This window comes from Allobosea sp. 05T433, assembly GCF_056396065.1.
On the sequence record NZ_JBFTKS010000004.1, the window covers coordinates 281,965 to 338,743 of the forward strand.

Consider the following 56,779-nt stretch of genomic DNA (forward strand, 5'->3'; position numbering starts at 1 on the left):
ATCCTCGACCGGCTGAGAGCCGAGCGCCGCCTGCCTGAACTCGGCGACTACCGCAGCTGGAAGGCTGCGGTGCAGGCCACCTATACAAGCCCGCGTGCCAGCGAGGACTGGTGGTATCTGCCGGACGGGCGGACGATCCATGTCGTCTCGAGCCCCAACCCGCAAGGCGGCGTCACCTATCTCTTCGATGACGTGACCGAACGCTTCACGCTCGAATCCCGATTCAATGCGCTGTCACGCACGCAACGGGAAACGCTGGACTCGCTGCGCGAGGGCGTCGCGGTGTTCGGTTCGGACGGCCGGCTCAAGCTCTCCAACCCCGCCTTCGCCCAGGCCTGGAAGATCCACGGCGACCTGGCCGGAGCCACGCCGCATATCGACGAGGTGGTCCGGCTCTGCCGGCCGCTCTATCCGCATGACGATGTCTGGACGGAGCTGCAGAGCGTCATCACCGGCGTGCGCGATGCGCGTGAGGACTATGGCTGCCGGATGGAGCGTCGTGACGGCACCGTGCTCGATTGCGCCGCCGCGCCGTTGCCGGACGGAGCGACGCTGATCACCTTCGCCGACGTCACCGCAAGCGTGAATGTCGAACGTGCCCTGACCGAAAAGAACGAAGCCCTGGAGAAGGTGTCGCGGCTGCGCGAGGATTTCGTCCACCACGTCTCCTACGAGCTGCGCTCGCCGCTGACCAACATCATCGGCTTCGCGCAATTGCTCGGCGCCGAGACGATCGGTGCGCTCAACGAGAAACAACGCGACTATACCGGCCATATCGTGCGCTCGTCCGGCGCACTGCTCGCGATCATCAATGACATTCTCGACCTCGCCTCGATCGACAACGGCGCTTTGGCGCTCGAATTCCAGGAAGTCGATGTCGCCGAGACCATTGCCCAGGCGACGGCCGGCCTGCACGACCGCCTGATCGACAGCAAGCTGACCCTCAAGGTCGATATCGCGCCCCAGACCGGCCCCTTGAGGGCAGATGGCCGCAGGTTGCGGCAGGTGCTGTTCAACCTGATCTCGAACGCGATCGGCTTCTCCGCTCCCGGCCAGACCATCGGGGTCACGGCCGGACGCCTCGGCGGCGATGTCCGCATCACCGTCGCCGACGAAGGCCGCGGCATCCCGGCCGAGGTCAAGGACAAGGTGTTCGACCGCTTCGAGAGCCATTCTCTCGGCTCCAAGCATCGCGGCGTCGGACTTGGCCTCTCCATCGTGCGTTCGATCGTCGAGCTGCATGGTGGCCATGTCGAGCTCGATTCTGCGCCAGGGCAGGGCACGCGGGTCACCGCGGTGTTTCCCTCGGAAGGCATGCCGCTCTCGGATGCCGCTGAATGACAGAGGATACCGTGAAGACAGGCGGGCATCGGCTGACGCTGGCCGGTGAAGCCGCCACGGTGCGGCTCGGCCGCGATCTCGCCGCGATCCTCAAGCCCGGCGATATCGTGGCGATCTCCGGCCATCTCGGCGCCGGCAAGTCGTTGCTGGCGCGCGCTATCCTGCGCGAGCTTGCCGACAACCCGGACCTGGAGGCTCCGAGCCCGACCTTCACCCTGGTGCAGAGCTACGACACGCTGCGCGGCAGCGTGATCCATGCCGATCTCTACCGGGTGCGATCCCCCGACGAGCTCGATGATATCGGGCTGATCGAGGATCTCGACCGCATCATCACGCTGGTCGAGTGGCCGGACCGGGCCGGTACGCGGCTGCCTGCCGGTCGGCGGCTCGACATCGTGCTCGACGTCGACCCAAAGGCGCCCGAGACCGGGCGGATCGCCAGTCTCGCGGGCGGTGTGCTCTGGCGCTCGCGCCTTGCCATCGCGATCGCAGCGCGGCGATTGATCGACTCTGCCGGATGGGGTGAGGCCAAGCGCGACTTCATGCTCGGCGACGCCTCGACCCGCGCCTATGAGCGGCTGACGCGTCCGGATGGACAAACCGCCATCCTGATGATTTCGCCGCCGCGCGCGGACGGCCCCGCGATCCGCCTCGGCAAGCCTTACAGCGCCATCGCGCACCTGGCGGAATCGGTCGATGCCTTCGTCGGCATGGATCGCGGCCTGCGCTCGCTGACCTATTCGGCCCCCGACATCTTTGCCCAGGACCTCGAGACCGGCCTCCTGCTGATCGAGGACCTCGGTGACGAAGGCGTGCTCGACGAGAACGGACCGATTCCCGAACGCTATGAGGCCGCCGCACGCCTGTTGGCCGACATGCATCGCCACACCTTGCCGGCGATCCTGCCGGTCGCCGACGGACGCGACTACATCGTGCCGGACTATGATCGGGGTGCGCTCTCGATCGAGACCGAACTCGTGCTCGAATGGTACGCCCCGCATATTGCCGGCGTGACCTTGCCGGCGGTGACTCATGCCGAATTCAGCCGCATCTGGAGCAAGCTGTTCGACGAAATCCTCGCCGCACCATCGACCTGGACGCTCCGCGACTTCCACTCCCCCAACCTGATCTGGCTGCCGAAGCGTGAAGGACACGCCAAGCTCGGTCTGATCGATTTCCAGGACGCCGTGCTCGGCCACCCCGCCTATGATCTGGTCTCGCTGGGACAGGACGCGCGTGTCGACGTGCCGGCGGCGCTGGAACTCAAGCTGCTTGCCGCCTATGGCTCGGCGCGGCGGGCGGCGGACGAGAGCTTCGATCTCGCCGGCTTCGCTCGCGCCTATGCGATCCTGGGCGCACAGCGCAACACCAAGATTGCCGGGATCTTCGCACGCCTCGACAAGCGCGACGGCAAGCCTGCCTATCTCAAGCACCTGCCGCGAATCGAAACGTACTTGCGCCGCAACCTCGAGCACCCAGCGCTCGAAGAGCTGAAGGCCTGGTATCAGGCCCATCTGCCGAAGCTGTTCGAGACAGCCGAGAGCCTCTGAGAGGTCGTCCGCGACAAGCGCGACCGCGACGCGCTATGGATCGCACAGGTTCATCACAATCGGGAGATTCGCGTGACTGAGACGGGTTTGCGGCCGATCCGCCGGGCCATGGTGCTGGCGGCAGGCATTGGCCAGCGCATGCGCCCAATCACCGACAGCCTGCCGAAGCCCTTGGTCCGGATCGGCGGCAAGGCAATGCTCGATCACGCGCTCGACCGGCTCGCCGAAGCCGGCGCCACCGAGGCGGTCGTCAATGTCCACCATCTCGCCGAACAGATCGAGGCTCACCTCGCCGGGCGCACGCATCCCCGGATCGTCATCTCGGACGAGCGCGACGAGCTGCTCGAAACCGGCGGCGGCGTGAAGAAGGCCCTCCCGCTGCTCGGCGGCGAACCCTTCTTCCACGTCAACTCCGACTCGCTCTGGAGCGAGACCGGCATCTCCAACATTGCGGCCATGGCCGAGGCCTGGACGCCGGCGGAGATGGACATGCTGATGCTGCTGGCCCGGCGCGAGGACAGTGTCGGCTTCGACGGCGCCGGCGACTTCTTCCAGGATGCGGACGGCCGGCTGACACGGCGCGGACAGGCGCCAACGGCCCCCGTCGTCTATGCCGGGGTGATCATCATGAAACCCGAGATCTTTGCCGACACCCCCGAGGGCTCGTTCTCGCTCAACCTGCTCTTCGACCGGCTCATCGCACGAAAGCGCCTGTTCGGACATGTTCTGCAGGGCCAGTGGCTGCATGTCGGCACGCCGGAAGCGATCGCGCCGGCAGAAGCCGCATTCGCGGCCGCCCAGAGCTTCCATGGCTGAGCTCAACCTGTTCACCATCCCCGCCGGCACAGCGTTTCTCGACGTGTTGGCGCAGGCGGTGCTGGACGGACGATTCGGTCAGGTCTACGCGCCGGATGATCCGGCAGCGATGGCTCGTGCGACGCTCTATCTCCCGACGCGCCGTGCAGCGCGGGCCCTGGTCGCCGGCCTGTCCGCGAGGCTTGGCGGCAAGCCGCTGCTGCTGCCGCGCATCGTGCCGCTCGGCGATGTCGACGAGGCCGAGACGGCGCTGATCGGCGCGGGCGGCTGGGATGGCGCGCGCGTCGGGCCGATCGACCCGCTGGCGCGGCGGATGCTGCTGGCGCGGTTGGTCGATAGCTGGGGACGCACGGCGAACCGCAGCCACCTGAAGCTCGACCCGTCAGAGCCCTCGCTCGTGCCTTCAACGCTGGCCGAGGCCTGGGGGCTGGCTGGCGACCTCGCCGCCCTGCTCGACCAGATGCAGACCGAAGGCGTGCCGGTCGAGCGGCTGGCGACCCTTGACGCCGCTCGTTTCGACAAGGTTTGGCAGCTCAATGCGAGCTTCCTAGCCATCCTGGGCGAGGCTTGGCCGAAGATCCTCGAAAGCCGCGATGCCTGCGATCCTGCCGATTTTCGCAACCGCATGCTCGAAGCCGAACGCCAACGCCTGCTTTCCGGCAGCGTGACCGGGCCTATCATTGCTGCGGGCTCCACGGGCACGATCCCGGCCACCGCCCGGCTTCTCGCAGCGATCGCGGGGATGCCCAATGGCGCGGTCGTACTGCCCGATCTCGACCTCGACCTGGCTCAGCTTGCCTGGGAGGCGATCGAGAAGGAGCCTGCACCGTCCCACCCGCAGGCGGCATTGTATCGGCTGCTCCAGACATTGAAGGCCGGCCGTGACGACGCCCAGCCGCTGGCGAGGCCGGAACCGGGCCTCGCGGCCCGGGCGGCGTTGCTGCGCGAGGCGATGCTTCCGGCATCGGTCACGGAATTCTGGGCCGATCTCGCGACCCGCGTTTCCCCGGGCGAGGCTGAAGCAGCCTTCGATGGGATCAGCATCGTGGAGACCGCCGACGAGCGCGAGGAGGCGCTGGCAGTCGCCATCGCGCTCCGTGAAACACTGGAGCAGGACGGCAAGCACGCCGCACTGATCACTCCCGATCGCGGCCTCGCCGAACGAGTCGTCGTGGAACTCCGGCGCTGGGGCATCGAAGCCGATGATTCCGCTGGCCTGCCGCTCGCGCGCTGGCCGGCCGGCGCCCTGCTGCGCCTCCTCCTGGAGGCTGCGCGAGCCCAGATGATGCCGGCGAGCCTCGTTCCCTTGCTCGCCCACCCGCTTTGCCGGCTCGGACTGTCGCGACAGACCGTGGCGCAGGGCGCGGCGGCGCTCGAGATCGGCGCCTGGCGGGGCGAGGCTGTCACAAAGGGATTTGCGGGCCTGCGCAACAGTTTTGCGGCGGTTCCGGGACTGATGCAGGACCGGCATGCGCCTGCGCCGCGCAGGCGCCTGAACAGCGCGGATCTCGCCGCCGCGGGCCTGGTTCTCGACGCCCTCGAGGCCGCCATGGCGCCGCTGCTCGCAGCACTGGCCGCCCCGCTGCCTGCCTTCGCTACTGTGGTGACGGCAAGTCGCGATGCCCTGGTCGCACTCAGTCGGGCGGAGAGTGGCGCCACGCTCGCCTTCGTCGGGCCGGACGGCGAGGCCCTTGCAGGGCTGTTCGACCAGATCGACGGCGCCCTCCCCGATGCTCCCGAGGCCGGCCATCCCCGCGATGTCATTGCGATCCTCGACAGCCTGCTGGCCGAGACATCGGTCCGACGCAGCGGGACGGGCCATCCTCGCGTCAAGATCTGGGGCTTGCTGGAAGCGCGCCTGCTGGAAGCCGACCATGTCGTGCTGGGCGGCCTCGTCGAGTCCGTCTGGCCTCCGGAGGCCAAGACCGATTCCTTCCTGAACCGGCCGATGCGGGCCGAACTGGGCTTGAGCGCTCCCGAGCGGCGCATCGGCCAGACCGCGCATGATTTCATCCAGGGCGCGATGGCGCAGCGGGTGACCCTGACCCGCGCGCGCAAGGCCGGCGAGGCCGAGACCATCGCCTCGCGCTTCTGGCAAAGGCTCAAGGCCGTGACCCCTCAGGATGTCTGGAACGGGGCCGCGGCCAGGGGAGCCCGCCTGACCGGGCTTGCTTCACTCCTGAGCAAACCCGCCGACGCCAAACCAATCGGCCGCCCTGCTCCGCGGCCCGCGCGCCAGCTCCAGCCCGTCGCGCTCAGCGTCACCGAGGTCGAGACGCTCTACCGCGACCCCTACCAGATCTTTGCCCGCAAGATCCTGAAGCTCGACGCCCTTCCCGAGCTCGTTGGCGACCCCGGCGCCAGCGATCGCGGCAACCTGATGCATGATATTGTCGGGACTTTCGCGGAGACCTATCCGGAGCAATTGCCGGCCGACTCACTCAATCACCTGATCGCGATCGGCAAGCGCCTGTTCCAGGCGTTTGACGATACACCCGAGGTCCGCGCCTTTTGGTGGCCGCGCTTCCTCCTGACCGCCAGTCATTTCATCGGCTGGGAGGAGCGCCGGCGCGGCGAGCTGGCACGGGTTGCAGTCGAACGCGGTACCGCGGCGACGTTCAAGCTGCCGGACGGCGCGGAATTCAGACTGAGCGGGCGGGCCGACCGAATCGAGATCACGCGGCAGCCCTCGCTGCGCATCATCGACTTCAAGACCGGAGCTCCACCAAGCAAGGCGCAGGTCGAGAAGGGTTTTGCGCCGCAATTGACACTGGAAGCCGAGCTCGCGGCGCGATCCGGATTTCGCGAGGATATCGCTCCTGCACCGGTCGACGCGCTGCTCTATCTCAAGCTCCATCACGATCCGAAGGGCTGGGCCAAGGACAAGCCGCTCGAGTTCGATGGCGAGCCTCTGGCCGATGTCGCCGCGCGCCATCTCGAACGGCTGATCGAGCATCTCCATGCGCTTCGAAGCGGGCGCGAAGCCTATGTCTCGCGGCGCGCGCCCGACTACATCAAATATACCAGCCCCTACGACCAGCTCGCGCGGGTCAAGGAGTGGTCCGCGGCACCGGGTGGCGACGAGCCCGGAGGCGAAACATGAAGCCCGGCTGGATCGTTCCCCCGCAGACCAACCAACGCCAGGCGCTTGCCGCCCGGCCCGATCTCAGCGCCTGGGTTTCGGCCAATGCCGGTTCAGGCAAGACGCATGTGCTGGTCAACCGCGTGCTGCGACTGCTGCTCGATGGCGTCGCGCCGGCCCGGATGCTCTGCATCACCTACACCAAGGCGGCGGCCGCCAATATGGCGAACCGCGTGTTCAAGGCGCTCGGCGCCTGGGCGACCATGCCGGATGAGGCCCTTTCCGCGGCGCTCCAAGGCCTGACCGGCGAGCGCGCGACGGCGCGGCAGCAGGCAAGCGCTCGCCGGCTGTTCGCGGAGGCGCTGGAGACGCCGGGTGGGCTCAGAATCGAGACCATCCACGCCTTCTGCACGCGCGTTCTGCAATCTGCGCCCTTCGAGGCGAACGTACCGCCGCGCTTCGAGGTTGCCGATGATCTCGCGCAGGCTGAGCTGCTGCACGACGCAAGGCGCGAATTGCTCGCGGCCATTGCCGCCGATCCTGCCGGCGCGGAGGCGCAGGCGCTCGACCTGCTGGCCAGGCAGGCGGCGCAGGACACCTTTGACGCGATGATGCAGGAGGCCTTGCGCCAGCGCACCCTGTTCAGCGACGCAGACGGCCGCGCGCGCTCGGCGCAGGAGATGCGCGCGGGCATTTCGGGTTTCCTGGGAATTGCACCGGACCTGACGAATGACGAGGTGCTGGCCGATTTCCGGCGCGATCTTGCCTCCGTTCCAGGACTTGCCGCTCTCGTCTCGGCGCTGGATGCCGGTAGCGCGACCCGGCAGAAATTTGCGGCTGCGCTGCGGAGCCTGACGGCGCAGCAGTTCGAGGGCGACCCGATCGCAACCTGCCGCTCCGGCTTCATCACGGCCGAAGGCACGGTCAACGCGCATATCAGGGGCAAGGGCAAATCCGAACTCGAGTCGGCGCTGATGGCCGTGCTCGACACTCTTGCCGATCTCCTGCTCGGCGCAGTCGACCAGCTCAACGCCATTGCCATCCGCGACCGCAGCCACGCGCTCGCGCTGCTGGTGACACGGATGCTCGCCTCTTATCAGCGGTTGAAGAGCGAGCGCTCGCTGCTGGACTATGACGACCTGATCGCCAAGACGCGCTCCCTCCTCTCGCGGGTCGAGGCCGCCTGGGTGCTCTACAAGCTCGATGCCGGCATCGATCACATCCTGCTCGACGAGGCGCAGGACACCAGCGAGGCGCAATGGGCGATCCTGGGCGCGCTCGCCGACGAGTTCACGGGCGGACGGGACACGCGCGCAGAGAGCCCAAAGCCCCGGACGATCTTCGTCGTCGGCGATGAGAAGCAGTCGATCTACGGCTTCCAGGGTGCCGCGCCGAGCGCCTTCGGCGAGCAGCGGACCCGGCTCGGGCTGAATATCCGGCAGGCGCAGCTCGCATTCGAGGCGGTGAGCCTCAACACCTCCTTCCGCTCGGCGCCCGACATCATGCGGGCGGTGGACATCGTCTTCGCGGTGGCGGAGCACGCCCGCGGGCTGGTCTTCGACGGCAGCGCCCGGCCGGAGGTGCATGACACGGTGCGCCAGGGCGACCCCGGCGCAGTCGATCTCTGGCCGCTATCGGCCGACGACCAGAGCGAGCCGCCGGATGCCTGGACGACTCCGGTCGACGCGCCCGAGCAGCGTAGCGGGACCGTGAAGCTCGCAACGCGCATCGCCGGCGTGCTGGCACGCTGGACGCGCAGCGGGCAGGATGATCTCGGACACGGCTTCAAGCCCGGCGACGTCATGATCCTGCTGCGCCAGCGCGGGCCGCTGTTCGAGGCGATCGTCAAAGCCCTGAAGGATGCGGGCGTGCCGGTGACCGGTCGCGATCGCTTGAGCCTCGCGACACATCCCGCTGTCGAAGACCTCGTGGCACTCGGCCGGGCGCTGCTCCTGCCCGATGACGACCTGTCGCTGGCCATCGCGCTGAAGACGCCGCTGCTTGGCCTCGACGACGACGATCTGATGCGCTTCGCGCCGGAGCGAAAGGGCTCGCTGCGCGTCGCCCTGCACGGCATCGGCGAAAGCGAGCCGCGCTTTGCCGCCACCGAAGCACGCCTCTCCCAACTCGGTGACGACGCACGGCGCATCGGGCCATTTCGCTTCTTTGCGCAGCTGCTCGGGCCGGAAGGCGGGCGCAATCTCGCTCTGGCTCGGCTTGGGGCCGAGGCCGGCGACGCGCTCGACGCCTTTCTCAACGCGGCGCTGGACTATGAGCGACGGCACGGCCCATCGCTTGCCGGCTTCCTGCACCACATTACCCAGGCCGGAACCGAGGTTAAGCGCGACCTCTCCAGCAGCGCAGGCGAAGTGCGCGTCATGACGGTGCACGGCTCGAAGGGATTGGAGGCGAAGATCGTGATCCTCGCCGATCTCGCCCCCGAGCCGGGCGCCAACCGCTTGCCGAAGATTCTCGCGGTGGAACCTCCCAGGGGCAAACTCGTGCCGATCTGGCCCCCGGCCAGGGCAGACGATGCGGAGGCGACCCGCAGGGCGAAGGCGCAGGTCGTCGACCAGCTTGCCGAGGAGCATCATCGCCTCCTCTATGTCGCGATGACCCGGGCCGAGGACCGGCTGATCGTCTGCGGAGCGCAAGCCAAAGGCGAGGCGCCGCCCGGAAGCTGGTATGCGATGATCGAAAGCGGACTTTCGCTCGCGACATCGGGCCTGCAGGAGGTCGCCGCACCGGACGGTGTCGGCACGATCCGGCGCTTCATGGTCTCGGCACCAAAGCCCACCGGTCCTGTGGAGGAGGCGCAGTCCAAGCCGGTGCTCGCCGAACCCGGCTGGCTCCGCGCCTCCGCGCCCGCCGAACAGGAACCGTTGCCACCGCTCAAGCCGTCGAATGCGATCAGCGCCGCCGATGCGGCCGAGCGGCCGGGCGACGGCCCATTCCTTGCCGAGGCAGCGCAAGCCGGCCGGCTGGCGCATCTGCTCCTGCAGATCCTGCCGGATGTCGACGCGCCGGCCCGCAACGCGACGGCACAGGCACTCGCCGCCCTGCGCGGAGCCGGTTTGCCTGGCGCACGACGCCAGGAGGTCATCGGCCAGACCCTGGCTTTGCTTCGCGCCCCTGCGCTTTCCGCCCTGTTTTCATCCGGATCTCTGGCTGAGGTTCCGATTGCCGGCGAGATCACGCTTGCGAATGGTGCAGTGCGCGCCGTCTCGGGCCAGATCGACCGGCTCGCCGTCACGGAGAACGAGGTACTGATCGCCGACTTCAAGACGGCGTCGCGCCCGCCGGCCGATGAATCGGCGATCCCGCCCGCGACGCAAGCCCAGCTCGCCGTCTATCGCGCCCTGATCGGGCAAATCTATCCGGGGCGGCAGGTGCGGACCCTGGTGATCTACACTGCGACGCTCGCGACACTGGAGCCACAAGCCGCTGCGCTCGATGCCGTTCTGGCGAATTTGGCAGGGTAGCCCTGCTTCAATGCAAGGCCGACGAAACTTGACCCGGGCTGCCGGCGTTCATAGCTTCGGTGTCGAATGCAGCAGTGCTGCGAACTGCTTTTGAAAGGCGAAGAAGCCATGGCGACGAACAAGGTAACCGATGCGAGCTTCGAGGCGGATGTCCTCAAGTCGAGCGAGCCGGTCGTGGTCGATTTCTGGGCCGAGTGGTGCGGCCCCTGCCGGATGATCGGCCCAGCGCTCGAGGAGATCGCCGGTGAGATGGCCGGCAAGGTCAAGATCGTGAAAATGAATGTCGATGAGAACCAGGCCATTCCCGCCCAGTTCGGCATTCGCTCGATCCCGACCCTGATGCTGTTCAAGGACGGCAAGCTGGCCTCGCAGAAGGTCGGCGCGGCCCCTAAGAGCGACCTTTCGCGCTGGATTTCGGCCTCGGTCTGAGTTCTGCCGGCCTGTCGGGCCAAAAAAATCAGCCCGCCTTCCCTGGGGGAGGCGGGCTTTTCTTTGGGCGAATGGCGCCGTTCCGTCGAAGAATCAGCGCTTCGAGCGGGAATCGACGCTCCAGGCGCCAGCACCGGCGAAGACCAGGTAAAGGAAGATGAAGCAGTAGAGGATCGCCGCATCGCCGCCATTAAGCAGCGGGTAGATGCTGCGCGGTGCGTGGAACATCCAGTAAGCATAGGCCATTTCGCCAGCCAGCACGAAGGCGACAGGACGGGTCCACAGGCCGATCAGGATCAGGAAACCGCCAACAGCCTCCAGAATGGCGCCGAACCAGAACAGAGTGAAGGCGGCCGGCAGGCCGCTGGCTGGCGCGGCCGGGAAACCAAAGAGCTTCTGAGTGCCATGGATGATGAAGATCAGCGCGGTCACGATGCGCAAAACGGCGAGAGCCTGCGGGGCAAAGCGGCTCAGGGGGTTGGAGGCTTGCATTCGGACATAACCTTCTAGGTCGCGGAGGCTCGAGTACGTCGGAACAGGCTGGATTCGTGCCGAATTGCGGCATTGCATCTGGACTGCGCGGCGAAGTTGTCGGGTTTCACGCGATTTTCAATTCACAAGAACGTTTGCACTGCAACATTCCCCGGCGAAGTGCCATGGCTGGCGCATTTGCCACAAATCCGAGTGATCGCTGCTCCGGGCCCGTGCTGGAATCTGGTTTCCCTTAACCGGCCCTTAAAAGCGCCATGTTTGACTCCTGTGTGAAGCTCGCGCGTTTTCGGTGCAAAGGGCGCGGTTTCACGGGGCTGAACGGGGCAGAATGAACGATCGGGCGAGACGAGGCGGCGAGCGGCGCGAGCCGTCCTTCGAGGGTGGGCGGAGCGAGAGTTCCGACGCCTTCGACATGCGCCTCTCCGCCGATGATCGCTCGAGCCGCAGCCATCGCGGCGCCGCACGTCAGGAGCCGAGAGAAGAGATGCCGAAGATCCGCAAGGGTGGGGGCGGAAATGGCGGGGGCCGGCGGCGTGGACGCAAGCGCCGCTCCTTCCTCGGCCGGATGATGTACTGGACGCTGGTCCTCGGACTCTGGTGCGTCATCGGTGTCGGCGGGCTGGTGGCCTATCACGCGGCGCAATTGCCGCCGATCAATCAGCTCACCGTGCCAAAGCGTCCGCCGAACGTCGCGATCCTCGCCGCCGACGGCTCGCTGCTCGCCAATCGCGGCGAGACCGGCGGGCGTACCGTGACGCTTGGCGAGATTCCGCCCTATCTGCCCAAGGCCTTCGTCGCGATCGAGGATCGACGCTTCTACGAGCATTTCGGCATCGACCCGATCGGCATCGCCCGCGCCATGGTGCGCAACGTCACCAACCGGGGTGGCGGCGTCCAGGGCGGCTCCACCCTGACGCAGCAGCTTGCCAAGAACCTGTTCCTGACCCAGGACCGCACCGCCGCGCGCAAGATCCAGGAAGCGATCCTGGCGCTGTGGCTGGAGCAGACCTACAGCAAGGACCAGATCCTCGAGCTCTATCTCAACCGCGTCTATTTCGGCTCCGGCGCCTATGGCGTCGAGGCGGCCGCGCAGCGCTATTTCAACAAGTCCGCCCGCTCGGTCACCGTCCCCGAAGCCGCCATGCTGGCGGGCCTGGTACAGGCACCGTCGCGGCTGGCGCCCAACCGCAATCCGGATGCGGCCGAGAAACGGGCGCAGCTCGTGATCGCCGCGATGGCCGAGCAGGGCTTTGTCTCGCAGGCCGCAGCGAAATCAGCACTGGTCGCCCCGGCAGAAGCGGCCGAACGTGTCGGCGCCGGCTCGGTGAACTATGCGGCCGACTACGTCATGGACGTGCTCGACGACTTCATCGGTGCGGTCGAGGGCGACGTCACGGTGCTGACGACAATCGATCCAAAGCTGCAGGCCGCGGCCGAAACGACCCTTGTCGAGTCTCTGGCCGCCCAGGGCGGGAAGCTGAATGCCAGCCAGGGCGCCGTCGTTTCCATGGCGCCGGACGGGGCTCTGCGCGCGCTGATCGGCGGACGCGACTACACCAAGAGCCAATTCAACCGCGCGACCGCCGCCAAGCGCCAGCCAGGCTCATCCTTCAAGCCCTTCGTCTATCTGACTGCGATCGAGCATGGCCTGACGCCGGACACGATCCGCGACGACTCCCCGGTCTCGATCAAGGGCTGGCAGCCGGAGAACAACAGCCGCACCTATCGCGGCCCGGTGACCCTGCAGACCGCCTTCGCCCATTCGATCAACACCGTCGCGGTGAAGCTGAACCAGGAGGTGACGCCGAAGGAAGTCGTGCGCACCGCGCAGCGGCTCGGCATTTCCTCGGGCCTCCAGGCCAATGGCTCGCTGGCACTCGGTACCTCGGAAGTGACGCCGATCGAGCTCACCACGGCCTATGCCAGCTTCGCGAATGGCGGGCAGTCCGTGCTGCCCTATGTCATCCGCGAGGTAAAGTCGGTCTCGGGCAAGGTGATCTATGCCCGCAAGGCGACGAGTTTCGGGACGGTGGTGCAGCCGCAGGTGCTGCCGATGATCAACGCCATGTTCCACGAAACCATGGCCAGCGGCTCGGGCAGCAAGGGCAATCTCGCCGGTTGGGAAGTCGGCGGCAAGTCGGGAACCACGCAGGATTTCCGCGATGCCTGGTTCGTCGGTTTCACCTCCAAGCTGGTGACCGCCGTCTGGATCGGCAATGACGACAACAGCGCCATGAAGCGGGTCTATGGCAGCGGATTGCCACTCGAAGTCTGGGGCAGGTACATGAAGGCCGCCCATGTCGGCCTGCAGCCATCGCCGCTGCCGGGTGGGTTGTGGCGCGCGGGGCCGAAATCGATCTTCGATGGCGGCGCGCCAGTGGCCGGCATGCAGCCGCCAGCACAGACCCAGACAGCGGGCGCAGGTTCGGACCGCGCCTGGGTGCCGCCTGCGCCGCAGGAGAAGAACTTCCTCGAGCGGCTGTTCGGCGGCTGAGCCTTTTCAGGCCTTGGCCGCTCGCAGCTTGCGCGAGGCGTGAAACAGGACCAGTGCCGACACGCCGAGCAGCGACATCATCGCCGGCAGCGGCAGCGCGGAGTTGGTCAGCAGCTTGCCGACCACAAGACCGACACAGGCCGAGAACAGCATCTGGCAGAGCCCGACGAAGGATGATGCAGCACCAGCGCGATCCGGAAACGGCATGAGCGCCGAGGCCTGCGCCTGGGGCATGCTGAGCCCGATCCCGATCGAATAGATCGCCCAGGGTATCGTGACGCCGAGGGGGCCGCCAAAGCCGGCGGTGAGGCATAGCAGCATGCTCAGCCCGCCCGCAGCCAGGAAGGCCACGCCGATCGCAATGACGCCGTCGAGCCCACGCCGGCCGACGAGACGCTGGGCGATGATGGTGCCCAGGATGAAGCCAAGCACCCCGAACCCGAAGGACAGGCCGTAATCGCGCGGCGACAGGCCATAGATGCTGATCAGCACGAAGGACGAGCCGGAGATGAAGGCGAAGAGTCCGCCATAGGCCAAGGCCGTGATCGCGACATAGACACGATAGGGACGGTTCCTGAGCAAGACGCCGAAGCTGCGGAAAATCGCCAGCAGCGACAGCCGCTCCGATGAACGCACGCGGATGGTTTCCGGCAGGAACAGGATGATCACGACCGCCAGCAGCAGCGCGAGAGCCAGCGTCGCAACAAAGGTCGAGCGCCAGCCAAAGGCCGCCTGCAGGATGCCGCCGACCGCCGGCGCAATGGCCGGGACCAACCCCATGATCATGCCCATGCGGGCGAATTCCCGGCCGGCGCGGGGCCCCTCATAGAGATCCCTGACCATGGCCCGGCCGAGCACGATCGGCCCGGACGCGCCCAATGCCTGCAAGACCCGGCCCGCCACCAGCCACTCGATCGAAGGCGCAAGTGCGCAGAGCAGGGTCGCGACGAGGAAAAGCGCCAGCCCGGTGAGAAGCACGGGTTTGCGCCCCAACCGATCCGAGAGCGGCCCCCAGACGATCTGGCCTCCGGCAAAACCGAACAGAAAGGCGGAGAGCGTCGCCTGCGCCCCTGCAACGTCGGTGCCCATGACACGAACGATCTCGGGCAGGGACGGCAAATAGAAATCGGTCGAGAGCGGCCCGAGGGCCGTCAGCATGGCAAGGACCGCGGTCATTGCGAGCGTGTCGGGGCGCAGCTTCACGAGACCATCCCTGTTTCGGCTGATGCCGGGTTAGGGGAGGTTGCGCCTCAAGTCGAGCCGGACGCCTGCGGCCAGGACTGCCTCAGCCGTAGCCGTGCAGCCCTGCGCCATGGCGCTTCAGCCAGGCTTCCGCTTCTTCCGTCCGTGGGCAGAGCTTGTGGGTCAGCGCCCAGAAGCGATGGGAATGGTTCATCTCCTTGAGATGCGCGACTTCATGGGCCGCGAGATAGTCCAGCACCAGTGGCGGGGCGAGGATCAGGCGCCAGGAGAAATTCAGGTGCCCCCTCGACGAACAGGAGCCCCACCGGCTCGTGGTGTCGCGGATGGTGATCTTGCGGGCGGGGATGCCGAGCGTTGCCGTGTGGTGCCTGACCGCACGCTCCAGATCCTCGAGTGCGGCGCGGCGCAGGAAATCCTTGACCCGACGCGCGACATGGGCGGCTTCGCCGGCGACCGCGATGATGGCGGTGCCATCCTTGTCGATTGTAGCGTGGGTGATGCCGCGCACCTTCGACCAATGCACGATCCGGTGGGGTGCGCCGCGAAAGGGCACGACCTGTCCCGGCTCAAAGGGCACCGAAAGCGGACGTTTGGCGAGCTTTGCCGCGATCCAGCCACCATGATTCTCGGCGAAGATCTTGCCGGTGAGGAAGTCTGCGCGTTCCGGCAGCGTCAGCGTGATCTCGCCGGTCGCCTGCGAGACACGCAGCGTCATCCGCCGAGCGGCAGCGCGCCGCTTCACCGCAACGGAGAACAGCGTGCCGCCGTGAGCGACCTCGATCCGATCCGGATCAGGCTGGCGCTTGAACAGGGAGAGCCGCATCGCCCGCAATTGTGCTGGATTCGCGGGCGATGCGGAAGGGCTTCAGTTCGCGATCTTCAAGGCCTTGCGCGCGACGGCCGCGCTGTCGTCCCGGCGCACCTTGGCTGCCTCCATGTCGAGGCTGACCATGAAGTCGGAAATGCGGGGCGCGATTTCGGCGCGGAAGCGCGAACCGTTGAAGACGCCGTAATGGCCGACGCCCTTCTGAAGGTAATGCACGCGCTTGTCGGCCGGGATATTGGCGCAGAGATCATGGGCGGCCTGGGTCTGGCCGACGCCCGAGATATCGTCGTTCTCGCCCTCGACCGTCATCAGCGCAACACGACGAATGGCCTTCAGATCAACCAGCTTGTCGCGATGCATCATCGTGCCCTTGGGCAGGGCATGCTGAACGAATACGGTATCGACCGTCTGGAGATAGAACTCCGCCGTCAGGTCCATGACCGCGAGATACTCGTCATAGAAATCGCGGTGCTTCTCGGCCGAATCGCCATCCCCGGCGATGAGGTGCTTGTACATCTCGTAGTGAGCCGAGACATGCCGGTCGATATTCATGGCCATGAAGCCCGATAGCTGCATGAAGCCGGGATAAACCTCCCGGAAAGCGCCCATATGCGGGAACGGCACCATGGTGATGCAATTGCGGCGGAACCATTCGGTACCGCGCTCCATGGCTAGCTGGTTGACCGCGGTCGGCGAGCGGCGGGTATCGATCGGACCACCCATCAGGGTCATCGACCGCGGCGCATTGGGATCATTCTCCGCTTCCATCCGCGCGATCGCGGCAATCACCGGAACCGCAGGCTGGCAGACGGCCATGACATGGGTGTCGGGGCCGAGCGTCTGGAGCATGCCGACGACGTAGTCGATATAATCGTCGAGATCGAAGCGACCGGCGGCGAGCGGCACCAGGCGGGCATCCGTCCAGTCGGTGATGTAGACCTCATGGCCAGGCAGGAAGGCCTCGACCGTGCCTCTTAGCAGAGTGGCGTAATGGCCCGACATCGGCGCAACCAGCAGCACCTTCGGCTGCGGCTTGCGACGCCCGGCGATTTTGCGGTCGAAATAGACCAGCTTGCAGAAGGGCCGCTCCCAGACGACGCGTTCCTCGACGGCGACCTTGACGCCGCCAATCGTGGTCTCGTTCAGGTCGAAGGCGGGCTTGCCATAGCGGCGCGTCATCCGTTCGAACAGTTCACAGGACGCAGCGACCGTGCGGCCGAGCGGCGTGTAGGTCAGCGGATTGGCTGGGTTCTTGAACGCCAGCTGCAGCGCATCCGACATGCCACGAACGGGCGCGACCATCGTATGAACCGCTTCGTAGGCGTGATAAGCGAACGACATGGCAGCTCCATACATGCAGCGACGTCTCCCGGGTGCCGGATGCACCTGATGATGCGCCGCAACAAACAGCGCAGCCTAGATTGTTTCTGCTCTCATTCAATCCGGCAAAAGGCTAAGATTTTCCTTCAATGCCAAAATGCCACAGTTTTGCACTGCAAAACCCCGGTCCGTCATCGGATGCATGGGCGTCATGACGGTCCCTGATGCGGATCTCCCGCCGCTGGCACGATCCAGCCGTCATTTGCGCCTCGACACCCTCGTGCGGTTGCGCTGGCTTGCTATCGCCGGCCAGAGCCTCGCAGTCGCTGGCGTGCATTTTGGCCTCGGCTTCACCCTGCCCTTCGGCTGGTGTTTCCTCGCCATCGCAATCTCCGCCTGGCTGAACATTGCGCTGCGCATTCGCTTTCCGCTCAGCCACAGGCTGCGCGAGGATGCGGCGACCGCGCTGTTGGCCTTCGACATCATCCAGCTCGCAGCCCTGCTCTACCTGACCGGCGGCCTGCAAAATCCCTTCGCAATTCTGTTCCTCGCGCCGGTGATGATTTCGGCGACAGCCTTGCCGCCGCAGCGCACCATGCTGCTCGGGCTACTGGCCGTCGTGCTGGCGAGCGTGCTGAACTTCGCGCATCTGCCCCTGCCCTGGGCCGGGCCCAACCGGCCGGTCCTGCCGCCATTCTACCAGGCCGGGAACTGGATCGCGCTCGTGCTCGGGCTCGGCTTCACCGGCATTTATGCCTGGCGCGTCGCCAAGGAAGCGCGCGACCTCTCGGAGGCTCTCGCTGCGACGGAGTTGGTCCTGGCACGCGAACAGCACCTTTCGCAGCTCGACGGCCTCGCCGCAGCAGCAGCCCATGAACTCGGCACGCCGCTCGCCACGATCGCCCTGGTGGCACGTGAATTGTCGCGGCTGGCCCCTCCGGAAGGCGAGATGGCGGAGGATATCACGCTGCTGCGCGAGCAGGTCGAGCGCTGCCGCGGCATCCTCGGCAAGCTCACCTCGCTTCAGGACGACGATGCCGGCCCGCTCGACCAACTCTCGCTGCGCCTGCTGATCGAAGAGACGGCCGGCCCGCAGCGGCCATTCGGCGTGCCGTTCCGCATCGATATGATCGGAGACAAGCCGGAACCCGTCTGCCGACGCAACCCGGGCATGATCTACGGCCTCGGCAATATCGTCGACAATGCCGTCGACTTCGCCCGGTCCGAAGTGGCGATCATCGCACAATGGACCGATATGCATGTCATGCTGACCATCGCCGATGATGGCCCCGGGTTTCCTCCCGACGTCCTGATGCGCGCCGGCGAGCCCTATCTCTCGCGCGCAGCGGCAGAAAGTCGCGCCGGCGGCGGTTTGGGCCTGGGACTTTTCATTGCAAAAACGCTGCTGGAACGCGGCGGTGCAGCGCTCGAATTTTCGAATCTGCCATCCCCGGCGAGCGGCGCGTCCGTCCGCATGGTCTGGCCGAGGGCGGTGTTCGAGGCCGACGCAAAACCTTCCGGGTCTTCAAAACGGGGGGAAATGCCACTACCTGAGGGTGACGGCCCCTTCTCGCCGTCCTGATGCGCGAAACCCATGATCGCGTTACAATTTCGCCGGCCCGAACCGGTGGCAGGAGAGTTGAGATGCAACAGGCGCTGAACGACGCCGCCCAATCGGACATGACCCTGCTGCTCGTCGACGACGACAAGCCGTTCCTGACCCGACTCGCGCGGGCCATGGAAGGGCGGGGTTACTCCGTACGCATCGCCGAAAGTGTCTCGGCTGGTCTTGCTGCTGTCGAAGAAGAGGCCCCGGCCTTTGCTGTCATCGATCTGCGCCTTGCTGATGGCAACGGGCTCGATGTCATCGCCCGCCTGAAGGAGCGCCGCCCCGACGCGCGCGGCATCGTGCTGACCGGCTACGGCAACATCGCGACCGCCGTCAGTGCCGTGAAGCTCGGTGCCTTCGATTTCCTGGCAAAACCCGCTGACGCCGACGAAATCCATTCGGCCCTGGCAGCCGCGCGCGATTCGCGGCCGATGCCGCCGGAAAACCCGATGTCGGCCGATAGGGTCCGCTGGGAACATATCCAACGTGTCTACGAGCTGTGCAGCCGCAATGTCTCTGAGACGGCGCGGCGGCTCGGCATGCACCGGCGCACCCTGCAGCGCATCCTGGCAAAGCGCGCCCCGCGCTGAAGCATCGGCCCGAAAAGTGGATTGCGGTTTTCGGGAAAGCCTATGCAAGCGCTGAAGGTCAGATTATCGGGCCGGATATCCGGCCCACTGATCTAGAGCGGCGGGTCCTCGATCAAGGCAAGGCGCTGGGCAGACAGCCTGGCGAAGGCGATCGTGAGCGCCTTGCGTCGTGCAGCCACGAGCGGATGGCGCGGCGCATCGCGCAGGAGTTCGCCGCCATAGCTATCGGCGATGATCAGCCCGACATCGTCGGGCAGGATTTCGCGCGGGAATTCCGGCGCGACCGCGAAGAGAAAACCATCGCAATAGTCGCGATAATCCGGCCATTTGCCATCGACGCGATAGTCCTCGATGCCCGACTTGACCTCGATGACCAGGAGTTCGCCGGTCGGAGACAAGGCGACGATATCGCCCCGACGGCCATTGGCGAAGGTCATTTCCTTGACGATGGCATAGCCGCGCTCACGCAGATGCCTGGCCGCGCCGCGGCAGACGGCACGGGTGATGTCTGGGCGGGCAGGCGGCGGGTTGAGCACGGAATCGGGAAGCAACATACCCACATGTTCACTCTTTGTGCGCCTCAACGCAAGCTGAAGACGCTTGCAGGCCCGCGCCGTCCGGCTATGGTCCCGGCGCTTTGAACTCCCATCTTGCTCTCCTGCTGATCATCATTCCGGCTGCCGCGGCATCGGCGGCGCTCTGCGTGCTGTTGCGGCCCCTGCTGGTCCGCTATGCGTTGGCGCGGCCGAATGCCCGCTCCAGCCATACGCAGCCGACGCCACAGGGCGGCGGCATCGCAGTTCTTGCCGGGGCCTTTCTCGCGCTGATCCTGGCTCTGCTGCTCCTTCCCCTTCCAACGGCGGCGCGCGCTGATCTGGTCTGGGTCATGGCGGCGGCAACGGCACTGGCGGTCGTCGGAGCCTGGGATGACATCCGCCCGCTTCCGGCCGCGACACGGCTCGTCCTGCAGGCGCTTTGCGTCGGGATCGTGCTGTTCTGCGCCGCTCCCGAACTCAGACTGTTCCCGGACCTCATGCCGCTCGGGCTCGAGCGCGGTCTCGCGCTCATCGCCGGGCTCTGGTTCGTCAATCTCGCCAATTTCATGGACGGCATCGACTGGATCACCGTGGCCGGCATCGCACCGCTCGCCGGTGCGCTTGCCCTGGCGGGCGCCAGCGGGGTGCTCGATCCCGCCAGTGGCCTGCTCGCCGCCGCCTTGTTCGGCGGGATCATCGGCTTCGCGCCGTTCAACAAGCCCGTGGCGCGGCTCTTTCTCGGCGATGTCGGCTCGCTGCCGCTCGGTCTGCTCAGCGCCTATCTGCTTTACCGCCTGGCGGGAACCGGCGCACTGACCGCCGCGCTGATCCTGCCGCTCTACCATGTCGCGGATTCGACGATCACTTTGTTCAGGCGGCTGGCGCGCGGCGAGAAAGTCTGGGAGGCGCATCGCAGCCATTTCTACCAGCAGGCCACCGTCAACGGCTTCAGCGTTCGAGAGGTCGTGATGCAGGTCGCGCTGCTCAACCTTGCCCTGATCGCGCTTGCCGGACTCAGCGTCGCCGTTCCCGCGCTTTGGCAACAGCTCATCTGTCTTGCCCTTGCAGCGATGCTGACCGGGCTGCTGCTGCGGCGCTTCGCCAGCAAGCGGATCCGGCCGTGAGCGAACGTGTTCTCGTTACAGGAGCGAGCGGCTTCATCGGCCCGCATGTCGTCGCCGGCCTTCGTGCGAGGGGATATGGCGTCCGGGTAGCCCAGCGGCGCGAGAGCCCCGCGGATGAGGGCATCGAGCGCGTGGTGATCGGCGATCTCTCCGAGCCGGTGGATTGGCGCCCGGCTGTCGCTGGCATCCGCCATGTCGTTCATCTCGCCGGCCTCGCCCATGCCGGGCCTGGTCTCGATGAATCGCTCTACCGGCGCATCAACACCGAGGCGACGCTCGCGCTGGCGGAAGCTGCTCTGCAAGCAGGCGCTGCGCGATTTGTCTATGTCTCCTCAATCAAGGCTCTCACGGGAGCCTTTGACGGCCATTTTCGCGAGAGCGACGCGCCAGCACCGGACGATGCCTATGGCCGCTCCAAGCTTGCAGCGGAGCAGGGACTCGCCGCGCTCGGTCTCGACTGGATCTCGCTAAGGCCGGTTTTGGTCTATGGGCCCGGCGTCAAAGCGAATATGGCGTCGCTCCTGAAGCTGGCGCGTTTGCCGATACCCTTGCCCCTCGGCGGTCTCGATGCCCCGCGCTCGCTGCTCGCCATCGAGAATCTCGTCGACGCGATCCTCTTCGCGCTGACATCCGCCTGTCCGGCACGGCGTAGCTATACGGTTGCCGACCCCGAGCCCGTCAGCGTGGCCGAGATGATCGCGGCGATGCGCTCCGGCCTCGGGCGCAAGCCCGGCCTCCTGGCCATTCCAGCGGCCCTCCTGAGGCAGGCGGCGCGGCTGTCCGGGAAGAAACAGGCCTTCGCCAAGCTCAGTGGCGGGCTCGTCGCGCGCCCCGAGGGGCTGATCAGGGCCGGTTGGCGGCCACCGGCAGCGACGCTTCCGGCACTGGCGCAGCTGGCCGCGGCTGCTGACGCAGCTTGAAATCCGGAATCGCCTCCTCCAGCACCGCTTCAGCCGCAAGGCGATCCTCAGCCTTGATGGCGGCTTCCAGGCGCGAGAACCAGCCCTGCATGCGGGCGCGCGCCGCGAAGCTCGGCTTCGCGGCCATGACGCCGTCGAGCCCGGTCTCGGCCATCGGCTCATCGTGCGCGAAGAGAATCTCGTTCAGACGCTCGCCAGGGCGGACGCCGGTGATCGCGATTTCGATATCGACGCCCGGCTCGTAGCCAGCGAGCCGAATCATGCGCTCGGCCAGATCCATGATCCTGACCGGCTGGCCCATCTTGAGCACATAGACGGCCGCGCGCTCAGTCTCTGGCCCTGCGGCGCGGGCATGCGACGCGGCGGTCAGGACGAGATCGCAGGCTTCGCGGATCGTCATGAAGTAGCGGATCATCTCCGGGCTGGTCACGGTCAGCGGGCCGCCGCGCTTGATCTGCGCCTTGAACTTAGGAACCACCGAGCCGACCGAGCCCAGCACGTTGCCGAAGCGCACGGCAACGAGGCGCATGCCGGAGGCTGCTGCGACAAACTCGGCATCGCGCGACTGGGCATACATCTCGGCGAAACGCTTGGTCGCTCCCAGCATCGAGACGGGCTCGATCGCCTTGTCGGTCGAGATCATCACGAAGATCTTGGCATCAGCAGCGATCGCGGCATCGATGACATGCATCGAGCCGAAGACATTGGTCTTGATGCCCTCTGCCCAGTCGGCCTCGAGATAAGGCACATGTTTCAGCGCTGCGGCGTGGATCACGATGTCGGGGGCAAACGCCGTGAAGAGCGGCGTGATCCGGGCGCGGTCGCGCACATCGGCAAGCGCTCCCGAGATCCTTGTCTCCAGCCGATGAGCCGCGAGTTCCTCGGTGATCTGGAATAGCGCCGGCTCCGAGCTCTCGACCACCAGGAGCTCCGAAGCACCGAAGGCCGCGCAGCGCAGGCAGATCTCCGAGCCGATCGAGCCACCTCCGCCGGTGACGATGACGCGCTTGCCTTTCAGGAAGGACCCCAACCGATCGCGATCGATCTTGACCGAAGGGCGGACGAGCAGGTCCTCGATCTCCAGCGGTGCCAGCTCAGTCTCGGTCCCGCCTTCGCCGAAGGAATCGAGCCGCGAGATCGGCAAGGCGAGCCTGCGCGTCCGGGCGAGCCATTTGTCCGGCTCGGCTTCCGGTGCCAAGGCGCTCGAAGTGGCGACGATACGGCGGAACGGCTCACCGCGTTCGGCCGCGTCGCCAGCGACCGTCTCGATCTGAGACAGCAGACCAAGCACGGGAACGCCGCGGATCGACTGGCCGAGATCATCGGCGCGCGGTGACAGAATGCCAGCAGGCTTCAATTTGCGCATGGTCCCGGCTTCCATGGCGCGAATGACCATCTCGACCTCGACGCCGCGGCCGAGCAGCAGCGCGGGGAGCGCCGCGTCGCGCTCGGCATGCTGTTTGGAACGGGAATATTTGAGGTAGCGATAGGCGAGGCGCGGGCCGCCGAGCAGCGCGTTCTGCACAAGCCAATAGAGTGCGATGGTGATCTTGCCGAAATAGAAGGCGCCGTAGAGGCTCGGTGACAACAGGAGATAGTCAATCACCAGCAGCGACAGCGACAGGACGGTGACCGCCTTGACGATGTTCGACAGGTCCGGAAGCGAGGCGAAGCGCCATTTCGAGCGATAAAGCGAGAAAAACCAGTAGACCGCGCCAGCATAGGCGACGAAAAACGGCAGGAAGCTCGGCAGATAGCGCAGATGCTCATCGAGCTGCCCGCCCTCGAACCGCACCACGAAAACGGAAACGATTGCCAGCGCCGTGACCACGAGATCATGGACGATGACGGCGAGCTTCTTGGTATTCTGCTTGGTGAATAGGGCCATGGCCGGCGGGGTATCCCGCTCCCGTGCCGCCTTGTCAACGCGAAGCGGCAGGCAAAGAGCGCGCTGCGCGCGAAATCAAGCCTCCGCGTGCGAGACCTTGGCGCGCGAATAGCCGAGACCGGCGAGAATGAAATCGACCATCTCCTCGATGCTCGGCCCCGGCAGGCTCAGGCATTGCGAGATCAGCATCGGATGGCAGAAGGGCGTCATTGCAAAGCGCACGCAGGCGGTGGCGACTTGCGGGTCCATCGGTCGGAATTCGCCCGAAGCGATGCCTTCCGCCACGACACCGCGCAGGATGCCGTCATAGCGCCCGATATGAGCCTGGACGACCTCCCAGCTCTCCTCCATCGCAGCGGCGACCATCTCGTGCACCTTGTGGTGGTCGAGATAACGCAGCGAGTTGATGCGGTTGTTGGTGATCAGGATATCCCGAAGCCGCTCGGCAGCGGAACGCTTTTCCCGCGCGATCGCCGTAACGGCCGCCTCCATCTCGCCCATGTAGCGCTCGGCGACGGCCTCATTGATGGATTTCTTGGAGTCGAAGAACCGATAGACATTGGCGGGACTCATCCGCAGTGCCTTGGCGATGTCCGCCACCGTGGTCTTCTGGTAGCCGATGTCACGAAAGAAGCGCTCCGCCGTATCGACGATGCACTGCCTCGTATCCCGCTCAAGATGACTCAACTCGGTTTCTCGTTCAGTTGCTCAGCGATTTCGGGTGGGAATTGTTCATTATGATGAATTTCGTCATTCGTCAACTCCATGACGAATAAAGACTTTAGCCAAATCTTCCTGGCCTCTCTGACCGGTAGACGGCAAAACTGACCAGTTTGTCAATCCGTCCCCGGGCGGGTAGACCGGGGTGCGGTGAAAGTGTCGCAGGCTAGGCCGCGCCGAGGCGGCGCAACTCGATCAGCCGGATTGCACCCGCTCCTGAGCGAGGGTCCAGATCGCATCGATGTCGAGATGCCGGGCCAGATGTCCGGCCAGACGGTCGAGCGCCAATTCGACCTCATCCTCGTAATTCAGCGTCGAAGACAGCGTTCGGCCCGCGATGCCCGCAAGAATGGCGGCACGGACGGCATCTGAGGCAAAGGCGCCATGCAGGTAGGTGCCGATCACGCGCCCATCGGTCGAGGCTGCTCCCTCCCGCCGCTCACCAACCCGGAAGGGCGCGCGTTGCGTGTCGGCCCCCTCGGTGCGGCCAAGATGAATCTCGTAGGCCCGACCTGACGATGCGCTGGGCGCATGGGTGAAATCGACCTCACGCACGGTCTTGCCAGGCTCCAGCACCGTCTCGACCTCGAGCATGCCGAGGCCTGGAGCCTCACCTGCCGGTCCCTCCAGACCATGAGTATCCTGCACGGTACGCCCGAGCATCTGGTAGCCACCGCAGAGGCCGATGACATGACCTCCGCGTCGGCGGTGGGCAGCGAGATCGATATCCCAGCCCTCGGCGCGCAAAGCCGCGAGATCGCGGAGCGTCGTCTTTGAGCCGGGCAGGATGACGAGATCGGCGTCGCCCGGCAGCGGCGCGCCACGGGTCACCATGACCAGTTCGACGGCGGCCTCCAGTTTCAGCGGGTCGAGATCGTCAAAATTGGCGATTCCCGGCAGTACGGGTACCGCGACCTTGAGCACGGCGCCGGCCGTGCGCACGCCGGAGGTCAGATCGAGCCCGTCCTCGGCCGGCAGGCGGGACGCTTCGGCGAACCAGGGCACAATGCCGAGGCAAGGCCAGCCAGTCGCCTGCGAAATCGTGGAGATGCCGTCCTTGAAGAGTGCTGCGTCGCCACGAAAGCGGTTGATGGCAAAGGCCCTAATCATCTCGCGATCGGCGGCATCGAGCACGGCATGGGTGCCGACGAGACTGGCGATCACGCCGCCGCGATCAATGTCGCCGATCAGCAGCGCCGGAACGCCGGCCGCGCGGGCAAAGCCGAGATTGGCGATATCTCGCGCGCGCAGATTGGTCTCGGCCGGTGAACCGGCTCCCTCGACGAGAACGAGATCGGCCCCGGCGCTCAGCCGCTCAAAACTCTCCAGCACTTTCGGCAGGAAATCGCCGCGCCGCGCAAAATCGCCCGACGCGAGGTGGCCTGCGACGCGGCCCTGCAGCACGATCTGGCTGCCTGTGTCGCTCTCCGGCTTGAGCAGCACCGGGTTCATGTCGACATGCGGCGGCACGCGGGCAGCGCGGGCCTGAAGAGCCTGGGCGCGACCGATCTCGCCTGAAGCGGTCGCTGCGGCATTGTTCGACATGTTCTGTGGCTTGAACGGCCGCACCCTGAGGCCGCGATCGGCAAAGAGCCGACATAATCCAGCGACGAGCAGCGACTTTCCGACATTCGAGCCGGTGCCGAGAATCATCAGGGCGGGGGTGGGTTTGGGCGCGGCCATGGCGCTTGCTTAGGCGGCGCTCAGGGCGCGGGCAAGCAGGCGGCGATGGAGAGGGAGGGTCACCGGTTCACGCCAATATCCCGCAGCTCCAAAGGGGCGAAGAAACCGCGGGCGCCCGTCGTGAACCGGCGAAACGGAGATAAGCATTGACCGCTGATGAATGTCAACATTCATCATTCCATATTCTGTCAGGAGCATGAGGGCTTGCTTGAGCCGGTGCACAGGGCAGCGGGACATGGTAGAGGCCCAAGCTCTCTCGCACCCAAACTCGACAAGATTGCGATGAACCCGATCTTCTCCGCCCTTCAGACCAGCGTCTTCGAAGTGATGTCGCGGCTCGCGCGCGAGACCGGCGCCGTGAATCTCGGCCAGGGCTTTCCCGACGACCCGGGGCCCGAGGATGTGCGGCGAAAGGCCGCCGAGGCGGTGATGAACGGCTGGAACCAGTACCCGCCGATGATGGGCCTGCCGGAGCTGCGTCAGGCCTGCGCCACGCATTACAAGCACTGGCAGGGCCTTGATCTCGATCCGGACAGCGAGGTGATGATCACCTCGGGGGCAACCGAGGCGATCGCCGGCGCCCTGATGGCGTTGATCACGCCCGGTGACGAGGTCGTGCTGTTCGAGCCGATGTACGACGCCTATGTGCCGCTGGTGCGCCGGGCCGGCGGCATCCCGAAATTCGTGACCCTAACCCCGCCGGCTTTCGGCCTGAGCGAAGAGGCGCTGGCCAAGGCCTTTTCACCAAAGACCCGGGTCGTGCTGTTCAACAACCCGCTGAATCCGACCGCGACGATCTTCAGTGCTGCCGATCTCGATCTGCTCGCCGATTTCTGCATCCGGCATGACGCCGTCGCGATCTGCGACGAGGTCTGGGAGCATGTCGTCTTCGACGGCCGCAGGCATGTACCGCTGATGGCGCGGCCGGGCATGCGCGAGCGCACGGTGAAGATCTCGTCGGCTGGGAAGATCTTCTCGCTGACCGGGTGGAAGGTCGGGATGGTGATGGCGGCGCCCAATCTGATGCGCGTGCTCGCCAAGGCGCATCAATACATCACGTTTACCACCCCGCCGAACCTGCAGGTTGCAGTCGCCTATGGGCTCGGCAAGGATGATTCCTATTTCGACGGGATGCGCGCCGATTTCCAGCGCTCGCGTGATCGTTTCGCCAGCGGGTTGCAGGGTCTCGGTTTCAGCGTGCTGCCAAGCGTCGGCACCTACTTCCTCAATGTCGACATCGCGCCGCTCGGCGAGACCGACGACATCGCGTTCTGTCAGAGACTTGTCACGGAGAACGGTGTCGCCGCGATCCCGGTCAGCGCCTTCTATGCGGAGGGCGCCGTCAAGACGGTGGTGCGCTTCTGCTTTGCCAAGCATGACGCGACGCTCGATGCGGCACTTGAGCGGCTCGCGGACTGGAGGAAAGCGGCCTGAGCCGCGGAAGCCCCGCTCTCAGCTCTTGCGTAGTGTCTCGACCAGCCTGCCGGCCTTGATCAACGGCGCCTCGAGGCGCTTGGCATTCGCGGCGTGTCCACTGGCCCGCAAGGCTTCGATCGCGGACATGATCTGAGCGAGGGCCTGCTCGGCCAGGCCCCGATCACGGCGGCGTTCGGCGAGATGCAGGGAAGCCTGTCCGTGACTGGCCGTGGTTGCCGCCCAAAGGGAGGGTACGGTCTCGCGCCGGCGCTCCTCAAGCGCGGCAGAGAACAAGGCGAGGGCCTCTTCGAGCACGACGGGCTCGCTATAGCGCTCGCCCATGGCCGCTAGCACCCCACCCATCTGATGCTGCAACTCGGCCCAGCGCAGAGGCTCCCGCGCCCTGTCGACGGTCTTGGCAACCCTGTTGAAGCCGTTGAAAGCCCGCTCGAGCAGGGCGAGGTCCTTCCGGCGCGAACCGAGATCGGCGCGCGCGCGAGAAATCAAGTGCTCGGCCTCGAGCCAACGCGCCTCGTCACGACTTCGATCCCAGCGAGCAAGGACATCGGCGAACGCTGCAACCGCTTCCTCCAGCAGATCATCGTCCGCGCTGGCCTCACCCAGCATCGAGGCAAGTCGGCCAAAGCGGACCTTCAATCCATGCCAGAGGGCCGGCGCTTCATCCCGGCGGAGGTCTTCTAATGCCGCCCGGCAACGGCCGAGCGCCTCGACGCGTAGTTTGCCATCGCCGGACATCTCCGCAAGGCTCTCGAGCACGGCAGCGAAAGCGTCCTGGGCCCCGGCAAAGGCGACCGTATCCTCGAGGCTGTCGAAGCCCTCGAGCAAACGGCGCAGCAAGCCAATGGCCGCGTCATAGCCGTCTCGCCCACCGAAATCCTCGCTGATCCGCGCCAGCGCTTTCGCCTGGGCGAGAGCCAGGTCCCGACTGCGATCGAGATCGGCCAGACCGATGAGCGCAGACGCTTCGCCATAGCGGGCAGCGGCCTCGCGATAGGCCTCCGACGTCATGCGCAGAAAGCTGATCGCCGCCCGGTCGGTGCGGTTCCCGCCGGCCGTGAGCCGCTGGGCGACCGTCAGCGCCGAGAGATCGGTCGAGCCGCCGATCACTTGGAGCTCGGCCTGAGCCAGCGCCTTGTCCGCATCGGCGAAGCGGCCGGCGGCAAGCGCTGCCGCCGCCTCGCTTCGCAGATGCCGGGTGGCCTCGTCGCCAAGTGGATCGCCGAGTCGACCTGCTACTGCGAGGAAATCCTGCGCCTTGCGGTCAAGCAGCGCTTCCACGGGAAGCGCTGCGCCGGGTCGGCGCAGCCAATCGGCGACCATGGCCGGCAGCGCCACTGCCGGCAGGCCGTAGCGCACGGTGACGCGCACTAGGAGCGGCGCGATCTCCTCCGACCCGCTGATGGCATCCTCCCGTTCCAGATCAGCACTGGCGTCTCACTTCGCGGCGATGACCGCGATCTCGACCGTGAACTGCGGCGCGGCAAGCTTGGCTTCGACGGTGGCGCGACCGGGAGTCTGGCCGGCGACGACCCACTTGTCCCAGACGCCGTTCATCTCGGCGAAGGTCGACATGTCGGAGAGCCAGATATTGACCATCAGCAGCTTGGTCTTGTCGGTGCCGGCTTCGGCCAGGAGGCCGTCAATGATGCCGAGGATGTCGGCGGTCTGCTCGGCAACGCTCTTGCCGGCAGCCTTATCGGCGACCTGGCCGGCGAGGTAGACGGTGTTGCCATGCACGACGGCCTTGGACATGCGGGGGCCGATACCGATGCGCTGGATGCTCATGATCAGATCTCCTGAAGTAAGGGGCTTGCTGGTAGCCCGAGACATCCGCACACGCAAATCTCAAAATCCAAAAAGGTGAGGCAGCGCTCGCACATAAAACCGATACGCGTCTTGCTTGAGCCCAAGGCTATGACGCTGCGACCCAGCCGGCCCAGAGCGCAGCGTAGCGTGCAGCCTTGCCGATGAAGACGAGTAGCGTGAAGCGGCCGAGTGGGTAATTCAAAGTGCCGGCGACGACCGTCAGCGGGTCGCCGACAATCGGCAGCCAGGCAAGAAGCAAGGACGGCCAGCCAAAACGACCGAACCAGGCCTGGGCGCGGCCGAGTTTCGCAGGGTCCGGGCGCAGCCTGGCCGGCAATCTCTCCAGCCCGCCTTGCGTGATCAATCGACCGATCCACCAGTTGAGGACCGAACCCGCGGTGTTCGCGAGGCTCGCGACCAGGAACAGCGTCAGCGGTTCGGCACTCCCTGCCGCGAGCAGGCCGACAAAGACGGCTTCCGACTGCGCCGGAAGGATCGAGGCCGCAACGAAGGCGGCGCCCGCCATCACCGCGAGCGCGGACAAAGCCTCCATGCCGGTTTCTCAGAGGCGGCGCAGCGCGACCTGCTGGATGCGATGACTCGCGCCCTTGGTCAGGATCAGGCTGGCGCGCTGGCGCGTCGGCAGGATGTTCTCCTGCAGGTTCGGCATGTTGATCCCGGTCCATAGATTCTCGGCGATCGACAGGGCCTCCTCCTCACCGATCTCGGCATATTTGCGGAAGAAGGAGCGAGGATCGCGGAAGGCGGTCTGGCGCAACGTCATGAAGCGGTTGACGTACCAGCGGTGCAGATCGTCCTCATGCGCGTCGAGATAGACCGAGAAATCGAAATAGTCGGAGACGAAGGGGATGACCTTGCCGTCCTTCGGCATCCGGCTCGGCTGCAGAACGTTGAGGCCTTCGAGGATCAGAATATCCGGCCGCTCGACAGTGACCTGCTCACCAGGAACGACATCGTAGACAAGATGCGAATAGACCGGCGCCAAGACCGCAGGCCTGCCGGCTTTCACATCGGAGAGGAAACGCAGGATCGCGGAACTGTCATAGCTTTCCGGAAAGCCCTTGCGCTGCATCAACCCGCGCCGCTCGAGTTCGGCATTGGGCAGCAGGAAGCCGTCCGTGGTGACGAGTTCGACCTTGGGCGTATTCGGCCAGCGCGAGAGCAGCGCCTTCAATACGCGTGCCGTGGTCGACTTGCCGACTGCGACCGAGCCGGCGACGCCGATGATATAGGGAACCTTGACCTCGGCTTCTGCCAGCAGAAAACGCTGCGTCGCCTTGAACAGGCCTTGCGTGGCCGCAACGTAGAGCGACAGCAGCCGCGACAGCGGCAGGTAGATCGCGACGATCTCGTCCAGCGAGATCGGATCATTGATCGATTGCAGCTTGGTCAGGTCGTCGACCGAGAGCGTCAGCGGCGTATCGGCGCGCAGATGCGCCCACTCGTCCCGCGTGAAGGTCCGATAGGGTGAAACCAGATCGGGATCGGCCGCGGCCGGGATCAGACGTTGGTCCATGCTGCCGCGATCCGCATTCCAGACTTCGAGATTCAAGGCTCGGATATCCTCGACTGGACTCTGAGCACGCCGCCTTTTCGAAAGCCGGATCCGGCCTTCGGCAACATGGCTCAGGGTTTCCTCGCCGCCTTCTCAGCCAGACCGGACCGGGCGGTACGGGCCTCAAGCTGGCTCAACACATCTTGCAATGCAACATCGCGCGACGAAAGCACGACCAACAGATGATAGAGCAAATCGGCACTTTCGGCGATCAAAGCCTGCTTGTCGCCTTGCACAGCTGCAATCACGGTTTCGACAGCCTCTTCGCCGAGCTTCTTGGCGGCGCGCTCCGGCCCGCCAGCCAGGAGCTTGGCGGTCCAGGACTCTTCGGGGGAGGCCCTTCCCCGCTCGGCGACGATCTTTTCGAGATCGGACAGTGTAAAGCCGCTCATCGCTCAATCCAGCCGCATCGCCAGCCCTGCCGCCGCCATATGGGCTTTGGCCTGGGGGATGGTGAAAGTCCCGAAGTGGAAGATCGAGGCCGCCAGCACGGCACTGGCATGGCCCTCCCGCACGCCGTCGACGAGATGGTCGAGCGTGCCGACACCGCCGGACGCGATGACGGGCACGGAAACCGCATCGGCAATCCGGCTGGTCAGGTCAAGATCGAAGCCTGCCCCGGTGCCGTCGCGGTCCATCGAGGTCAGCAGCAGCTCGCCGGCGCCGAGCGAGACCACCTCGCGGGCATAGGCGACGGCATCGAGCCCGGTCGCATTGCGGCCGCCATGGGTGAAGATCTCCCAGCGCTCCGGCGCCACCTTCTTGGCGTCGATCGCGACGACGATGCACTGATCGCCGAACTTTTCCGCCGCTTCCTTGACGAAGGCACGCCGCTGCACGGCCGCCGTCATGATCGCGACCTTGTCGGCCCCGGCCAAGAGCAGCTTGCGGATATCGTCGACCGTGCGGACGCCGCCGCCCACGGTGAGCGGCATGAAGCAGGCCTCTGCGGTGCGCGTCACCACATCGAACAGGATGCCGCGATCCTCATGGCTCGCCGTGATGTCGAGGAAGCAGAGTTCGTCCGCGCCGGCTGCGTCATAGGCCTTGGCGGCCTCGACCGGATCACCGGCATCGACGAGATCGACGAATTTCACGCCCTTGACGACACGGCCGTCCTTGACGTCGAGGCAGGGAATGATGCGGGTCTTCAGGCTCATGCCGCCTTCCCCTTGTCCGCCTGAGCGATCCGCGCCAGCGCTGCGGCCGGATCGATGCGCCCATCATAGAGCGCGCGGCCCGTGATCGCGCCTTCCAGAATAGCGGCGTCGGGGGCACAGAGGCGCTCGATATCGGCCATCGAGGCGAGCCCGCCCGACGCGATCACCGGAATGCTCAGCGCCCCGGCGAGCGCGATCGTGCCGTCCCAGTTGATGCCCTGGAGCATGCCGTCGCGCGCGATGTCGGTGTAGATGATCGCCGCGACGCCCGCGTCCTCGAAGCGGCGGCCAAGATCAACCGCGGCAAGCGAAGAGGTTTCGGCCCAGCCTTCGACCGCGACGAAGCCGTCGCGCGCATCGATGCCGACGGCGACCTGGCCCGGAAAGGCCTTCGCCGCTTCGCGCACGAAAGCCGGATCCCGCACCGCGGCCGTGCCGATGATGACGCGGCGCACGCCCTTGGTGAGCCAGCCCTCGACGGTCGCGATGTCGCGAATGCCGCCGCCGAGCTGCACCGGAAACGCGACCCGGCCGAGGATGGCCTCGACAGCTGCAGCATTCATCGGCTTACCGGCAAAGGCGCCGTCGAGATCGACGACATGGAGCCATTCGAAACCCTGCGCCTCGAATTCCGCGGCTTGCGCAGCCGGATCATCATTGAAGACGGTCGCCTGGGCCATGTCGCCTTGCTTCAGGCGAACGCAGCGACCGTCCTTGAGATCGATGGCGGGGAACAGAATCACGGTGTCCATCCCAAGAAATTGGCAATCAGCTTCAGTCCGAGCTTCTGGCTTTTCTCGGGGTGGAACTGCGTGCCGGCGATGTTGCCGCGCACCACCATGGCGGTGACGGGCCCGCCATACTCGGTCAGCGCTAGCACATCCTCGGCCCGCTCCGGCGTCAGCGCGTAGGAATGCACGAAATAGGCATGCAGGCCGCCCGGACCGGTCTCGATGCCGGCGAGCAACGGATGCTCGTCCTGCGCATGCAGATTGTTCCAGCCCATATGCGGGATCTTGAGGCTCTCGTCGGTCGGCCTGATCAGGGCGACATCGCCCGGAATCCAGCCGAGGCCGTCCGTCACCGTGTATTCGAGCCCACGGCTTGCGAGGAGCTGCATACCGACGCAGATGCCGAGAAAGGGGCGCTGCTTGCCGCGGACGACGTCCTCCAGAACCTCGACCATGCCGGAGACAGCATCGAGCCCGCGGCGACAATCGGCGAAGGCGCCGACGCCCGGCAGGACGATGCGATCGGCCGCACGCACGACCGCCGGATCACTGGTGACGCGAATAGTGGAGGCAATGCCGGACTCGGCCGCCGCACGCTCAAAGGCCTTGGCGGCAGAGTGCAGATTGCCGGATCCGTAATCGATGATGGCGACGGACTGGGTCATCGGCCTTGCGCCTCAGGAAAGAGTCCGATCACCGGGACTGCGCTTGAAGACTGGAAACGCGCAGGAACCGGCGCGGCTTCGCGCGGAGCCGGCGCGGGCCGGCTTTCGAGAGCCCGCTCGAAATAGCGTCGTTCGGCGCTCGCGAGATCGGGAGCCTCGATCACATCGGCAAGCCGCCAGCCTTTCCGCAGCAGCTTGCGCGCGATCAGGTTCCGGCCTTCGAGCCCGAGGAAGAGCCCGATGACGAATTGCGCCAGCAGCGCCGCACCGCTCGCGAGCCCGAGATCGCTCTGCGCGTAATACACGGCAGCCCAGACCAGCGCGAAGACGAGCGTCGCCAGCCAGAGCCGCTTCGCCAGCAGCCAGAAGCCCGTGAAGAGGAAGGCTGCCCAGGAGAATGTCTCGGGCAGGAGCCGCGCCTGCTCGATATCGTCGCGCTCGCTGCCGGAACCGGGCGGCGGAATCAGGACCGTATAGAACGCCATGTCATGGCCCCTTATAGCGCGCCCTTGGTGGACGGCACGCGGCCGCCTTCGCGCGGATCGACCTCGAGCGCGTGACGCAACGCCCGCGCCAACCCCTTGAAGCAGCTCTCGGCGATATGATGGGCATTGTCGCCGTAGAGTGTCTCGACATGCAGGGTCAGGCCCGCATTGATCGCGAAGGCCTGGAAGAACTCGCGCACCAACTCGGTATCGAACGTGCCGATCTTCTCGGCCTTGAAGCTCGTGCGGAACACCAGAAAGGGCCGGCCGGAGACGTCGACGGCGACGCGGGTCAGCGTCTCGTCCATCGGCAGATGCACGTCGGCGTAGCGGCGGATGCCCTTCTTGTCGCCGAGCGCCTGCTTTACCGCCTCGCCGAGCGCGATGCCCGCATCCTCGACCGAGTGGTGATCATCGATATGGGTGTCGCCTTTCACCGTGACCGCAAGATCGATCAGCGAATGGCGGGCAAAGAGATCGAGCATATGGTCGAAGAAGCCGACGCCTGTCGCGATCTCGGCCTTGCCCGTGCCGTCGAGCGAGAGCTTGACCGAGATATCGGTTTCATTGGTGCGGCGCTTCACTTCGCCCGAACGCATTTGAAAAGCCCTTGTGACCTTGCTGGCCGGTGCTTTAGCGCGCTTTCCGCTCGACTGAAATCAGCCGAGCGACAAGAATTCGCGCCAAAGTGGCTGCTGAAGCATGTTCTCGTCGCAAAAGTGCATCCCACTTTTGCGGGACATGCTCTAGCAGCGCGTTGACGCTCACGCCACCCGGCCGATTGTGCAGCGCCTGAAAAGCCCTACATCTGGCGGACGGCCGGAAACACTGGAAGACGCTCTGATGGATAACGACAACAAGGCCCCCGTGATGCACGCCACCACCATCCTGATGGTGCGCAAGGGCGGGCGCGTGGTGATCGGCGGCGACGGGCAGGTCTCGCTCGGCCCGACCATCATGAAGGGTAACGCCAAGAAGGTGCGCCGCCTCGCCAAGGGTGCGGTGATCGCCGGCTTCGCGGGCGCAACAGCCGATGCCTTCACCCTGTTCGAACGGCTGGAGACCAAGCTCGAGCAATACCCGACGCAATTGCTGCGCGCCTGCGTCGAGCTCGCCAAGGATTGGCGCACCGACCGCTATCTGCGCCGGCTGGAAGCAATGCTGCTGGTCGCCGACAGGGAGGTCAGCCTGCTGATCTCCGGCACGGGCGACGTGCTGGAGCCGGAAGCGGGCGAACATGGCTCGGTGATGGCCATCGGCTCCGGCGGCAACTTCGCCCTGGCAGCAGCGCGCGCGCTGGTCGATGTCGAGCCCGACGCCGAGACGATCGTGCGCAAGGCGATGAAGATCGCCGGCGACATCTGCGTCTACACCAACCACAGCCTCGTCATCGAGAGCCTCGACATCGCCTGATGTCCGCTGACGCCCAATCGGAAGTATCCATGACCTCTTTTTCCCCCCGTGAGATCGTCTCCGAGCTCGACCGCTTCATCGTCGGCCAGAAGGATGCCAAGCGTGCCGTCGCCATCGCGCTGCGCAACCGCTGGCGCCGTCAGCAGCTCGAAGGGCCGCTGCGCGAAGAGGTCGCTCCCAAGAACATCCTGATGATCGGGCCGACCGGCTGCGGCAAGACCGAGATCGCGCGCCGGCTGGCGCGCCTCGCCAATGCGCCCTTCCTCAAGGTCGAGGCGACCAAGTTCACCGAGGTCGGCTATGTCGGTCGCGACGTCGAATCGATCATTCGCGATCTCCTCGAGATCGGCATCAGCCTCGTCCGCGAGGCCCGGCGCAAGGATGTCCAGGCCAAGGCACATCTTGCAGCCGAGGAGCGCGTGCTCGACGCGCTGGTGGGGTCGACGGCCAGCCCGGCGACGCGCGATTCCTTCCGTCGCAAGCTGCGCGCAAACGAACTCGACGAAAAGGAGATCGAGGTCGAGATCGCCTCTGGCGCGAGCTCGACCCCGATGTTCGAATTGCCCGGCATGCCCGGTGCCTCGATCGGCGCGATCTCGCTCGGCGACATGTTCGGCAAGGCTTTCGGCCAGAAGGGCAAGCCGCGGCGCATCCTCGTCAAGGATGCCTATGGCCCGCTGATCGCCGAGGAGAGCGACAAGCTGATCGACCAGGACGCGATCGTCCAGGATGCCATCCGCGAGGTCGAGAATAACGGCATCGTCTTCCTCGACGAGATCGACAAGATCTGCGCGCGCGAGGGCCGAGGCGGCGCAGACGTCTCGCGTGAGGGCGTACAGCGTGACCTGCTGCCGCTGATCGAGGGCACCACGGTTGCCACCAAGCACGGGCCGGTGAAGAGCGACCACGTCCTGTTCATCGCGTCGGGGGCCTTCCATGTGTCGCGCCCGTCCGACCTGCTGCCCGAGTTGCAGGGACGCCTGCCGATCCGCGTCGAATTGCAGCCGCTCGATGTCGAGGATTTCAAGCGCATCCTGACCGAGACCGAGGCGAGCCTGATCAAGCAGACGGTCGCACTGATGGCGACCGAGGAGGTCACGGTCGACTTCACCCCGGACGCGATCGACGCCATTGCCCACATCGCCGTCGCGGTAAACTCCACCGTCGAGAATATTGGCGCGCGGCGGCTCCAGACCGTGATCGAACGGATTCTCGACGAGATTTCATTCACGGCCACAGACCGCTCGGGCGAGACCGTCACGATCGACGCGCCCTATGTCGAAGTGCGGATCGGCGACCTCGCCAAAAATGCGGATCTGAGCCGGTTCATCCTGTGATGCAGCCACCGGCGGAGCCGAGTCCTACCGGGTCGCGCCTTGCGCGCGATTCGGCGGTGGTCGGCGCTGCCACGGTGCTGTCGCGCCTGCTCGGCTTCGCCAGAGATGTGCTGATCGCGCGCCTGCTCGGTGCCGGCCCGGTCGCGGATGCCTTCCTGGCAGCCGTGCGCCTGCCCAATCTGGTCCGGCGCGTGCTCGGCGAAGGCGGACTGAATGCGCCCTTCGTACCGCTCTATCTCGACATCAAGGCTTCGCGCGGCGAAGCGGCGGCTCGTGGCTTCGCCGGAGAAGCCACGGCGCATCTCGGTCTGCTGCTGCTGGTGCTGATCGCATTCGGCGAAATGTTCACGCCCTGGCTGGTGCTGGGGCTGGCCGGCGGCTTTGCGAACGAGCCCGAAACGCTTGCGCTGGCCAGCCATTTTACCCGGTTGATGCTGCCTTTCCTGCTGCTGACGACGCTCGCCGCGTTGCTGGCTGCGCTGCTCAACGCCGAGCGCCGGTTCACGACGGCGGCTCTCGCGCCGGCATTGATGAACGCCATCCTGCTCGGCGTGCTGCTGGTCCAGCTCTCGCGGGGCGCAGAGGCCATGGTGAGCGCCAGTCTGCTCGCCATCTTCGTCAGCCTGACCGGGTTCGCCCATCTCGGCCTGATCCTGCTTCGATTGCACAGGATCGGGCTGCCGCGCCTCAGTCTGCGCTGGTCGCCTGACATGAGCCGCCTCATGCGCACCGGCGGCGCGACCCTGCTCGCGGCATCGAGCGCACAACTCGTCCTGCTGGTTGCGATGCAGATCGCCTCGACAGAAGGCGGAGCGGTCGCGGCGCTCTATTACGCCGACCGCATCTTCCAGCTGCCGCTCGGCTTCGTCGGCGTCGCGATGGGCACCGTCGTGCTTTCCGAAATGGCGAGCCATGAGAGTGCGCGGGACGATGCCATGCTCGGTCGTGCGCTGGCGCTCGGATTGGCGCTTGCCGTGCCGGCGGCCGTCGCGTTGGCCGCGCTGGCCGAGCCGATCGTATCGGTGCTGTTCGAGCATGGCCGTTTCGGCCCTGAAGATCGGGTGCGCACAGCAGGAGCCCTGGCAGCTTTCGCGCTCGGTCTTCCCTTCGCGGTGATGGCAAAGGTCTTCGGTCAGGTCTATTTCGTCCGGCGCATGCCACGTATCCCGCTGCTTGCTGGACTAGCCGCCGTCCTGGTGGCCGTTTTCTCCGGCTATGGCGCTGCGCCCGGCAAGGATGCCGCGACCGTCGCCGCCCTCGCAGCAAGCCTCGCCTTTGTTGCCCAGGCCGTTCTGCTGTCGCTCCATCTGCGGCGCCAGGGCCTGTGGCGGCCGAGCCTTGCAAGCCTGCGGCCGATCATCGCCATACTGGGCGCCAGCGCCATCATGCTGGGCGCGCTCCTCCTGCTTCTGCCGGCGCTGACGACCTCGCTCGCCCCGGGCGAGCCCCTGCTGTTGCGGATTGCGTCCCTGGCCGCGCTCTGTCTCGGCGGCCTCGCGGCCTATGGCCTTGCTGGCGCCCTCTTCGGCGCTTTCGGCCTCCCGCACTTGCGCCTTGCCCGCGCTTCCGCCAGAACGCCGCGTTCCTGATACCCGCTCGCGACAATGGAGCGCCTGATGGCCGAATTTCCCCAACGCGTCTTTTCCGGCATGCAGCCGACCTCGACGCTTCACCTCGGCAATTATCTCGGCGCGCTCACGAACTGGGTCGCGATGCAGGAGAGCTATGACTGCGTGTATTGCGTGGTCGACATGCACGCTATCACCGTCTGGCAGGACCCTGCCGAGCTGACGCGTGCCATCCGCGAGGTCACAGCGGCCTATCTCGCCGCCGGCGTCGACCCGAAGAAGAGCATCATCTTCAACCAGAGCCAGGTCGCGCAGCACGCCGAACTTGCCTGGGTGTTCAACTGCGTTGCCCGCCTCGGCTGGCTCAATCGCATGACCCAGTTCAAGGAAAAGGCCGGCAAGGACCGCGAGAACGCCTCGGTCGGACTCTACGCCTATCCGAATCTGATGGCGGCCGACATCCTGCTCTACAAGGCGACGCATGTGCCGGTCGGCGAGGACCAGAAGCAGCATCTCGAACTGGCGCGCGATATCGCGCAGAAGTTCAACAATGACTTCGCCGAGCAGATCGCCGCTCGCGGCCTCGGCACCGGCGAGCTCGGCTTCTTCCCGCTGCCCGAGCCGATGATCCAGGGCCCGGCGCCGCGTGTGATGAGCCTGCGCGACGGCACCAAGAAGATGTCCAAGTCGGACGCATCCGACTATTCCCGAATCAATCTGACCGATGACGCCGAAACCATCGCGCAGAAGGTGCGTAAGGCGAAGACCGATCCCGAGGCCTTGCCATCCGAGGAGAAGGGCCTTGAAGGCCGGCCCGAGGCCGAAAATCTCGTCGGCATCTATGCCGGCCTGAGCGGCGAAAGCAGGGCAAAGGTGCTCGGACAGTTTGGCGGCGGACAGTTCTCGGCCTTCAAGGCGGCGCTTGTCGATCTCGCCGTGACGAAGCTGGCGCCGATCGCCGGCGAGATGCGCCACCTGCTCGCTGACCCCTCCCATATCGATGGTATTCTCGGGCAAGGCGCCGAGCGCGCAGCAGAGATTGCCGCTCCGATCATGCGCGACGTCAAGGACGTGGTCGGCTTCGTCCGCGGCCGGTGACGCAGGTGGGCTTGCGCTGACGTTGCGGCGCAGGCCACCATGGGCTCTCCCGAAGCGGCGGCAGGTTTGAATCGATGGTGACGCGACGGCGGTCCTATGAAACGGGCCATCGCCCGAAATTCCTCGCGGTGGTCGACGATAGCGAAGAATGCGCCAAGGCCGTGCGCTTCGCCGCGCGGCGGTGCGCACGTATCGGCGCCTCGATCGTGCTGCTCGGCGTCATCACTCCGCCCGAGCACGAGACCTGGCTGGGTGTCGGTGAGGTGATGCAGGCCGAGGCGGAAGCGGAAGCCGAACGGCTGCTGGACGATGCGGCGGCAACCGTGCGCGCGCTCGCCGGGCTCGAGCCCGAGAAGGTTGTCCGCACCGGCGTGAAGTCGGACGAACTCGTCAAACTGATCGAGGCCGACGAGGACATCTCGCTGCTGGTGCTCGCCGCCGGCACCGGGCGCGACGGTCCAGGCCCGCTGGTCAGCGCACTCGCCGGCAAATCGGCCGGCACCTTCCCGATCCCGGTCGCAATCGTGCCCGGCCATCTCGAGGACGAGGAGATCGACGCGCTGGCCTGATCCGCAAGGCCGGGTTGGCGCTGGAATGATTCCAGCAACGCGCCTATATCGGGCTCAGGAACGGCGGCCTTGACCCGCCGGCACCGGAGGCCACCATGTTCATCCAGACTGAAGCCACGCCGAACCCGGCGACATTGAAATTCCTGCCCGGACGCACCGTCATGCCGGACGGCACCCTGGAGCTGCGCGACGCCGAGCAGGCCGACCGTTCGCCGCTGGCCTTGCGTCTCTTCGCCGTCACCGGCGTCTCCGGCGTCTTCCTCGGTTCCGACTTCATCACGGTCACCAAGTCGGGCGGCGAATGGCCGCATCTCAAGCCCGCGATCCTCGGCGCCATCATGGAGCACTTCATGTCGGGTGCGCCGGTCCTCTCGGACGGCTCGAAGGCCGATGTCACGGACGAAGGCGAATTCTTCGCGCCGGAGGACGCCGCCACGGTCGAGACGATCAAGGATCTGCTGGAGACACGCATCCGCCCTGCGGTCGCCGGCGATGGCGGAGACATCACCTTCCGCGGGTTCAAGGACGGCGTCGTCTATCTCGCGATGAAGGGATCCTGCTCGGGCTGCCCGTCCTCGACTGCGACGCTGAAGCACGGCATCCAGAATCTGCTGCGCCACTTCCTTCCGGATGTGCGCGAAGTCGAGGCCGTCTGATATTATTCGCCTGGGCATGATCTTGTCCGAACGCCGTTCTGCATTCCTCAGGATCGTGACCTGATGCGCATTCTCGCCATCGACACCGCGCTTGGCGCCTGTTCCGCCTGTGTCCTCGACATGGGCGAAACCACGCCCCTAGCACGCGAACAGGTTGCGATGGATCGCGGACATGCCGAGGCGTTGATGCCGCTGATCGAGCGGGTGATGAACACCGTCGACGGCGGGTTCGCCTCGCTAGACCGCGTCGCCGTGACCATCGGGCCGGGCAGTTACACCGGCCTGCGCGTCGGAATCAGCGCCGCACGCGCCATCGCGCTGGCTGCGGGAATCCCCGCCGTCGGCGTGACCACGCTGGCGGCAACCGCCGCGCCCCTCATTGGCAGGGAGTCGGGCCGCGTCGTCGCCGCCGCGCTGGACGCCAAGCATGGCCAGGTCTGGTTCCAGGCGCTGAGCTCGCAGGGCAAGCAACTCGTTTCGATTCGGCAGGTCAATTATCGGGATGCTGCGCGCGCGATCGGTGCCGGTCCGGTCAGCCTCGTCGGCTCCTCGGCGCTCGCCGTTGCGAATGAGGCCTGGGCGATCGGGCTCGATGCACTGGTCATCGACGATGCCAAGGCTCCGGATGTGACCTGGGTCGCACGACTGGGCCTTCTCGCCGATCCTGCCGCCGCGCCGCCGCGCCCGCTCTACCTCAAGGAGCCGGAGACGACACCGCAGGATCGCGCCCGCTTGCCGCGGCGCTGACGGCGTCCATTTCGACGTTTTGCCGGCTCCCGGGAACATGCGATCAAGCGGCATGGATTGGCTGCGTAAACTTCTGCACCCTCACGCTGCGCCGGCGCGGACAGCGCGCCTCGACGTGCGGCATGCACGCCATGTTGCGGCACTTCATCATCTCGGCGGCTTCGCCCGCGGCTGGGAGCCCGGAGAATGCGCGGGGCTTCTGGTGGACAGCGCCGTCGTCGCCGACGGCGTGTTCGCCGGCAACGAGCCTAACCCCGCCGGCTTCGTGATGTCTCGACGGGCCGTGGACGAGGCCGAGATCCTGAGCATCGTCGTCTCGCCCCGCCAGCGCGGCAGCGGACTTGGTCGCGCATTGCTCTCGGCCCATCTCAGCCAACTCGCTGGCCTGGGCGTCGCCCATGTCTATCTCGAGGTGGAAGACGGCAACGCCGCTGCCGACCGGCTCTACCGGCATTTCGGCTTTCGCGAGGTCGGGCGGCGCAAGGGCTACTATCCCAAGGCCGACGGCACGCGCGCCACCGCCGTCACCATGCGGCTCGATCTCGCGTGACAGCGGCAGCCACGTCGTCCATGAAGCGCACCGGATTTCTGTCCTTCACACTTTCGCGATCCGCGCGACGGGAGCCACGCCCCGCATGAATGGTTTACGCCCCGGCGCGATCCTGCGGCTCGTCCTGCTCGGTCTCGGCACTGTCGCGCTTGTCCCGGTGCAGCTCGTCGCATTGCGCCTTGGGCCACGCCATGGCTGGACCGTGCCGCTGTGGTTTCATCGGCTGGCCTGCACCTGCCTCGGTGTCCGGCGTCATGTCCGCGGCACCCCGCCGCCGAAGGGCGCAGGCGGACTGATCGTCGCGAACCATGTCTCCTGGCTCGACATTCCAGTGATCGGCGCCGCGCAGCCGCTTTCCTTTGTTGCCAAGGCCGAGGTTGCGACCTGGCCGTTGATCGGCTTCCTGGCCGCAGTGCAGCGCACGCTGTTCATCGACCGAACGCGCAAGACCGCAACCGCCGGCATCACCGCCCAGATGGGCAAGCGAATTTCCGACGGGCAGGCCGTGGTGCTCTTTGCCGAAGGCACCACGGGCGACGGCACGAGAACATTGCCGCTGCGGTCTTCCCTGCTCGGCGCCGTTCACGAAGCGCTCGGCCGCAATGACAATAACGGCGACATCACGGTCTATCCGCTCTCGATCACCTATACCGGCTTTCACGGGATGGCGGGCGGACGCGTCGAGCGTTCGTCGCTGGCGTGGTATGGCGATACGGAGCTCGCACCCCATCTTAAAGCCATGCTCAATTCCGGTGCGATCGACGTTGAGCTCGCATGGGGCGAGCCGATCCGCATGGGCCACGAGACCTCGCGGAAGGTCGCGACCCGGCGGGCGGAGCAGGCGATCCGCCGCGCTCGTCGCGAGGCGGTGACCGGACGGCCGGTCTCGTGAAGGTCATTGCGCGTATTGGCGCGGATGTTGCTTTGTGAAGGGCGCATAGCGCGAGGTCATTTTCACGGCGCGCGATCCAGAGTAAGGAGACGGTTTGGAGACCCGATCCGAAACGATGAAGAAAGTCCACATCAAGTCCTTCGGCTGCCAGATGAACGTCTATGACGGGCAGCGCATGGCCGACATCCTTGCCGCGCAAGGCTACGAGGAGACGGCGGCGCCGGAAGGCGCGGACCTCATCCTGCTCAACACCTGTCATATCCGCGACCGCGCGGTGCAGAAGGTCTATACCGAGCTCGGCAAGCTGCGCGACCTGAAGAACGGCCAGAACGCGGCCGGCCAGGAGACGAGAATCGTCGTCGCCGGCTGCGTTGCCCAGGCTGAAGGCGCGGAAATCCAGCGCCGGCAGCCTGCCGTGGACCTCGTCGTCGGCCCGCAAGCCTATCACCGGCTGCCGGAGCTGCTGGCGGAGGCGAAGCGCAAGCGCGTCGTCGACACGGACCTGCCGATCGACGACAAGTTTGGCTTTCTGCCAGCGCCGAAACCTGCGGCCATCCGGGGCCGCGGCATCTCGGCTTTCGTCACCATCCAGGAAGGCTGCGACAAGTTCTGCGCCTTCTGCGTCGTCCCCTATACGCGGGGCGCCGAATTCTCGCGGCCGGTCACGGCACTCGTCAGTGAGATCGAGCGGCTGGCCGATGCCGGCGTGCGCGACGTCACGCTGATCGGCCAGAACGTCAATGCCTATCATGGCGAAGGCCCCGACGGGCAGATCTGGGGCCTGGCGCGGCTGATGCACCGCGTCGCCGAGATCGCAGGCATTGCCCGCATTCGCTATACGACGAGCCACCCGCGCGACATGGACGACGATTTGATCGCCGCCCATCGCGACCTGCCGCAGGTCATGCCGTTCCTGCACCTGCCGGTGCAGGCGGGCTCGGACCGCATCCTGGCAGCCATGAATCGCAAGCACACGGCGGACGAGTATCGCCTGTTGATCGAGCGCGTGCGCAAGGCGCGGCCCGACATCGCGTTGTCCTCCGACTTCATCGTCGGCTTCCCCGGCGAGACCGAGGCGGATTTCGCCGAGACGCTGCGGCTGGTCGAGGATATCGGCTTCGCTTCGAGCTACACCTTCAAATACTCGCCCCGTCCGGGCACGCCCGCGGCCGAGCTGGAGCACCAGATCGCCCCGGAAGAGATGAGCGAACGGCTGCAGCGCCTGCAGGAGCGCGTCGAGCATCATCGGCAGGCCTTCAACCACGCCATGGTCGGCCGCACCGTCGATGTCCTGTTGGAACGTGCCGGACGTCACCCGGGACAGCTTGCAGGGAAATCGCCATACCTTCAGGCTGTGCAGATCGACACCAAGGCGAATCAGATCGGCGACATGGTGAAGGTGCTGATCGAACGGGCTGGCTCCAATTCGCTGTTCGGCCGCGAGGCCGGGCCAGAGGAGCTCGCCGCGTGAGCGCCAGATCACCAGGCCCAGCTTTCGAGCCAGTTCTCAATGCCTGTCATCAGGATGAGATCGACGCGTCCGGATATGCCGAAGGACTACCCGGCCTCACGCCCCTGTTCGGCCGGGCACGCGCGCCAGGGAGACGACTCTATTGGCACAGACTGACCAGGTGACCCCGAGATCCGATCGAGAGCCGCGCCGCGAGGGCGCATCGCCACGTGTCGAGAGCCTGACACGCGACGGGGTCCCCGCCACGGAAGTCGTGTTGTCCTTCGAGGATAACCGGCTGGCGAGTCTGGTCTTCGGTCAATACGACCAGAATCTGGCTCATCTTGAGCGCCGGCTCGGTGTCGTGATCAGCCCGAACGGCAACCATGTCACCGTCAAGGGCCCGCGCGAGACGGCCGAGCAGGCCGGGCGCGTGCTGAAGACGCTCTATACCCGCGCCAAGGCGGGCGCTCCGCTCAATCTCGGCGAGGTCGACGGAGCCATCGAGGAAAGCAACGTCCAGCGTTCGCTGTTCCCGGCGGAAAATACCGGCAAGGCCTCGTTCGAGGCGATCGTCACCCGCAAGCGCGGGCCGGTGCGGGCCCGGAATGCGGCGCAGGATGCATATCTGCGCCAGCTCAAGCGCCACGAGCTCGTCCTCGCGGAGGGGCCGGCCGGCACCGGCAAGACCTGGCTCGCGGTCGGGCATGCCGTCTCGCTGATCGAGCAGGGCGTGGTCGAGCGCATGGTGCTGTCACGTCCGGCCGTCGAGGCCGGCGAACGCCTCGGCTTCCTGCCCGGCGACATGCGCGAGAAGGTCGATCCCTATCTGCGCCCGATCTATGACGCGCTGAACGACTTCATGGAGGCGCGGCATGTCGAGCGCGCCCTGCAGACCGGCATGATCGAGATCGCTCCGCTCGCTTTCATGCGCGGACGGACCCTGACCAATGCGGTCGTGCTGCTCGACGAGGCTCAGAATGCGACCTCCGTGCAGATGAAGATGTTCCTCACCCGCCTCGGCGAGGGCTCGCGTATGATCATCACGGGCGATCCGAGCCAGATCGATCTGCCGTCGGGACAGCGCTCGGGATTGGTCGAGGCCGTGAGGCTCTTGGCCGGTGTGGAGGGCGTCGGCCATGCCCGCTTCGAGGAAGGCGACGTGGTCCGGCACGATCTCGTGCGCCGCATCGTGATGGCTTACGAGGATGCTTCCCGCCGAGAGCGGGATGAGCGCGAGGAGCGTGCCCGGTCCGTCGTCGCCGAGGCGGCGCCTGAAGACCACAGCGAGGGTCTGCGGCGCACATTGTCGCGGGAGAGGCCGCGATGAACGATCGACCTCGTTCGCGGCGCGCAGCGCCGCGAACGCAAAGCCTCGCGATCGACATCCGCCTGCAGTCGCGCCGCTGGCGCGAGCTCGCGGACCTGCGCGAGCGCGTCGCCCGGGCAACGGAGGCTGCGCTCACCGTCGCCGCCATCAAGCCGCTGGCCGAAGCAGAGCTCAGCCTTCTCTTCACCGACGACAAGCGCATCCGCATCGTCAATCGCGACTGGCGTGGCTTCGACAAGGCGACGAATGTGCTCTCCTTTCCAGCCGCCACGCCGGAGCGCATAGGCTCGAGCCCCGTCCTCGGCGATATCGTGCTGGCCTATGAAACCGTTGCGCGCGAAGCCGAGAGCGAAGGCAAGAGCATGGGCGACCATCTCAGCCATCTCGTCATCCACGGCCTCCTGCACGTGCTGGGCGAGGATCACGAGACCGAAGCCGAAGCGACGCGGATGGAAGGGCTCGAGATCGCCGCGCTCGCGAGCCTCGGCATCGCCAATCCCTATGCCGGCACCGAACCAGAAGCCGCTCCAGCGGCACAGACCAAGGCAGATCACCCCGTACCATGAGCGACGACAGTAGACCCTCCCCAAGTGAACCTCCCAGTCGCGGCCTGGCACAATGGCTGAGCCATTTCCTCGACCGGCTGGGCCTGCGGAACGGGGCAACGATTCGCGAGGACATCACCGAAGCGCTCGCCCAGGGGAGCGGGCAGCTCGCCGATCTGAGCCCGCAGGAGCGGGCCATGCTCTCCAATGTTCTGAGCCTGCGCGAGCGCCGCATCGCCGATGTCATGGTCCCGCGCGCCGACATCATCGCGGTCCAGTCCGAGGCAACACTCGGCGAATTGCTGGCCCTGTTCCGCACCGCCGGCCATTCGCGCCTCCCGGTCTATGGCGAGACGCTCGATGACCCCCGCGGCATGGTCCATATCCGCGATTTTCTCGATTTCATCGCAGCCCGGGCCAAACCCGGTCGCCGCGGCGCGCAGCCCGGAACGGCCGGCCCCAATCTCGGCGCGATCGATCTTTCCGTCACTCTGGCTTCGGCCAAGATCCTGCGGCCCGTGCTCTACGTGCCGCCGTCGATGCCTGCCGTCGATCTGCTGGTCAGGATGCAGGCCACCCGCACACATATCGCCCTCGTCATCGATGAATATGGTGGCACCGATGGCCTGGTCTCGATCGAGGACCTGGTCGAGATCGTGGTCGGCGATATCGAGGACGAGCATGATCTCGACACCGCGCCGACGATCGCGGTGGCTGGCGAGAACCGTTTCACCGCCGATGCCCGCGCGACACTCGAAGACCTGAAGGACGCAACCGGGATCGACCTTTCCGAGACTGACGTCGCCGAGGACGTCGACACGCTCGGCGGGCTCATCGTCACGCTCGCCGGGCACGTCCCGGCACGGGGCGAGCTGATCCAGGGGCCCGAGGGGCTCGCCTTCGAGATTCTCGACGCCGACCCGCGCCGCATCAAGCGGCTGCGCATCCATCGGAATGTTCCCACCGTCTCCGAGGCTCCTGCGACGACGGATCCCGGCTGATGCGCCTTGCCGCCCTGGCCGACAGGGTCATCCTCGCTTGGGGCTGGCCGAAGCGCCTGATCGCGCTCGTCGCCGGCGCCAGCGGCGCCCTCGCCCTGCCGCCCCTCGATCTCTGGCCACTGATCGTCGTGCCGATGACCATTGCGGTCTGGCTGATCGACGGCGCAGTCGGCACAAGTCGCGGGGCGCGCTTCCGCGCCGCCATGGCTGCCGGCTGGTGGTGGGGTTTTGGCTTCTTTCTCGCAGGACTGTGGTGGCTTGGTGCTGCCTTTCTCGTCGAGGCCGACAAATTCGCCTGGGCCATGCCGCTCGGCGTCATTGCCCTGCCCGCCTTCCTCGCCGTCTTTCCCGCCCTGGCCTTCGGTGCCGCCCGCCTGGTCTGGCCACATGGCGGCGGCCGCATCCTCATCCTCGCCGTCGCGCTCGCCTTGAGCGAGTGGCTGCGCGGGCATGTGCTGACGGGCTTTCCCTGGAACGTCTACGGCATGATGCTGGCCGGTCAGCCATGGATTGCGCAGTTCGCCTCAGTCGCCGGCCTTTACGGCCTGACCTTGGTGGCGGTCGCGCTCGGCGCAGTGCCGGCGATGCTCGGCACCGGCAAGCCGGGCCCGGAGCGCTGGCAGGCGCCAGTTCTGGCGCTCGCGGTCCTGTGCGGGCTGCTCGGCTTTGGTGCTTGGCGCATTCCCGCCGCGCCATCGCCCACCGTCCCCGGCGTGAAACTTCGCCTGATGCAGCCCAATCTGCCGCAGGACGCCAAGTTCAATCCGCGCAACGGCGAAGCGATCCTCAACCGCTATCTTGCGCTCAGCGACCGGGCGACAAGTCCCGCGACTCTGGGCGTCCAGGACGTCACCCATCTGATCTGGCCGGAATCGGCCTTCCCTTTCCTGCTCGGACGAACCCCGGGCGCGCTGTCGCGGATCGCGGCCCTGCTGCCGCCGAACACAACCTTGATCACCGGCGCAGCCCGCGCCGGCGAAACGCTGCCGGGCGAAAGTCGGCCGCCGATCTTCAATTCGGTCCAGGTTGTCGACGATCAGGGCGTGATCGTCGCGAGCTATGACAAGGTCCATCTCGTGCCGTTCGGGGAATACCTGCCCGCGTTCCTCGAGACGCTGATCCGCAGTGTCGGACTGTCCGAATTCGTCGCCGTTCCCGGCGGTTTCACGGCCGGCGCCCGCCGGACACCGCTCACCGTGCGCGGCTTGCCGCCGGTCGCATCGCTGATCTGCTATGAGGCCGTGTTTCCCGGCGAGGTGATGCCGCAGGGCCCGAGACCCGGCTTCATGCTCAATCTCACGAATGACGGCTGGTTCGGTCAGACGAGCGGTCCTTACCAGCATCTCGCCCAGGCCCGGTTGCGGGCCGTCGAGCAGGGATTGCCCCTGGTGCGCGTCGCCAATACCGGCATATCCGCCGTGATCGACGCCTATGGCCGGATCACCGGCAGCCTGCCGCTCGGGAGCGAGGGGGTGCTTGACTCGGCCCTGCCCAGTCACGCCTCTGTTACGCCTTACGCGCAGCTCGGGGATGTCATTTTTGCAGGCCTTGTTGTAATATTCTTGCTCATCTCGCGGTTGCGACTTTCAAAATAATTCCAACTGGAACTATTCCCAGCGCGGAAGATGTCGTTTAAGAAGCAATTCAGTTGAAACTAGTGTATTGTGTTTGACCATAGGACACTGCCGGATTGCGGCTTCGGCAGAATGCCCCTGATCCGAGGCCCGTCGATCCATGCTGAAGAAAATCCCCAATCCGATCGATCGCCATGTTGGCAGCCGCGTCCGGATGCGCCGCATGCTTGCCGGCGTCAGCCAGGAAAAACTTGGTGAAGCACTTGGGCTGACCTTCCAGCAGGTTCAGAAATACGAAAAGGGCGCAAACCGCATCAGCGCCAGCCGCTTGCAGCAAATCGCCAAGATGCTGGATGTGCCGGTCTCCTTTTTCTTCGAGGGCGCCCCGTCCGGCGACATGCCGTCGGGAGGCTTCTCGGACGCCGCCTCCACGACCTATATTTCGGATTTCCTGGCGACCAGCGAAGGCGTGCAACTCACCAAGGCCTTCGTGCGCATTAAAAATGGGCAGGTTCGACGCCGGGTTATCGATCTGGTTGAGGCCATTGCCGAGGAACACGCTGAAAAGCCCTGATTGAAGCGTCTTGGCGTTCGTCTTGACGAACGTTTCTCCCGATAAACGGATTTGAGCGCTTGACGGCGAACACGTTCGCTGCAAGAACGCTGCGCCCCGCACCGGCAGGGTCCGTGCTGGCGGCCACCAGCTTGTCCGTGCATGAAGGATCCTTCGTCCGTGTCACGCCAGAACTATCTCTTCACCAGCGAGTCCGTTTCCGAAGGTCATCCTGACAAGGTTTGCGACCGGATTTCCGACGAGGTCGTCGATCTGTTCTTCAAGGAGGCCGTCAAGGCGGGGATGGATCCGGCCCAGGTGCGCGTCGCTTGCGAGACCCTGGCCACGACGAACCGCGTCGTCATCGCCGGTGAGGTCCGCACCTCGCTCGACGAGAAGGCGCTGAAGAGCAAGGTCAAGTCGGCGGCCCGCAAAGCGATCCGCGCGATCGGCTACGAGCAGGACGGCTTCCACTGGAAGAAGTGCAAGATCGACGTGCTGCTGCACTCGCAATCGGCCGACATTGCCCAGGGCGTCGACGCCGCCGGCAACAAGGAAGAAGGCGCGGGCGATCAGGGCATCATGTTCGGCTACGCCTGCCGCGAGACGCCCGAGCTGATGCCGGCGCCGATCTACTACGCCCACAAGATCCTCGAAGTCCTGGCCAAGGCCCGCCATGCGGGTGAAGGACCGGCCGCCAAGCTCGGCCCCGATGCCAAGAGCCAGGTCACCGTCAAGTACGAGAACGGCAAGCCGGTCGGCGTCACGCAGATCGTGCTCTCGACCCAGCATCTCGACGACTCGCTGAGCTCTGCGGATGTCCGCAAGATCGTCGAGCCGCATATCCGCGAGACGCTGCCTGAGGGCTGGATCTCGAAGGACACCGTCTGGCACGTCAATCCGACCGGCAAGTTCGTGATCGGCGGTCCTGATGGCGATGCCGGCCTGACCGGCCGCAAGATCATCGTCGACACCTATGGCGGCGCTGCCCCGCATGGCGGCGGCGCGTTCTCCGGCAAGGACCCGACCAAGGTCGATCGTTCGGCTGCCTATGCTGCGCGCTACCTCGCCAAGAACGTGGTTGCCGCCAAGCTCGCCGAGCGCTGCACGATCCAGCTCTCCTACGCCATCGGCGTTGCCAAGCCGCTCTCGATCTATGTCGACCTGCATGGCACTGGCAAGGTCGACGAGGCCAAGCTCGAAAAGGCTCTGGGCGAGGTGATGGATCTCAGCCCGCGCGGCATCCGGACCCATCTCAACCTCAACAAGCCGATCTACGCGAAGTCTGCCTCCTATGGCCATTTCGGCCGGAAGGCCGGTCGCGACGGCAGCTTCTCCTGGGAGAAGACCGACCTGATCGACACGCTGAAGAAGGCCGTAGCCTGATCCAGCGCGGATGTTATGACGGGGTTCGGTCTACCGGATCCCGGAGAGGCCGGAGCGATCTCGCTCCGGCCTTTTGCTTTCGCCGGTGACGACGGGGTTTTGGGATCATGAGCGAAGAACGAGACCTGGAGAGAGATCTCGAACGAGCCTTCTTCGGCCGGCGCAAGGGCAAGCCTCTACGCGAAGGTCAGAGCGTGCTGATCGAGGGCACCCTGCCACGGCTGCGCCTGCCCGAAGGCGAGATCCTGGATCTGAAGGCATTGTTTCCCAAGCCGGTCGAGGCGGTGCGGCTGGAGATCGGCTTTGGCGGCGGCGAGCATCTGCTCTCCCGCATGCGAGAGAGTCCGGAGATCGGCTTCATCGGCTGCGAGCCCTTCGTCAATGGCATGGCGAAGTTCCTGGCGGTGATCGAGCGGGAAGGCCTCACCAACGTCCGGCTCTGGGATGGCGATGCCGCGCTGATGCTGCCGCGCCTGCCGGAAGGCGGCCTCGATGCGATCGACCTGCTCTATCCCGATCCCTGGCCGAAGCGCAGGCAACGCAAGCGCCGTTTCGTCTCGGAGCGGACGCTCGCCCTGTTCGCGCGGGCGCTGAGGAAGGGTGGGCGTTTCCGCTTCGCCAGCGATATCGACGACTATGTCGGCTGGACCTTGTCGCGGCTGCTGCACTCACCGGATTTCGACTGGGCCGACGAGCGCGCCGACCACTGGCGCCAACCCTATCCGGGCTGGATCCGCACGCGTTACGAGGCCAAGGCCATCGCTGCCGGGCGCGTACCGAGCTATCTCACTGCACGCCGTCGCGCATCCTGAGGAAGCCGAGGACCCGCTGCGCCGTCACCGGCGTCAGGTTGCGGAAGTTCTGGCGGGCCCGCTCGACCGCAGGTGCCGATTTGCCATCGCCCTTGCGCAGGGTGATCAGGGCGCGAGTAGTCTCCCAGGACCAGCCAAGCCCCCGGCCGACGAGCAGCACCGCGTCGCGATCCGGGCCGAGGATGATCTGCTCCGTCGCCTGCAGGCCGAGCCTCGCCAGGATGGCAACGCCGCAGATGGCGTGTTCGATTGCGCCCGAAGCGGCGAGCTCGGCGACCTTGGCCTCGTCGAGTCTGCCCTCATCATGGAAGGCCTTGATATCGGCCAGCGCAGCGCTGAACTTGCCGAGATCGTCCTGAAGCTGGTCTTGTGCGGCGACCGCATCGGCGCTGCGCTCGACCGCGCGGTCGACGGCTCCGCCCATCGCCGGCTCGAACGTCGCAGCGAGCCTGCGGCGCGCCGAATTCTTCGCAGCCAGCGTCAATTGCTCGACCAGCTCTGCCGGGATGTCGCTCCGGGTTCCCAGCGTCGCCTGCAAGCCGTCATCCTGGACCGCACGCATCACCAGCACGCCCATGCCATGCCGCGAGAAGCGGGCGGATTGGTTGGCCGCAACCGCGTGGGTCACGACACGACCGCCCCGCAGGATCAGGAAATCCGTCACCGGCTCGGCGAGATACGGACGCTCGGTGATCGCGAGCATATGGTCGCGCCCCTTTGCGGCGGAGATCGCAACCAGATCCTGATCGGACAGCACGGGTGAACCGACCAGAACCGGCCGCGCAACCGCGATCTCGTCGAGCGCCAGCTGGCGCACCACGCCGCCTGGCGCATTCGGCACGATGGACAGCCGCTCGGACAATTCGACCCGCGCGCGGGTTTCAATGGCGCGGGCAAGCCTGCCGATCACCACGTCGAAGACGCTGATCTGGTCATCGCCCATCGTCGCGGCCGTGCTGACGAAGAGATCGGTCAGACGCATCAGGATCTGGACGCGCTCATCGCCCGAGCCTCGCGACATCGTCGCTTCAAGATCACGCAACAGCGCGCTGACCGAACTCATTACGCAACCTCTTTACGCACCATCGGTCAACGCTAGACGAGAAGAATGACCAGCCGGTTAGCGCAATTGCATAAAGCCGGGCGCGGAATGGAAGCACCATCGCCGTTACATGGCGTTCCTTTCGACACCCTGCTTCCTGCCAGGACAGCTTTGATCTTGCATGCCCGGCCGTTGCGGACTAAATAGCGACGCAACAGCTCTGGTTTCGGTGTAAGCCGATGATCAAGAGCGGGCCGGCCGGCCCGCTCTTTTTTGTTGGCCGCAAGCCCTGCCGGAGCGAAGGCAGGCAGTCCGAACATGAACGAGCCGACAGCAGCAGATCAGGACAGGCGCGTAGTGACCGAAAGCGGTGTGGCCGCGCGTGTCGCTGCCATCATCGAGCCGGCGATCATCGATCTCGGCTACAGGCTGGTGCGCGTGCGCGTCTCCGGCCAGAACGGTTGCACCGTGCAGATCATGGCCGAACTCCCGGACGGCACGATGACCGTCGAGGGTTGCGAGGCGGTGAGCCAGGCGGTTTCGCCGGCGCTCGACGTCGACGATCCCATCCAGGCCGCGTATCATCTCGAGGTGTCGTCGCCGGGGATCGACCGGCCGCTGGTGCGCCCGAGCGATTTTGCGCGCTGGTCCGGTCACCTTGCCAAGATCGACACGCACGAGCTGGTCGGCGGCCGCAAGCGCTTCCGCGGCATCCTGCGTGGCGTCGAGGGCGATACGGCCCTGCTCTCGCGCGACGATGCGAAGACCGAGGAGGAGCGCGACGTCGCGATTCCGATGAACGCCATTGGCGAAGCGCGGCTTGTTCTGACCGACGCCCTGGTCACCGAATCACTGCGGCGGGGCAAGTCTGGCCTGCCGCCCGAGATGCCGCCGGCGGACGAGATCGCCAGCCCGAAGAAGGGCAGGGGCAAATCACTGGGACCGCGCCCGGGCACACAGCCCAAGCCGGCTCCGCAGAACGACAACGAAGAGGAGTGAGCGTCATGGCTGTTAGCGCCAACAGGCTCGAACTGCTGCAGATCGCGGATGCCGTCGCCCGCGAGAAATCGATCGATCGGCAGATCGTCGTCGACGCGATGCAGGACGCCATCGCCAAGGCCGCTCGCTCGCGCTACGGCGCCGAGACCGACGTTCATGCCGAGATCAACACCAAATCGGGCGAACTTCGCCTGGCGCGCCACCTGCAGGTCGTTGAGCAGGTCGAGAACACCTCGACCGAGATCACGCTCGCCGAAGCCAAGCGCCACAATCCGGCAGCCCAGGTCGGCGACGTCATCTCCGATCCGCTGCCGCCCTTCGATTTCGGCCGCATCGCCGCTCAATCGGCCAAGCAGGTCATCGTGCAGAAGGTGCGCGAGGCCGAGCGCGATCGCCAGTATGACGAGTACAAGGATCGCATCGGCGAGATCGTCAACGGCGCAGTGAAGCGCGTCGAGTACGGCAATGTCTTCGTCGATCTCGGCCGCGGTGAAGCCATCATCCGTCGCGACGAGATGATCCCGCGCGAGACCTTCAAGGTCGGCGACCGTGCACGCGCCTATGTCTACGACGTGCGCCGCGAGCCGCGTGGCCCGCAGATCTTCCTGTCGCGCACGCATCCGCAGTTCATGGCCAAGCTGTTCGGCCAGGAAGTGCCGGAGATCTATGACGGCATCGTCGAGGTGAAGGCTGTCGCCCGCGACCCAGGCTCGCGTGCCAAGATCGCCGTGATCAGCCGCGATTCCTCGATCGATCCCGTCGGCGCCTGCGTCGGCATGAGGGGCTCGCGCGTGCAGGCCGTCGTCGGCGAGCTGCAGGGCGAGAAGATCGACATCATTCCGTGGTCGCCGGATGTCGCGACATTTGTCGTCAATGCACTGCAGCCGGCTGAAGTCGCGAAGGTCGTGCTCGACGAAGAGGCCGACAAGATCGAGGTCGTGGTTCCCGACGAGCAGCTCTCGCTCGCCATCGGCCGCCGCGGTCAGAATGTTCGCCTCGCCTCGCAGCTGACCGGCTGGGATATCGACATCCTGACCGAGGCCGAGGAATCGGAGCGCCGCCAGAAGGAATTCCTGCAGCGCACCGAGACCTTCATGAACGCGCTGAATGTCGACGAGACCGTCGGCCAGCTGCTGGCCTCGGAAGGCTTCCGTTCGGTCGAGGAGGTCGCTTACGTCGACCTCGCCGAACTGGCCACGATCGAAGGCTTCGACGAGGAAACGGCGGGCGAGATCCAGTCACGCGCTCAGGAATACCTGGCCACGGTCGAAGCCGAGCTCGACGACAAGCGTCGTGCTCTGGGTGTCGAGGACGCATTGCGCGAAGTCGAGGGCATCACCACATCGATGATGGTCGCGCTCGGCGAGAACGATGTGAAGTCCGTCGAGGATCTGGCGGGCTGCGCGACTGACGATCTCGTCGGCTGGACCGAACGCAAGGATGGCGAGAGCACACGCCATTCCGGCTATCTCGACGGGTTCGACCTGTCGCGCCAGGATGCAGAGGCCATCATCATGGCCGCGCGCATCAAGGCGGGCTGGGTCGAAGCTCCCGCTGAGGAGCCCGAGGCCGACAGCGAAGCGGCCGAGGCCTGAGTCAGGCGCGCGTGATGAAAAGGCCGGAATCGGCGCGGCCCGCGCACAAGGACGGCCCTGAGCGCAGCTGCGTCGTGACCCGCATGGTCAAGGCGCCGGAGGATCTGATCCGGTTCGTGGTCAGCCCCGACGGGGTTCTCACGCCGGATTTGCGCCGCAAGCTTCCGGGCCGCGGCGTCTGGACGAGCCTCAGCGCGGCCACGGTCGCCGAGGCGATCAAGCGCAAGGCCTTCGAGCGCTCGCTCAAGACCAAGGTCATGATACCGCCTGATCTTGCGGCTATGATCGATGGCTTGATGCATCGCGATGCAGTTCAGGCGCTGGCCATGGCCAACAAGGCGGGACTGGTTTCGTCCGGCTTTGCCAAGGTCGAGGCTTCTATCGGATCGGGACGTCTCGCCGCGGTGATCGAAGCCAGCGATGGCGCCGAGGATGGCCGACGCAAGATAGGACAGGCTCTCAAGCGGGTTGCGGCAGCGCGAGCCGAGGATGGGCTGAAGGTCCGAAACACACCTGTCGTCGCGGAATTCGCGGCGGCTGATTTGGAATTGGCGTTGGGGCGGTCACATGTGATACATGCGGCCCTTGCTCCGGGACCGGCGGCCGAGGGTTTCCTCTCCCGCTGGCGTCGGCTCGTCCGTTACCGGATGGGCGATGCCGGTGCGTTGGGCCCGGAAAGCCCGACGGATTTCGACGAGACAGACGAACACACGACCGAACCGGCAGGACCGAAAGCGGAATGAGCGATACCAAAAACCCGGGCGACAAGACTTTGACGGTCAGCCCTCCGAAGACCCTAACGCTGAAGCGGCCGATCGAGCAGAGCACGGTTCGGCAAAGCTTCTCGCATGGGCGCTCGAAGCAGGTCGTCGTCGAGGTCAAGCGCCGCGTCGGTGGGCCCGAAGTCAAGGAAGCGCCGGTGGCTCGTGCGCCACAGCCCGCGGTGCAGCCCGCTGCCCCGCGTCCGGTCGTACCCCAGCCGGCTCCCGCAGCTCCGAAGCCAGGCGGCATGCTGCTGCGCACCCTCTCGGACGACGAGAAGGATGCGCGTCAGCGCGCCCTGTCCGACTCTCGAGCGCGTGAGCTCGACGAGCGCCGTCAGGCCGAAGAGGAAGCCCGCCAGCGTGCGCTTGTTGCAGAACGCGAACGGGCCGAGCGCGAGGCAGCTCTTGCTCGCCAGCGCGAGGAAGAAGAGCGCCGTCGTCAAGAAGACGAGCAGAAGCGTCGCGCCGAAGTCGCCGCTCGTCAGCGCGATGATGCCCAGGCCGCCCGTCCGGCAGCCCCCCAGCAACCGCGTGAGCAGGTCTCGGCCCCGGCTCCATCCGCTCCGCCGCAGCAGCAGGCGCAGCCGCCCCAGCCTTCAACCTATGCTCCCGCCGCACGGCCCGCATCCGGTCCGCGCGAGTTCGGTGGTGCACGTCCGCAGATGCGCGACGTCGGTGCACGTCCGCCGCGGCTCGACTCGCGTCCTGCCCGGGTCGACGCACCGCGTCCCCCCCGTGCCGGTGATCCGAGCGCTCCCGCAGAGCCGGCCGTCGTCCGCCCGGCCCGTCAGGCCCCTTCGGCCGGCGCCCCGCGCAGCCGCCCCGATGATGGTGAGGCCAGGCCCGCGTTCCGTCGCCCCGGCGGCGCTCCCGGCGCTGCCAATCGCGGCGCGCCGACTCCCGCCCCGAAGACGCCCAAGGCCGGTGAGAAGC

General features: G+C 66.0%; 52 protein-coding genes (2 of these 52 running past the window's edge). 33 read left to right on the forward strand and 19 right to left on the reverse strand.

Annotated elements, in window-relative coordinates:
- The 6 genes from AC1DGP_RS07690 to trxA form a co-directional block, all read left to right on the forward strand.
- Positions 1-1,341: the 3' portion of a sensor histidine kinase gene (locus AC1DGP_RS07690; RefSeq protein WP_476831943.1), read on the forward strand. 1,026 nt of this gene lie to the left of the window's left edge; 1,341 of the gene's 2,367 nt are visible here — the last part of the coding sequence; the start codon falls outside the window, past its left edge; the stop codon is at positions 1,339-1,341.
- A complete protein-coding gene (gene tsaE, locus AC1DGP_RS07695; protein WP_476831944.1) occupies positions 1,338-2,891 on the forward strand; it encodes a tRNA (adenosine(37)-N6)-threonylcarbamoyltransferase complex ATPase subunit type 1 TsaE in 1,554 nt (517 codons plus the stop codon). The genes AC1DGP_RS07690 and tsaE overlap by 4 nt, the downstream gene beginning before the upstream one ends.
- A gap of 108 nt (positions 2,892-2,999) precedes the next feature.
- On the forward strand, positions 3,000-3,707 hold the full coding sequence (locus tag AC1DGP_RS07700) for a nucleotidyltransferase family protein (protein ID WP_441492059.1): 708 nt from the start codon (positions 3,000-3,002) through the stop codon (positions 3,705-3,707).
- Positions 3,700-6,810 (forward strand): double-strand break repair protein AddB, encoded by a 3,111-nt coding sequence (addB, locus tag AC1DGP_RS07705; protein WP_476831945.1) that lies wholly within the window; start codon positions 3,700-3,702, stop codon positions 6,808-6,810. Before AC1DGP_RS07700 ends, addB begins: the two co-directional genes overlap by 8 nt.
- Positions 6,807-10,271, forward strand: coding sequence for a double-strand break repair helicase AddA (gene addA, locus AC1DGP_RS07710; RefSeq protein WP_476775112.1), 3,465 nt, complete (start codon positions 6,807-6,809; stop codon positions 10,269-10,271). The genes addB and addA overlap by 4 nt, the downstream gene beginning before the upstream one ends.
- Before the next feature lie 108 nt (positions 10,272-10,379).
- On the forward strand, positions 10,380-10,700 hold the full coding sequence (trxA, locus tag AC1DGP_RS07715; RefSeq protein WP_043235061.1) for a thioredoxin: 321 nt from the start codon (positions 10,380-10,382) through the stop codon (positions 10,698-10,700).
- A gap of 93 nt (positions 10,701-10,793) precedes the next feature.
- On the opposite strand, the gene AC1DGP_RS07720 is transcribed toward trxA, so the two are convergent.
- Positions 10,794-11,192 carry a DoxX family protein gene (locus tag AC1DGP_RS07720; RefSeq protein WP_441505069.1) on the reverse strand — a complete coding sequence of 133 codons (399 nt, stop codon included), beginning with the start codon at positions 11,190-11,192 and terminating at the stop codon, positions 10,794-10,796.
- Positions 11,193-11,520: 328 nt separating this feature from the next.
- On the opposite strand from AC1DGP_RS07720, the gene AC1DGP_RS07725 reads away from it, so the two are divergent.
- Complete coding sequence (locus tag AC1DGP_RS07725) at positions 11,521-13,686, forward strand: transglycosylase domain-containing protein (RefSeq protein ID WP_476831946.1); 2,166 nt, start codon at positions 11,521-11,523, stop codon at positions 13,684-13,686.
- Between the two features lie 6 nt (positions 13,687-13,692).
- On the opposite strand, the gene AC1DGP_RS07730 is transcribed toward AC1DGP_RS07725, so the two are convergent.
- The 3 genes from AC1DGP_RS07730 to AC1DGP_RS07740 form a co-directional block, all read right to left on the reverse strand.
- Positions 13,693-14,889 carry a multidrug effflux MFS transporter gene (locus AC1DGP_RS07730; protein WP_476831947.1) on the reverse strand — a complete coding sequence of 399 codons (1,197 nt, stop codon included), beginning with the start codon at positions 14,887-14,889 and terminating at the stop codon, positions 13,693-13,695.
- A gap of 82 nt (positions 14,890-14,971) precedes the next feature.
- Entirely contained in the window at positions 14,972-15,712 is a 741-nt protein-coding gene (locus AC1DGP_RS07735; protein WP_441505072.1) for a M48 family metallopeptidase, read from the reverse strand.
- A 42-nt stretch (positions 15,713-15,754) separates the two neighbouring features.
- Positions 15,755-17,056, reverse strand: a complete 1,302-nt coding sequence (locus AC1DGP_RS07740) for a polyhydroxyalkanoate depolymerase (RefSeq protein ID WP_441505073.1) — start codon at positions 17,054-17,056, stop codon at positions 15,755-15,757.
- Between the two features lie 190 nt (positions 17,057-17,246).
- Here AC1DGP_RS07740 and AC1DGP_RS07745 point away from each other — a divergent pair, with 190 nt between their 5' ends.
- Together AC1DGP_RS07745 and AC1DGP_RS07750 are read left to right on the forward strand one after the other, a co-directional pair.
- Complete coding sequence (locus tag AC1DGP_RS07745; protein WP_476831948.1) at positions 17,247-18,617, forward strand: ActS/PrrB/RegB family redox-sensitive histidine kinase; 1,371 nt, start codon at positions 17,247-17,249, stop codon at positions 18,615-18,617.
- Between the two features lie 62 nt (positions 18,618-18,679).
- A complete protein-coding gene (locus AC1DGP_RS07750) occupies positions 18,680-19,234 on the forward strand; it encodes an ActR/PrrA/RegA family redox response regulator transcription factor (RefSeq protein WP_043234810.1) in 555 nt (184 codons plus the stop codon).
- Between the two features lie 92 nt (positions 19,235-19,326).
- Here the strand turns inward: AC1DGP_RS07750 and AC1DGP_RS07755 are convergent, their stop codons facing one another.
- On the reverse strand, positions 19,327-19,788 hold the full coding sequence (locus AC1DGP_RS07755; RefSeq protein ID WP_441492060.1) for an MmcB family DNA repair protein: 462 nt from the start codon (positions 19,786-19,788) through the stop codon (positions 19,327-19,329).
- 83 nt (positions 19,789-19,871) lie between these two features.
- Between AC1DGP_RS07755 and AC1DGP_RS07760 the strand changes: the two genes are divergently transcribed.
- Together AC1DGP_RS07760 and AC1DGP_RS07765 are read left to right on the forward strand one after the other, a co-directional pair.
- Positions 19,872-20,894, forward strand: a complete 1,023-nt coding sequence (locus AC1DGP_RS07760; protein ID WP_441505075.1) for an MraY family glycosyltransferase — start codon at positions 19,872-19,874, stop codon at positions 20,892-20,894.
- Positions 20,891-21,814, forward strand: coding sequence for an NAD-dependent epimerase/dehydratase family protein (locus tag AC1DGP_RS07765; RefSeq protein ID WP_441505076.1), 924 nt, complete (start codon positions 20,891-20,893; stop codon positions 21,812-21,814). The genes AC1DGP_RS07760 and AC1DGP_RS07765 overlap by 4 nt, the downstream gene beginning before the upstream one ends.
- Here the strand turns inward: AC1DGP_RS07765 and AC1DGP_RS07770 are convergent.
- The 3 genes from AC1DGP_RS07770 to AC1DGP_RS07780 all read right to left on the reverse strand — a co-directional run bounded on the left by AC1DGP_RS07770 (position 21,738) and on the right by AC1DGP_RS07780 (position 26,105).
- Entirely contained in the window at positions 21,738-23,702 is a 1,965-nt protein-coding gene (locus AC1DGP_RS07770) for an SDR family NAD(P)-dependent oxidoreductase (protein WP_441505077.1), read from the reverse strand. The genes AC1DGP_RS07765 and AC1DGP_RS07770 overlap by 77 nt on opposite strands.
- 75 nt (positions 23,703-23,777) lie before the next feature.
- Positions 23,778-24,389, reverse strand: coding sequence for a TetR/AcrR family transcriptional regulator (locus AC1DGP_RS07775; protein ID WP_441505078.1), 612 nt, complete (start codon positions 24,387-24,389; stop codon positions 23,778-23,780).
- Positions 24,390-24,617: 228 nt separating this feature from the next.
- Positions 24,618-26,105 carry a cobyric acid synthase gene (locus AC1DGP_RS07780; RefSeq protein ID WP_441505079.1) on the reverse strand — a complete coding sequence of 496 codons (1,488 nt, stop codon included), beginning with the start codon at positions 26,103-26,105 and terminating at the stop codon, positions 24,618-24,620.
- A gap of 282 nt (positions 26,106-26,387) precedes the next feature.
- On the opposite strand from AC1DGP_RS07780, the gene AC1DGP_RS07785 reads away from it, so the two are divergent.
- On the forward strand, positions 26,388-27,539 hold the full coding sequence (locus AC1DGP_RS07785) for an aminotransferase (protein WP_441492001.1): 1,152 nt from the start codon (positions 26,388-26,390) through the stop codon (positions 27,537-27,539).
- Between the two features lie 18 nt (positions 27,540-27,557).
- Here AC1DGP_RS07785 and AC1DGP_RS07790 read toward each other — a convergent pair whose 3' ends face one another.
- From AC1DGP_RS07790 to hisB, 10 genes are all read right to left on the reverse strand, one after another.
- Positions 27,558-28,910 carry a hypothetical protein gene (locus AC1DGP_RS07790; RefSeq protein ID WP_441505080.1) on the reverse strand — a complete coding sequence of 451 codons (1,353 nt, stop codon included), beginning with the start codon at positions 28,908-28,910 and terminating at the stop codon, positions 27,558-27,560.
- 66 nt (positions 28,911-28,976) lie between these two features.
- Positions 28,977-29,327 (reverse strand): RidA family protein, encoded by a 351-nt coding sequence (locus AC1DGP_RS07795; protein WP_069878549.1) that lies wholly within the window; start codon positions 29,325-29,327, stop codon positions 28,977-28,979.
- A gap of 127 nt (positions 29,328-29,454) precedes the next feature.
- Positions 29,455-29,901, reverse strand: a complete 447-nt coding sequence (locus tag AC1DGP_RS07800) for a YqaA family protein (RefSeq protein ID WP_441505081.1) — start codon at positions 29,899-29,901, stop codon at positions 29,455-29,457.
- A gap of 9 nt (positions 29,902-29,910) precedes the next feature.
- Positions 29,911-30,885, reverse strand: coding sequence for a type I pantothenate kinase (gene coaA, locus AC1DGP_RS07805; RefSeq protein ID WP_441492004.1), 975 nt, complete (start codon positions 30,883-30,885; stop codon positions 29,911-29,913).
- Between the two features lie 110 nt (positions 30,886-30,995).
- The gene (locus AC1DGP_RS07810) at positions 30,996-31,316 is read right to left on the reverse strand and encodes a phosphoribosyl-ATP diphosphatase (RefSeq protein WP_441492005.1); all 321 of its coding nucleotides are present in this window, start codon (positions 31,314-31,316) and stop codon (positions 30,996-30,998) included.
- A 3-nt stretch (positions 31,317-31,319) separates the two neighbouring features.
- Complete coding sequence (hisF, locus tag AC1DGP_RS07815; protein WP_113515679.1) at positions 31,320-32,084, reverse strand: imidazole glycerol phosphate synthase subunit HisF; 765 nt, start codon at positions 32,082-32,084, stop codon at positions 31,320-31,322.
- Positions 32,081-32,836: a 1-(5-phosphoribosyl)-5-[(5-phosphoribosylamino)methylideneamino]imidazole-4-carboxamide isomerase gene (gene hisA / locus AC1DGP_RS07820; protein ID WP_441505082.1), complete on the reverse strand. Its 756-nt coding sequence runs from the start codon at positions 32,834-32,836 to the stop codon at positions 32,081-32,083. Before hisA ends, hisF begins: the two co-directional genes overlap by 4 nt.
- The gene (hisH, locus tag AC1DGP_RS07825; protein WP_441492007.1) at positions 32,824-33,480 is read right to left on the reverse strand and encodes an imidazole glycerol phosphate synthase subunit HisH; all 657 of its coding nucleotides are present in this window, start codon (positions 33,478-33,480) and stop codon (positions 32,824-32,826) included. Before hisH ends, hisA begins: the two co-directional genes overlap by 13 nt.
- Complete coding sequence (locus tag AC1DGP_RS07830) at positions 33,477-33,965, reverse strand: DUF2628 domain-containing protein (RefSeq protein ID WP_441492008.1); 489 nt, start codon at positions 33,963-33,965, stop codon at positions 33,477-33,479. The genes hisH and AC1DGP_RS07830 overlap by 4 nt, the downstream gene beginning before the upstream one ends.
- Before the next feature lie 11 nt (positions 33,966-33,976).
- Positions 33,977-34,564 carry an imidazoleglycerol-phosphate dehydratase HisB gene (gene hisB, locus AC1DGP_RS07835; protein ID WP_113515683.1) on the reverse strand — a complete coding sequence of 196 codons (588 nt, stop codon included), beginning with the start codon at positions 34,562-34,564 and terminating at the stop codon, positions 33,977-33,979.
- A gap of 244 nt (positions 34,565-34,808) precedes the next feature.
- On the opposite strand from hisB, the gene hslV reads away from it, so the two are divergent.
- The 17 genes from hslV (at position 34,809) to trmB (ending at position 51,446) form a co-directional block, all read left to right on the forward strand.
- The gene (gene hslV, locus AC1DGP_RS07840; RefSeq protein ID WP_441505083.1) at positions 34,809-35,378 is read left to right on the forward strand and encodes an ATP-dependent protease subunit HslV; all 570 of its coding nucleotides are present in this window, start codon (positions 34,809-34,811) and stop codon (positions 35,376-35,378) included.
- 29 nt (positions 35,379-35,407) lie between these two features.
- Positions 35,408-36,715, forward strand: coding sequence for an ATP-dependent protease ATPase subunit HslU (hslU, locus tag AC1DGP_RS07845; protein WP_476831949.1), 1,308 nt, complete (start codon positions 35,408-35,410; stop codon positions 36,713-36,715).
- Entirely contained in the window at positions 36,715-38,304 is a 1,590-nt protein-coding gene (gene murJ, locus AC1DGP_RS07850) for a murein biosynthesis integral membrane protein MurJ (protein ID WP_476831971.1), read from the forward strand. The genes hslU and murJ overlap by 1 nt, the downstream gene beginning before the upstream one ends.
- Positions 38,305-38,331: 27 nt before the next feature.
- Positions 38,332-39,381, forward strand: coding sequence for a tryptophan--tRNA ligase (trpS, locus tag AC1DGP_RS07855; protein WP_441492010.1), 1,050 nt, complete (start codon positions 38,332-38,334; stop codon positions 39,379-39,381).
- A 74-nt stretch (positions 39,382-39,455) separates the two neighbouring features.
- The gene (locus AC1DGP_RS07860) at positions 39,456-39,950 is read left to right on the forward strand and encodes a universal stress protein (RefSeq protein WP_069878559.1); all 495 of its coding nucleotides are present in this window, start codon (positions 39,456-39,458) and stop codon (positions 39,948-39,950) included.
- 95 nt (positions 39,951-40,045) lie between these two features.
- Positions 40,046-40,606 carry a NifU family protein gene (locus tag AC1DGP_RS07865; protein ID WP_441492011.1) on the forward strand — a complete coding sequence of 187 codons (561 nt, stop codon included), beginning with the start codon at positions 40,046-40,048 and terminating at the stop codon, positions 40,604-40,606.
- A gap of 63 nt (positions 40,607-40,669) precedes the next feature.
- Positions 40,670-41,353 (forward strand): tRNA (adenosine(37)-N6)-threonylcarbamoyltransferase complex dimerization subunit type 1 TsaB, encoded by a 684-nt coding sequence (gene tsaB, locus AC1DGP_RS07870; protein WP_441505086.1) that lies wholly within the window; start codon positions 40,670-40,672, stop codon positions 41,351-41,353.
- 52 nt (positions 41,354-41,405) lie between these two features.
- Positions 41,406-41,903, forward strand: coding sequence for a GNAT family N-acetyltransferase (locus AC1DGP_RS07875; protein WP_441505087.1), 498 nt, complete (start codon positions 41,406-41,408; stop codon positions 41,901-41,903).
- An 85-nt stretch (positions 41,904-41,988) separates the two neighbouring features.
- Complete coding sequence (locus tag AC1DGP_RS07880; RefSeq protein ID WP_476831950.1) at positions 41,989-42,795, forward strand: lysophospholipid acyltransferase family protein; 807 nt, start codon at positions 41,989-41,991, stop codon at positions 42,793-42,795.
- A gap of 115 nt (positions 42,796-42,910) precedes the next feature.
- The gene (gene miaB / locus AC1DGP_RS07885) at positions 42,911-44,266 is read left to right on the forward strand and encodes a tRNA (N6-isopentenyl adenosine(37)-C2)-methylthiotransferase MiaB (protein WP_441492015.1); all 1,356 of its coding nucleotides are present in this window, start codon (positions 42,911-42,913) and stop codon (positions 44,264-44,266) included.
- A gap of 220 nt (positions 44,267-44,486) precedes the next feature.
- Positions 44,487-45,575, forward strand: a complete 1,089-nt coding sequence (locus AC1DGP_RS07890; RefSeq protein ID WP_084652191.1) for a PhoH family protein — start codon at positions 44,487-44,489, stop codon at positions 45,573-45,575.
- Positions 45,572-46,141 carry an rRNA maturation RNase YbeY gene (gene ybeY / locus AC1DGP_RS07895; RefSeq protein WP_441492016.1) on the forward strand — a complete coding sequence of 190 codons (570 nt, stop codon included), beginning with the start codon at positions 45,572-45,574 and terminating at the stop codon, positions 46,139-46,141. Before AC1DGP_RS07890 ends, ybeY begins: the two co-directional genes overlap by 4 nt.
- Entirely contained in the window at positions 46,138-47,121 is a 984-nt protein-coding gene (locus AC1DGP_RS07900; RefSeq protein WP_441492017.1) for a hemolysin family protein, read from the forward strand. Before ybeY ends, AC1DGP_RS07900 begins: the two co-directional genes overlap by 4 nt.
- Positions 47,121-48,716, forward strand: a complete 1,596-nt coding sequence (lnt, locus tag AC1DGP_RS07905; RefSeq protein WP_476831951.1) for an apolipoprotein N-acyltransferase — start codon at positions 47,121-47,123, stop codon at positions 48,714-48,716. Before AC1DGP_RS07900 ends, lnt begins: the two co-directional genes overlap by 1 nt.
- A 139-nt stretch (positions 48,717-48,855) precedes the next feature.
- Positions 48,856-49,269 (forward strand): helix-turn-helix domain-containing protein, encoded by a 414-nt coding sequence (locus AC1DGP_RS07910; RefSeq protein ID WP_069878567.1) that lies wholly within the window; start codon positions 48,856-48,858, stop codon positions 49,267-49,269.
- Positions 49,270-49,428: 159 nt separating this feature from the next.
- Positions 49,429-50,634 carry a methionine adenosyltransferase gene (metK, locus tag AC1DGP_RS07915; protein WP_441492019.1) on the forward strand — a complete coding sequence of 402 codons (1,206 nt, stop codon included), beginning with the start codon at positions 49,429-49,431 and terminating at the stop codon, positions 50,632-50,634.
- Positions 50,635-50,741: 107 nt separating this feature from the next.
- Entirely contained in the window at positions 50,742-51,446 is a 705-nt protein-coding gene (gene trmB / locus AC1DGP_RS07920) for a tRNA (guanine(46)-N(7))-methyltransferase TrmB (RefSeq protein WP_441505091.1), read from the forward strand.
- On the opposite strand, the gene AC1DGP_RS07925 is transcribed toward trmB, so the two are convergent.
- Positions 51,421-52,509, reverse strand: coding sequence for a DUF2336 domain-containing protein (locus AC1DGP_RS07925; protein ID WP_441492021.1), 1,089 nt, complete (start codon positions 52,507-52,509; stop codon positions 51,421-51,423). The two genes, trmB and AC1DGP_RS07925, sit on opposite strands and share 26 nt — an antisense overlap.
- Positions 52,510-52,806: 297 nt before the next feature.
- Between AC1DGP_RS07925 and rimP the strand changes: the two genes are divergently transcribed.
- The 4 genes in view from rimP to infB are tightly spaced (at most 14 nt apart) and all read left to right on the forward strand, a layout consistent with a single transcriptional unit that may run on beyond the window.
- A complete protein-coding gene (gene rimP, locus AC1DGP_RS07930) occupies positions 52,807-53,487 on the forward strand; it encodes a ribosome maturation factor RimP (RefSeq protein ID WP_441492022.1) in 681 nt (226 codons plus the stop codon).
- Positions 53,488-53,492: 5 nt separating this feature from the next.
- Positions 53,493-55,082, forward strand: a complete 1,590-nt coding sequence (nusA, locus tag AC1DGP_RS07935; protein WP_069878570.1) for a transcription termination factor NusA — start codon at positions 53,493-53,495, stop codon at positions 55,080-55,082.
- Positions 55,083-55,096: 14 nt separating this feature from the next.
- Complete coding sequence (locus AC1DGP_RS07940) at positions 55,097-55,825, forward strand: RNA-binding protein (RefSeq protein WP_441492023.1); 729 nt, start codon at positions 55,097-55,099, stop codon at positions 55,823-55,825.
- Positions 55,822-56,779, forward strand: the start of a protein-coding gene (gene infB, locus AC1DGP_RS07945) for a translation initiation factor IF-2 (RefSeq protein WP_476831952.1). It continues 1,901 nt past the right edge of the window; only the first 958 of its 2,859 coding nucleotides appear in the window; the start codon lies at positions 55,822-55,824; the stop codon falls past the right edge of the window. Before AC1DGP_RS07940 ends, infB begins: the two co-directional genes overlap by 4 nt.

Bases quoted from the DNA above. Each gene is read 5' to 3' on its own strand.
- tsaE (WP_476831944.1), top strand. From the start codon at position 1,338: ATGACAGAGGATACCGTGAAGACAGGCGGGCATCGGCTGACGCTGGCC.
- AC1DGP_RS07700 (WP_441492059.1), top strand. From the start codon at position 3,000: ATGGTGCTGGCGGCAGGCATTGGCCAGCGCATGCGCCCAATCACCGAC.
- addB (WP_476831945.1), top strand. From the start codon at position 3,700: ATGGCTGAGCTCAACCTGTTCACCATCCCCGCCGGCACAGCGTTTCTC.
- addA (WP_476775112.1), top strand. From the start codon at position 6,807: ATGAAGCCCGGCTGGATCGTTCCCCCGCAGACCAACCAACGCCAGGCG.
- trxA (WP_043235061.1), top strand. From the start codon at position 10,380: ATGGCGACGAACAAGGTAACCGATGCGAGCTTCGAGGCGGATGTCCTC.
- AC1DGP_RS07720 (WP_441505069.1), bottom strand. From the start codon at position 11,192: ATGCAAGCCTCCAACCCCCTGAGCCGCTTTGCCCCGCAGGCTCTCGCC.
- AC1DGP_RS07725 (WP_476831946.1), top strand. From the start codon at position 11,521: ATGAACGATCGGGCGAGACGAGGCGGCGAGCGGCGCGAGCCGTCCTTC.
- AC1DGP_RS07735 (WP_441505072.1), bottom strand. From the start codon at position 15,712: ATGCGGCTCTCCCTGTTCAAGCGCCAGCCTGATCCGGATCGGATCGAG.
- AC1DGP_RS07740 (WP_441505073.1), bottom strand. From the start codon at position 17,056: ATGTCGTTCGCTTATCACGCCTACGAAGCGGTTCATACGATGGTCGCG.
- AC1DGP_RS07745 (WP_476831948.1), top strand. From the start codon at position 17,247: ATGACGGTCCCTGATGCGGATCTCCCGCCGCTGGCACGATCCAGCCGT.
- AC1DGP_RS07750 (WP_043234810.1), top strand. From the start codon at position 18,680: ATGCAACAGGCGCTGAACGACGCCGCCCAATCGGACATGACCCTGCTG.
- AC1DGP_RS07755 (WP_441492060.1), bottom strand. From the start codon at position 19,788: ATGTTGCTTCCCGATTCCGTGCTCAACCCGCCGCCTGCCCGCCCAGAC.
- AC1DGP_RS07770 (WP_441505077.1), bottom strand. From the start codon at position 23,702: ATGGCCCTATTCACCAAGCAGAATACCAAGAAGCTCGCCGTCATCGTC.
- AC1DGP_RS07780 (WP_441505079.1), bottom strand. From the start codon at position 26,105: ATGGCCGCGCCCAAACCCACCCCCGCCCTGATGATTCTCGGCACCGGC.
- AC1DGP_RS07785 (WP_441492001.1), top strand. From the start codon at position 26,388: ATGAACCCGATCTTCTCCGCCCTTCAGACCAGCGTCTTCGAAGTGATG.
- AC1DGP_RS07795 (WP_069878549.1), bottom strand. From the start codon at position 29,327: ATGAGCATCCAGCGCATCGGTATCGGCCCCCGCATGTCCAAGGCCGTC.
- AC1DGP_RS07800 (WP_441505081.1), bottom strand. From the start codon at position 29,901: ATGGAGGCTTTGTCCGCGCTCGCGGTGATGGCGGGCGCCGCCTTCGTT.
- coaA (WP_441492004.1), bottom strand. From the start codon at position 30,885: ATGGACCAACGTCTGATCCCGGCCGCGGCCGATCCCGATCTGGTTTCA.
- AC1DGP_RS07810 (WP_441492005.1), bottom strand. From the start codon at position 31,316: ATGAGCGGCTTTACACTGTCCGATCTCGAAAAGATCGTCGCCGAGCGG.
- hisF (WP_113515679.1), bottom strand. From the start codon at position 32,084: ATGAGCCTGAAGACCCGCATCATTCCCTGCCTCGACGTCAAGGACGGC.
- hisA (WP_441505082.1), bottom strand. From the start codon at position 32,836: ATGGACACCGTGATTCTGTTCCCCGCCATCGATCTCAAGGACGGTCGC.
- hisH (WP_441492007.1), bottom strand. From the start codon at position 33,480: ATGACCCAGTCCGTCGCCATCATCGATTACGGATCCGGCAATCTGCAC.
- AC1DGP_RS07830 (WP_441492008.1), bottom strand. From the start codon at position 33,965: ATGGCGTTCTATACGGTCCTGATTCCGCCGCCCGGTTCCGGCAGCGAG.
- hisB (WP_113515683.1), bottom strand. From the start codon at position 34,564: ATGCGTTCGGGCGAAGTGAAGCGCCGCACCAATGAAACCGATATCTCG.
- hslV (WP_441505083.1), top strand. From the start codon at position 34,809: ATGGATAACGACAACAAGGCCCCCGTGATGCACGCCACCACCATCCTG.
- hslU (WP_476831949.1), top strand. From the start codon at position 35,408: ATGACCTCTTTTTCCCCCCGTGAGATCGTCTCCGAGCTCGACCGCTTC.
- murJ (WP_476831971.1), top strand. From the start codon at position 36,715: ATGCAGCCACCGGCGGAGCCGAGTCCTACCGGGTCGCGCCTTGCGCGC.
- trpS (WP_441492010.1), top strand. From the start codon at position 38,332: ATGGCCGAATTTCCCCAACGCGTCTTTTCCGGCATGCAGCCGACCTCG.
- AC1DGP_RS07860 (WP_069878559.1), top strand. From the start codon at position 39,456: ATGGTGACGCGACGGCGGTCCTATGAAACGGGCCATCGCCCGAAATTC.
- AC1DGP_RS07865 (WP_441492011.1), top strand. From the start codon at position 40,046: ATGTTCATCCAGACTGAAGCCACGCCGAACCCGGCGACATTGAAATTC.
- tsaB (WP_441505086.1), top strand. From the start codon at position 40,670: ATGCGCATTCTCGCCATCGACACCGCGCTTGGCGCCTGTTCCGCCTGT.
- AC1DGP_RS07875 (WP_441505087.1), top strand. From the start codon at position 41,406: ATGGATTGGCTGCGTAAACTTCTGCACCCTCACGCTGCGCCGGCGCGG.
- AC1DGP_RS07880 (WP_476831950.1), top strand. From the start codon at position 41,989: ATGAATGGTTTACGCCCCGGCGCGATCCTGCGGCTCGTCCTGCTCGGT.
- miaB (WP_441492015.1), top strand. From the start codon at position 42,911: ATGAAGAAAGTCCACATCAAGTCCTTCGGCTGCCAGATGAACGTCTAT.
- ybeY (WP_441492016.1), top strand. From the start codon at position 45,572: ATGAACGATCGACCTCGTTCGCGGCGCGCAGCGCCGCGAACGCAAAGC.
- AC1DGP_RS07900 (WP_441492017.1), top strand. From the start codon at position 46,138: ATGAGCGACGACAGTAGACCCTCCCCAAGTGAACCTCCCAGTCGCGGC.
- lnt (WP_476831951.1), top strand. From the start codon at position 47,121: ATGCGCCTTGCCGCCCTGGCCGACAGGGTCATCCTCGCTTGGGGCTGG.
- AC1DGP_RS07910 (WP_069878567.1), top strand. From the start codon at position 48,856: ATGCTGAAGAAAATCCCCAATCCGATCGATCGCCATGTTGGCAGCCGC.
- trmB (WP_441505091.1), top strand. From the start codon at position 50,742: ATGAGCGAAGAACGAGACCTGGAGAGAGATCTCGAACGAGCCTTCTTC.
- AC1DGP_RS07925 (WP_441492021.1), bottom strand. From the start codon at position 52,509: ATGAGTTCGGTCAGCGCGCTGTTGCGTGATCTTGAAGCGACGATGTCG.
- rimP (WP_441492022.1), top strand. From the start codon at position 52,807: ATGAACGAGCCGACAGCAGCAGATCAGGACAGGCGCGTAGTGACCGAA.
- nusA (WP_069878570.1), top strand. From the start codon at position 53,493: ATGGCTGTTAGCGCCAACAGGCTCGAACTGCTGCAGATCGCGGATGCC.
- AC1DGP_RS07940 (WP_441492023.1), top strand. From the start codon at position 55,097: ATGAAAAGGCCGGAATCGGCGCGGCCCGCGCACAAGGACGGCCCTGAG.